This is a genomic window from Neisseria sp. P0008.S010, from assembly GCF_051962715.1.
Classification (GTDB): Bacteria; Pseudomonadota; Gammaproteobacteria; order Burkholderiales; family Neisseriaceae; genus Neisseria; species Neisseria elongata.
This window is the reverse complement of the sequence record NZ_JBQCVA010000007.1, coordinates 1-52,273: the sequence shown is the minus strand read 5'-3', so window position 1 is coordinate 52,273 and position 52,273 is coordinate 1. Positions and strand designations below refer to the sequence as shown.

The following is a 52,273-nucleotide window of genomic DNA, read 5'->3' as shown; positions in this document are numbered from 1 at the left end:
TCCGAACAAACAGTATCATGCGGAACAATACGGTTTCCCGATTGAAGACGACAACGGACTATTTGAGCGGCTGGTGTTGGAAATCAATCAGGCGGGCCTGAGCTGGACCTTGATTTTGAAGAAGCGGCAGGCGTTTCAGACGGCCTATAAAGGCTTCGACATCGATACCGTCGCCGCTTTCGGCGATGCCGACCGCGAACGGCTGCTTGCCGACGCAGGCATCGTCCGCAACCGTTTGAAAATCAACGCCGCCATTTACAACGCGCAACAAATCCGGCGGATACGGCAGGAATGCGGTTCGTTCAAAAACTGGCTCGATATGCACCATCCGCGCACCAAAGAAGAATGGGTGGCGCTGTTTAAAAAACACTTCAAATTCATGGGCGGCGAAATCGTCGGCGAATTTCTGATGAGCACCGGCTACCTGCCCGGCGCGCACACCGAAGACTGCAAGGTTTATCGGGAAGTTTTGAAACGCAGGCCGAAATGGATTGAGGCCGTCTGAAAAGTTTCAGACGGCCTTTTTGTTGTTAAAGCACCGGTTTTTTCAGACGGCCTTTATTCGACCGTAACCGATTTCGCTAGGTTACGCGGTTTGTCCACATCTGTACCACGTGCGAGGGCGGTGTGGTAGGAGAGGAGCTGCACGGGGATGGTATGCACGATTGGCGAGAGTACGCCGACATGGCGCGGGGCGCGGATGACGTGCACAGCGTCGGTAGCGTTGAAATTGCTGTCCAGGTCGGCGAAAACGAAGAGTTCGCCGCCGCGTGCGCCGACTTCCTGCATATTGGCTTTGACTTTGTCCAAGAGACTGTCGTTGGGGGCGATGACGACAACGGGCATGTTTTCGTCCACCAATGCCAGCGGGCCGTGTTTCAACTCACCTGCGGGGTAGGCTTCGGCATGGATATAGGTGATTTCTTTCAGTTTCAACGCGCCTTCGAGGGCAATCGGGAAATGGATGCCGCGTCCGAGGAAGAGTGCGCTGTTTTTCTTGGCGAATTTCTGCGACCAGGCGGCAATCTGCGGCTCGAGGTTGAGGGCGTGTTGCACACTGCCGGGCAGTTGGCGCAATTCTTCGACATAGGCGTGCGCTTGTTCTTCGGATATTAAGCCGCGCTGTTTGCCCAAGGTAACCGCCAAGCCGAAGAGGACGACCAGTTGCGTGGTAAACGCTTTGGTGGAGGCGACGCCGATTTCTGCGCCGGCGCGAGTGTACAGTACCAATTCGCTTTCGCGCGGCAGGGCGGATTCCATGACGTTGCAGACGGAAAGACTGTGTTTGTGCCCTAAGGATTTCGCGTATTTCAGGGCTTCCATCGTGTCCAATGTTTCGCCGGATTGGGAGATGGTGATGATCAGTTGTTTCGGATCGGCAATCACGTCGCGGTAACGGTATTCGCTGGCGATTTCGACGTCGGTCGGCATTTTGGCGATGGATTCGAGCCAGTATTTGGCGGTCAGCGCGGCGTAGTAGGACGTGCCGCAGGCAAGGATTTTGATGCTGCGGATGCCGTCGAACACTTCGCGTGCGTTTGCGCCGAAGTTTTCAGGTTCGAAGCCGCCGTCAAGGAAAACTTCGGCGGTATCGGCGATGGCGCGCGGCTGTTCGTGGATTTCTTTCTGCATGAAGTGGCTGTATGGACCCAATTCCAGCGAAGCGAGCGACAGTTCGGATACTTTGACGGTGCGTTGGGTTTCAGCACCGGTTTTGTCAATGAGTTTGTCGATGCCGTTTGCGCTTAGAAGGGCAATGTCGCCGTCTTCCAAATAGGCGATGCGGCGGGTAAAGGCGATGACGGCGGATACGTCTGAGGCGATGAAGGTTTCTTGGTCGCCCAATGCCACCAGCAGCGGGCAGCCCATGCGCGCAACGACCATTTCTTCAGGTTTGTCCTGTGCCATCACGGCGATGGCATACGCGCCGTGGAAACGGGCGGTGGCTGCGCGGACGGCTTCAAACAGTTTACCGCCGTTTTGGGTGTATTCGTGATTGACGCTGTGGGCGATGACTTCGGTGTCGGTTTGCGATTCGAAGGTGTAACCCAAGGCTTTGAGGCGTTCGCGTTCGGCTTCAAAGTTTTCGATGATGCCGTTGTGGACGACGGCAATCATGCCGCCGGAAATATGAGGGTGGGCGTTAGGCTCGGTTACACCGCCGTGGGTTGCCCAACGGGTATGGCCGATGCCGATATGGCCGAACACGCCTTTTTCGCGCGCGGCGTCCTCCATCAGCTGCACGCGGCCGACACGGCGCACGCGTTTGATTTTGCCGTCCATATTCACGGCGATACCCGACGAGTCGTAGCCCCGATATTCAAGGCGTTTGAGACCGTCGGTCAGAAAATCGACTACATTGTGATTGGCGCGGATAGCGCCGACGATACCGCACATATTAAGTTCCTTAGTATCAAAAGATTAACGAAATAACTGCCGTTCCGGCTCCCGGGAGTGGCAGCGGTAAAAAGCCGTTTTACATCATCCGAACGGCGCGGATTTGGGTTTCAGACGGCCTCTTGATGGAAAGGCCGTCTGAAAAACGGGTGGAATCGACCGAACCTTATTTCTTATCGCCTTTTTCCGGACGTACCCAGCCTTCGATCACGGTTTGGCGGGCGCGGGCGAGGGCGAGTTTGTTGTCTTCGACGTTTTTGGTAATCGTGCTGCCTGCGCCGGTCGTAACTTTGTTGCCGAGTTTGACGGGGGCGACTAAGACGCAGTTGGAGCCGATGCGGACTTCATCGCCGATGACGGTTTTGTGTTTGTTCACGCCGTCGTAGTTGGCAATAATCGTACCTGCGCCGAAGTTGGTTTTGCTGCCGACTTCGGCGTCGCCGATGTAGGTGAGGTGGTTGGCTTTGGTGCCTTTGCCGATGGCGGCGTTTTTGATTTCGACGAAGTTGCCGACGTGTACGTCGTCTGAAAGGCGGGCTTGCGGACGCAGGCGGGCGTAGGGGCCGATTTGGTTGTTTTGTCCGACTTCGCAGTCTTCGAGGTGGGAGAAGGGGGCGATTTTGCTGTTTGCGCCGATTTTGGCGTTTTTGATGACGCAGTTTGCGCCGATTTCGACGTTGTCGCCGATTTCGATGTCGCCTTCGAGGACGACGTTGACGTCAATCACGACGTCTTGTCCGTGTTTCAGACGACCCCTTAAGTCGAAGCGGGCGGGGTCGCGCAGGGTAACGCCTGCTTTGAGCAAGGCTTGCGACTGTTCGGTTTGGAAGATGCGTTCGAGTTCGGCGAGCTGGAGTTTGTTGTTCACGCCGGCGGCGAGGTGGGAGGCGCGCACTTGGACGGGATGGACTTTGATGCCGTCGGCAACGGCTTTGGCGATGAGGTCGGTCAGGTAGTATTCGCCTTGGGCGTTGTTGCTGGAGAGGCTGTTCAGCCAGTTTTCGAGTTTGGCGTTGGGCAGGACGAGGATACCTGTGTTGATTTCGCGGACGGCTTTTTGGGCGGCGTCGGCGTCTTTTTCTTCGACGATGGCGGTTACGCTGCCTTGGCTGTCGCGGATGATGCGGCCCAAGCCTGTCGGGTCGGCGGGAACGTCGGTCAACAGGCCGACTTCGCTGCCTGCGGCTTCGAGCAGGGTTTCGAGGGTGGCGGTGTCAATCAGGGGAACGTCGCCGTACAGCACCAGCGTGCGGCCTTCGGCGGCAAGGTGCGGCAGGGCGGTTTTGACGGCGTGGCCGGTGCCGAGCTGTTCGGTTTGTTCGACCCAGACGACGTCGCGTTTGACGGTGTCCAAAACTTGGTCTTTGCCGTGTCCGATGACGACGCAGATGTTTTGCGGATGGAGTGCGGCGGCGGTGTCGATAACGCGTTCGACCATGGGCTTGCCGCCGATGCGGTGCAGCACTTTGGGCATTTTGGAATACATGCGCGTGCCTTTGCCGGCGGCGAGGATGACGATGTTGAGGGGTGTGGCGGACATGATTTTCTTTCGGCGGGGAGGGCGGTTTTTAAAATGGAAAAAGGCCGTCTGAAAAAGCGTTTGGCGCGTGCCTTGCGTTTTCAGACGGCCTTCTGCTTATTTGGGCTGGATTTTTTCCCAATGCGTGCCGCGCACTTCTTGCTCTTCGGCGGAGCGGGCAGGCAGGATGGCATGCTGTTCGGGGCGGTATTGGTTGTTGCGCATGTTACGGGAGTAAGTGCCGTCTTCGTAGCTGACGGCGGTGCCGGTCGGGTATTTTTGGCGCAGGGTAGTTTGGCCTTGGCTGTTTTTGTAGGTTTCCCAAGAGCAGCCGGTCAATACGGCCATGACGGTAAAGAGGGCGAAGTAGCGCATTTCGTTTTCCTTTCAGGTAAAGCGTTATTTTAGCCGATTTGACGCAGACGGCATATACGGCAGCACATTAAGGTGCGGCAAGGCCGTCTGAAATTTTCAGACGGCCTTGTATGATTAGTCGGAAACTGTTTCGGCGGCAGCCGGAGCGGTTTCAACGGCGGGCGTTGCCGGAGCAGGTGTTGCCGGAGCAGGTGCGGCCGAAACGGACGGTGCGGTCGGCGGCAGGGCGGGCAGCAGTGGTTCGGGATTGACCGCTTTGCCGTTAATCCGCACTTCGAAGTGGAGTTTGACGCGGTCGGCATCGCTGCTGCCCATGGTGGCGATGGTGTCGCCCGCCCGCACGGTCTGGCCTTTTTTGACCAGCAGTTTGTCGTTGTGGGCGTAGGCGGTCAGCGTGCCGGGGTTGTGGCTGATGAGGATTAGGTTGCCGTAGCCGCGCACGCCGTTGCCGGCATACATGATTTTTCCGTCGGCCGCGGCTTTCACCGGGTCGCCCGGTTTGCCGTCGAAATCGATGCCTTTGTTGCGGCCGTCGTAGCGTGTCAGGACGGCGTTGTCGGACGGCAGGTTGAATTGCAGCCGTTTGTGCGGAACGGTCTGTTCGCCTGCGGTACCCGCGCCGCCTTTGCCGCCGGCGTTTTGGCGCACGCGCAGCAGTTGGCCGACGGAGATTTTCGACGGGTCGGACAGGTTGTTCCATTTGGCCAGGACGGCGGGTGTTTGGTTGAAACGCATGGCGATGCGGTTCAGGGTGTCGCCGCTTTGGACGCGGTAGTAGCCGTCGGGCGTGCCGGAGGGGTTGGAAGAGGCGCAGGCGACCAGCAGGGAGACGGCGGCGGCGCAGGAGAGGGTTTTGAGCGGGGTAAATAATGTTTTCATGGGGTAAGGATAGCAAAAGCGGCGGGTGTCGTGAATCGGGAAAGCACGGTGCGGGCGGTGCGGCGTTTTCAGACGGCCTGACGGGCGGGGCGGGGAAAACGCGCTTTTGCCGACGGCGGCGGGATGCGCGCCGTTCGGGCCGCTCGGGCCGTGCGGTGCGGTTTTACTTTTTTTTACCCCAGAACGGGTGCCGCGCCGCGTTGAAATTGCGGGCGGCAGGCTGTATTTTGCCCGTCTCGCGCAGGATGGATTGCGGTTACGGTTGCATGAGGAAAGGATACGGTTATGCGTTATTTCGGTTTCGGTTTGTTGGGCTTTGGCGTGTTGGAGGTGATGTCCGTCTTTTGGATGGTCGGGAGGATAGGCGGCGGCATGACTTTCGTGCTGATGGTGCTCAGCGCGATGGCCGGTGTGTTTATGCTGCGCCGCATGGGTTTGTCGGGCGTCCTGCTTGCGGCTTCGGCGGCACGCGGCGGCGGGAAGGTGTCGGCCTATCAGATGCTGTGGCCGGTGCGCTATGCCGTGGCCGGGCTTTTGCTGCTCAGTCCGGGCTTTGTGTCCACGGCGGCGGCCGTTTTGCTGATGCTGCCGTTTAAGGGCGGACGGGCGGCGGAGATGGCGCAGGAGCATATGTCGTTTACGGCCTATTCTTCCGGCATGCGCGGCGGCCGCAGCCGTGACGACGATGATGTCATCGAGGGCGAATACAGTACGGTGGACGGCAACGGAAGGCCGTCTGAAAAACTATTGCCGGAAGACAAACCTCCGCGTTAGACAGATATATTAAGGCCGTCTGAAAATAATCCGCCGCACTTGTTTGAGCGGCAATAATTTTCAGACGGCCTCTTTAATTTTCAGACGGCCGCCCCTATTTGGCGCGGCATTCGTTTATTTATTCAGACAAGAACACTACCATGAGCGATCAAGATTTTTACACCACATTGGGCGTATCCAGAACTGCGAGTGAGGACGAAATCAAAAAAGCCTACCGCAAGCTGGCCATGAAATACCATCCCGACCGCAATCAGGGCAATAAGGAAGCCGAGGAAAAATTTAAAGAGGTTCAGAAGGCCTACGACACCCTGTCCGACAAACAAAAACGGGCGATGTACGACCAATACGGCCATGCCGCGTTCGAACAGGGCGCAGGTGCGGGCGCGGGCGGCTTCGGCGGTTTCGGCGGCGCGCAGGGTTTCGATTTCAGCGATATTTTCAGCCAGATGTTCGGCGGCGGGGGCGGTGCGCGGCAGCAGAATTACCAAGGTGCCGATTTGCAGTATTCGGTGGAAATCAGCCTTGAGGAAGCCGCCAAGGGCGTGAAGAAACGCCTGACCATCCCGACTTACGAAGAATGCGACGTGTGCCACGGCAGCGGCGCCAAGCCCGGCACCTCCGCCACCACCTGTTCCACCTGCCGGGGTTCGGGTACGGTACACATCCGCCAGGCGATTTTCCAAATGCAGCAAACCTGTCCCGCCTGCCACGGCTCGGGCAAGGAAATTAAAGACCCGTGCCTGAAATGCCGTGGCGAGGGCAGGGTGAAGGCCGGCAAAACGGTGGAAGTGGATATTCCGGCCGGTATCGACGACGGCCAGCGCATCCGTCTGAGCGGCGAGGGTGAACCCGGCCGCAACGGTGCGCCGGCGGGCGATTTGTATATCTCCGTGCATGTGAAGGCGCACAAAATTTTCGAGCGCAACGGCCTCGACCTGCATTGCGAACTGCCGATCAGCTTTACCGTCGCGGCATTGGGCGGCGAAGTGGAAGTGCCGACTTTGGACGGGAAGGTGAAACTGAACATCCCGAAAGAAACGCAAACCGGCCGCCGCATGCGCGTGAAAGGCAAAGGCATCAAATCGCTGCGCTCCAGCGCGACCGGCGATTTATACTGCCACGTCCTGGTGGAAACGCCGGTCAATCTGACCGACCGCCAGAAAGAGCTGTTGGAAGAATTTGAAAAAATCTCCACCGGCATGGAACGCAGTCAAACGCCACGCAAAAAATCCTTCTGGGACAAAGTGGGCGATCTCTTCGACTGATCCGTCCGGCCAAACGGCAGGGGAAGGCCGTCTGAAAACCGTATTGCCGTTTTCAGACGGCCTTTTGCCTGTATACGCCGAACCGCCGCAAAGCCGTAACCCCCAAACATGGCGGTTTTTCGGCGATACCGTTATATTCCCGTTTTCACATTAAAAGGCGACCGCAGTGTCCGCACCCTTCAAACCTTTTTCAGACGGCCTCAAGCTGCTTTATCAGGCAGGATTTCTGCATCCGCGCAACCTGAGCGCGCTCGCCTTCGGTATGCTACGGCACGGCTTCAACCTCCAAGCCCTGCTTTATCAGGCCGCCCGGCTGCATCCTTTTCAGACGGCCGTCTGCGGCAACGACAGCCGTACGGACTGGCAAACCCTGTATCTCGACAGCCGCCGCTACGCCTCCGTATTGTCCGAATACCCCGCTTGGCGGCAACGGCGGAAAACGGCCGTCCTCTGCCGCAACACGTCCGAATCCGTTGCCGTCTTGAGTGCGCTGTCGGCGGGCGGAATGCCCGTACTCCTGTTCAATGCCGACATGAGCACCGAACAGCTGCACACGCTGCTTCGGCAATACGATCCCGGACTGCTGCTGACCGACGACGGCCTGTCCGCCAAGGTCGGCGGCCTGCCGTTTGATGCCGTATCGTTCGGCGAACTGGCCGCCGCCGCGCAACGCATCGAAACGCCGAAGCCGCTTCCTCGGCGCACCGCAGGAGAAATGCTGGTGCTGACGGGCGGTACGGGCGGCAACAGCCGCATCGTCCGACGGAAAACCAGCGCGCGCATCAGCGTCCTGCCGATGCTGGTGTTGCTGAAAACGCTGCGGCTCCACCAAAGGCAAAATGTTTACATCGCCCCGCCGTTCTATCACGGCTACGGCATCGCCGCGCTGTATTTCAGCCTTGCCCTGCGCCGCACCATGCTGCTGACCGAACGTTTTGACGCCTGCGGTGCCGCCGAACTGATAACGCGCGAACAGGCGGAAATAGCCGTACTCGTGCCGACCATGCTTTATCGGCTGCTGGATGCCATGCCGCAAAAAGGCCGTCTAAAAACCGTCCTGACCGGCAGCGCGATGCTTTCGGCCGAAGCCGCACGCCGCACACTCGGGCAATGGGGAAACGTGCTGTACAACCTGTTCGGCACAACGGAGACAGGCTTCGCCCTGATGGCCGCGCCGGAACAACTGGCGGCCAAACCCGACAGCATCGGCCGGCCGTTTCCCGGCGTTACCGTCGAAATCCGACGCACCGACGGCAGCCTCTGCGGCATCGGCGAAACCGGCAGCCTGTGGTTGAAAACGGGCTGGTCGGCGCAAAGCCGCAACCACGATGTCTGCACCGGCGACCTGGCGAAAGCCGATGCCGACGGCGACATCTTCCTGCAAGGGCGTGCGGATGATATGGCCGTTTGCGGCGGGGAAAACGTCTATCCGCAAGATGTCTGCCGCATGACCGAACAGCATCCGAAAGTCAGGCAGGCGGCCGTGTTGGTTATCGAACACGCCGAATACGGGCAGGCACTGGCACTGTTTGCCGAAGCGGAAAAAGGACTCGACGTGGCAGCATTGCGCCTATGGCTGGCCGGACGGCTGGCGCGCTACCAAATGCCGCAACGCATCGGCATCACCCGCGAACTGCCGATTAGCGAAGCGGGAAAAATCGACCGCCGCCAATTGAACGAATGGCTGTCGGCACATTGCGAACGCGACTTCCTGCTGTGAGAATGCCGCCCGCGCTTTCCTGAACCGCATTTGCCTGCCAAGCTTTGCCCCCCCCGTTTTCAGACGGCCTCATACCGTTGCCGCCATCACATGCCGTCCGCCGACGCGGTTATAATCCGCCCAAACACACAAATCTTCCCCATCATGCGCCAAACCGTCTTTATCGCCGACCTACACCTCTCCGACGACACGCCCGACCTGAACCGCTTGTTTTTACAGGCCTTGAAAGACTGGCAGGGCAAAGTGGATGCCTTGTATATCCTCGGCGACCTGTTCGAAGTCTGGCTGGGGGACGACATGCCCGACCATGCCGCCGTGCAGATTGCCGAAGCCCTGCGCGATTTTTCCGCCCATGCGCCCGTTTACTTCATCTGCGGCAACCGCGACTTCCTGCTTGGCGCGCAGTATGCCGCCGCCGCAGGCATGACCCTGCTGCCCGAAGTCCGGACGCTGAATCTGTATGGCAGGCATTACCTCATTTCCCACGGAGACGAAATGTGTACCGATGATACCGCCTACCAACGTTTCCGCCGCATCATCCGCCTGCCGTGGCTGAAAAAAATCCTGCTTGCCCTGCCGCAAAAATGGCGGCGCAAAATCGCCGCCGATATGCGCGCCGCTAGCAAACGGCGCAAACGTGAAATTGGCCTGAGCCCGATTTCCGACGTTGCCGAATACGGCGTTCAGACGGCCTTAAAGCAATACCCGCAAACGGAAATCCTCATCCACGGCCACACCCACCGCCCCGCCGTCCACAGCCACACTGTCGGCGGCCGGACCATCAGCCGCTATGTTCTGCCCGACTGGCACGGGAGAGAGGGCGGATATTTGTCTGTGTCCGAACGGGGCTGCGCATTACACGGCCTGCCGGCGAAACAAGGACAATAAGCGGAAACCGGAAAGGCATTGGGTAAAAAGCCACAGATTCGGCGGCATGATGGAAAAACGGATAAGCAGAACAAAAGCCTGCTTGATAGGGAAGGCGGGTTTGTGGTATAAACCGCGTTTTACTTTTTCAGAAGTTTGGAGTTAAACCATGGCACGAGTTTGTAAAGTGACCGGAAAACGCCCGATGAGTGGCAATAACGTGTCGCACGCCAATAATAAAACCAAACGTCGTTTTTTGCCTAACTTGCAAACACGCCGTTTTTGGGTTGAGAGTGAAAACCGCTGGGTTCGCCTGCGCGTATCCAATGCCGCATTGCGCACCATCGACAAATTGGGCATCGATGTCGTTTTGGCCGATTTGCGTGCACGCGGCGAAGTCTGATTTGAAACAGCCGATTTAAGGAATTACTGCAATGCGCGATAAAATCAAACTGGAATCGAGTGCGGGTACTGGTCATTTCTACACCACTACCAAAAACAAACGCACTATGCCCGGCAAACTGGAAATCAAAAAATTTGATCCGGTTGCCCGCAAACACGTTATCTATAAAGAAACCAAATTGAAATAATCCGGTTTCGAAAGCAGCCGCACCGTATTGCGAATAATTGATTGGCAAGATGGTGCGGTTTTTGTATGGTGAGGCCGTCTGAAAATCGATAATCCGTTTTCAGGCGGCCTCTCTTTGTCTGGAAACTGTTACTGTATATAGTGAGTAGAGGGCTTTTGTACAATAGATTTGATACAAAAGCAGTATAAGGGACATTGTAATTTTGCGGCGGCAATGATTCTATCCGCATCGCCCCGATTATTCGGCCGTTAAGCAAGGTATAGATTTTAAAAGAGAATATTGTAGTTGGATTTTAAGAAGGAAGTTCATCCTACTTATTAAGTATGAGTGTTTTTTTGAATTGGTTTATGTAGAATGCCGCCTCTTTTCCCCTGTTTTAAAATTATTATAAAGAAATATGTATGAAAATCAGCGCAAGAAATCAATTGAAAGGTAAAGTCGTTTCAATCGAAACCGGTTCTGTAAACGCCATTATTCACCTCGACATCGGCGGTGGTAATGTGATTTCTTCAACCATCTCCATTGAGTCCGTTAAAGAATTGGATTTGGCTGTAGGCAAAGAAGCTTATGCAATCATTAAAGCCACTTCCGTTATGGTTGGCGTAGAATAATCCATTCTTCTTTGGAAAAAACAACCGCGCTTGGAAAAGTGCGGTTGTTTTTTTATGTGTGTCGGCTTTTATGCAAGATATGCTGAAAAATGAACGTGATTTATTGTCAAACCCGCTGTCTTTCAGATTTGTAAAATGAATGTTGTGAAGTTGGATGGACTGCGCTTCAAATTGGAGTCAAACAGCCTCAAATCTGCCGAATTCTTCCAACAGAATCCGCAAAACCGTCTCCGTCGTTGCCGATTGTACGCGATAGGGAGTTACCGCATATACGTCTATTTCGGGCAGCCGCCAGTCTGGCAGTACGGCTTTCAGACGGCCTGAGGCCAAGTCGGCTGCGACGTCGCCATCGAGGAAAATTGCCACGCCCAATCCTGCTTTGACCAGTTCGGTCAATGCGCTCAGCTGGCTGCAATGCAGGTCCTGCCCGATATGCAGTGTGAAAAAATCTGTGCCGCGATGCATGGGCAGGTTGGCCGGTGCGTAATACAGCCAGTCCAGCGCGGCCAAATCCTGCGGCTTTTCAACAGTGTGTGCCGCCAAATAGGCGGGAGACCCGCAAATCCGCCATTGTTGGCGGGTAAGGAAACGGGCGACCAGATTTTCGTCGTCCAAAGCATGTTCTCCGCCGCGCAGGGCGATGTCCACCGTATCGCGCTGCAAATCCAGCAGCGAATCGCCGAATACAAGCAGCGGCCTGATGGCGGGATGTTCCGCCTTCAAACGCCGCAGGCTGTTATGCAGTGCGGGATGGGCGGCGATGCCGGAGGGCAGGGCGATTTTGATTTCGCCGCCGATTTCGGTTTTGACATTTTCCAGCATGGCAAACGCATCGTCCGCACAGGCCAGCAGGCGGGTGCAGGAAGCGGCCAGCGCGCGCCCCGCCTCGGTGGGGGCCATCCTCCGTGTGCTACGGTTAAGCAGTTTTACACCGTATTGACGTTCCAGCCGCCCGATATGTTGGCTGACGGCAGACGGGGTCATGCCCAGCGCTGCAGCGGCGGCGTTCATGCTGCCGTGTTCGAGGACGGTGGCGAAAACGAGCAGGGGTTTGATGTCTTGCATTCTTCCATGATGAGGCCGTCTGAAAGTTTGGTTTTAACGAAGTCCAAACGCTTTCAGACGGCCTTCTATTTCGATTGTTTAGTTTAGCTTCACAATAATAACAGTAAAACGGGGATTATCAAGCGTTTCAGACGGCCTTAAAATGCGTTTATCTAATCAATCACACCTCAACAAGGAGTCAAACATGAAAATCGCAGTCATCGGTGCAACAGGTTACGTCGGCAACGCAGTGGTTCAAGAATTGGCAGGTCGTGGGCATGAAGTGACCGCTTTTGCGCGCAATACGGATAAAGTGTTCCAAGCGCAAAATGTCGCCGCCGTCTCCGCAGATGTCAACGCGGCGGATTTTGCCGACAAGCTGGCAGGCTTTGACGCCGTGGTCAGCGCGTTCAATCCCGGCTGGACCAATCCCAATATCGGCGCAGATTTCACACGCGGCGCAAACAGCATCGTCGAAGCGGCAAAAGCGGCGCAAGTACCGTATCTCTTAATCGTCGGCGGCGCGGGCAGCCTGTATGCCGCGCCTGATCTGCAAGTTGTCGATACGCCCGACTTCCCCAAAGCCATTTACGACGGCGCCAATGCCGCACGCCACCTCTTGACGGCACTCCTGCCGCGCCGCGATGTGAACTGGTCTTTCGTTTCCCCTCCGGCACGACTGGGCGCGGACGGCGGGTTCGGCGAAGACAAAACCGGCAAATACCGCTTGGGCAAAGACGATTTGCTGATGGACGGTGAAATTCCGGCAGGCATCAGCGTGGCGGATTTGGCAGTCGCCATCGCTGACGACGCAGAAAACAAAGCGCATTTGTTTGAACGCTTTACCGTTGCCGCCGTTTAGTCGGATAAGGTAAAAGGCCGTCTGAAAACCGTCGCTGTCAACGCAACTTTGCCTCATCCGAAAAGCGCGGGTTCGTAGCGAACAAACAGGCTTATCGGTGGATAGGCCTGCTCCGCTACAATGTTGCCGCATCGGGCCGCCTTGTGGCGAAAGCGTGCCAATCCGCCGTGTTGCTTGCATTCCCTGACCAAGCTGCTTAAACTGCCGCCTTTCGAATTCCGGCCGTCGCACACAAAACAAACATGGAAGACCCCTTCCGTTTTTTCAGACGGCCTTACCCTACCCGAAAGGATTAACGACGCAATGGACTTCAGCTGGTTGGCCGAACCGCAAACCTGGATCGGTTTTGCCACTTTATTACTCTTGGAAGTGGTGCTCGGCATAGACAATCTGGTTTTCGTGGCAATCCTTGCCAACAAAGTCAAACCCAAATCCCGCGATCGCGCCCGACTGACCGGCCTCTCGCTTGCCGTCTTAATCCGCATCATCATGCTCGGCTTCATGGCACACATCATGACGCTGACCAAGCCCTTCCTCCACCTCGGCAGCCTCAGCGTTTCAGGCAAAGACCTGATTATGCTCGCAGGCGGACTCTTTCTGCTCTATAAAGCCACCACCGAGCTGCACGAACGCCTCGAAGGGGCCAATCACTTCGCCGTAGCGGATACGCAGAAAAAGCATGCCCCTTTTTGGAGCGTTGTTGCCCAAATACTGATTCTCGATGCCGTTTTCTCCATCGATTCCGTCATTACCGCCGTGGCCATGGTTGAACACATCGTCGTCGCCATGGCGGCCGTCGTCGTCGCCATGACCGTGATGATATGGGCCAGCAAGGCCCTGACCGATTTTGTGGACCGCCATCCCACCGTCGTCATGCTCTGTTTGGGATTCCTGCTCATGATAGGCTTCAGCCTGATTGCGGAAGCCTTCCACTTCCAAATCCCCAAAGGCTATCTCTACGCCGCCATCGGTTTCTCCATCCTGATTGAAATTTTCAACCAGGTATCGATGAAGAACACCAAGAAAAAAGACTACATCGGCAGCTCTTGGCGGCAACGCACCGCAGAAAACGTCCTCGGCATGATGGGCATACGCGAAAGCATTCTGGCCAACGCGGGCGAAGAAGCGGAAAACAGCGAACATTTCGAAGAAAACGAAAAATCCATGATACGCAGCGTTCTGACCTTGGCCGAACGCCCGATACTCGGCGTGATGATTCCCCGCCGCGACATCGAACGGCTCGACATTTCGCAAAGCAAAGAAGAACAACGCCGCCAGTTGCAAAGCACGCCTTACTCCCGCCTGCTCGTCGTCGGCAAGGCCGGCGTGGACGAACCGTTGGGCTATATCAACAAAAAAGACTTGCTTAACCAACTGCTTGCCGATGGCGAACTCAATATTCAGACGGCCTTGCGCCAGCCGTTGATATTGCCCGACAGCACCACCGCCTTGAATGCCATCGAACTGTTTCGCCAACAAAGCGCGGATTACTCGTTGGTTGTAGATGAGTTCGGCGCCGTGCTCGGCATGGTTACCATGAAAGACCTACTTGAAACCATCGCCGGCGAATTTCCGGAAGAGTTCGAACGCGCCGAAGAACCTGTTTTGCAGGCTGACGGCCAAGCCGACAGCTTCACCGTAGACGGTGCGCTCGAATATGTCGAACTCGCCCCCCAGCTCAACCTACCGCCGCAGGAAGAAGATGCCGCCTTCCACACCGTAGCCGGCCTGATTATGGAAGAACTGGAAAACCTGCCCGAAATCGGCGAAAGCGTCGATTTCCACGGCTGGCGTTTCGAAGTATTGGAAAAAGCAGGCCAGCGCATCGAACGGGTGAAAATCAGTAAAATCCCTGAAGAAGAATAAGTTGTCTCAAATTGCCCGTTGCGTCTGAAGGCCGTCTGAAACCATCAATTTTCAGACGGCCTTTCTAAATTGCAATAAACAAAATATTCATAATAAACAATCATGAAAATCGGGATGGTCTGTGTTCGGATAAAATCCGTTGACAAAGTTTCGGGTTCGGAATAGAATGCGTGTCTCTTCCCCGATAGCTCAGTCGGTAGAGCGACGGACTGTTAATCCGCAGGTCCCTGGTTCGAGCCCAGGTCGGGGAGCCAAATTTAGAAAAAGCCAAGTTTTTAAAGCTTGGCTTTTTCTTCGTCTAAAATCTAATCAAATAAAAGAGGCCGTCTGAAAACATCACCCGATTTCAGACGGCTTTTTAACGGGAATGATGATTTTCGGGCAAACCTCGTGCTGTTATAATAACCATTCTTTACATTTTATCTCACAACCTTGATTCCCACTGAAAGGAAGATTGATGAAAAGTTTTGGCAGCACGCTGTTTATTCTGGGTCTTTTAGCGTTTGGTTTGAACTATATGAATGCCGTGCCTAAAGTATTGGCATGGATTTATACATGGGGTGAAGACACGGCTATGTGGATTAAGGCCGGGATTACGGGCGGCGGCGCGCTGATTTGGCTCTTGGGTCATTTCGCGGAAAAAGGTGCGGAAGAAACCGACGCAGAAGAAGAGTAAGTTTAATCAGAGGCCGTCTGAAAACGGATTTTCCGTTTTTTCAGACGGCCTTTCTTGTTTTCAGGTTAATATGGATACCATTGTTCATTCTTTATCTGACGGGCGTCGGATTACCGTCCGCATCAAGCGCAACGCAAGGAAAAATATCATTCTGCGTCCGATGGCGGCAGGTGCGGTCAGTGCAACGATACCGCCTTGGTTGGGGCGGAGGCAGTTGTCGGCGTGGCTGTCGGAGCGGGAAGATTTACTGTTGTCGGTGTTGTCGCGCGCGGCCGTATTGCCGGTTGAAGAAAGCCTGCCGTCTAAACTTTGGCTGCATGGGGAGCAGTTGGATTTGGTGTCGGGCGGGCATGAGGGCGTATTGTTGCTGCCTTCGCGTGTCAGTGTGGCGGAAGCCGGAGTGGAGGAGCAGAAGGAGTTGTTGCGGAAAGAGTGGCGGCGGCGTGCTGCCGAGACATTGCTGCCGCGCCTGGTTGGCCATGCGGGCCGTTTGGAATTCCAACCTGCGGCAGTGGCTTTGTCGAATGCCAAAACTTTCTGGGGCATTTGCCGCCGTACCGCAGGGATACGCCTCAACTGGCGGCTGGTCGGCGCGCCTGATTTTGTGGTGGACTATGTTTGCGTGCATGAGCTTTGCCATCTTCCGCATCCGAACCACAGCCGCGATTTTTGGAGTTTGGTCAATCGGCATACGCCGCACACGCAGGCAGCCAAGCTGTGGTTGAAACAGTATGGGCGGGAGTTGTTTGTTTTGGGATAGGTGGAAAATCTGTTGCCTGCTTTTTGAGGCCGTCTGAAAGTGGCAATCGGGATAAGGACGGAAACCGATAATCAAATGATTTGGCGGCTTAAATTAAGATATGCCGTAAGCAGTCAGCTAGAAATTTAGAAGTGGTAAAGGGAAGGGGATACTGAATGATGACAGCTTGTTAGTGGTGCCCGGGACCGGAATCGAACCGGTACGTCCGTATTAGGGACGACGGATTTTAAGTCTAACATCTTATTTTATTTAAATTATAACTATTTGATAATGCTGAAAGTGATGCCTGCACAAATCCATCATTTGCAGCCTAACAGAGTCTGAATCAGCCACATTCAGGCACAAATCAGACACAAGCCTGTAAAGAACAAAAAACGTAAACATCCATGCGGATTTTTACGTTTTTCTTTTTTGCAGAAGCATAATTTAAGGAATTGAAGCAATGTTTGTAAAAGTTGTATTGATGGCCGCACTGGCCGCCATACCGGCACTCGCTACCGCAAAGACCCAACCCGCTGCCGTTTCGCAGCGGGTTTTGTTTTCCCAACTGGCACAGCAGTGTGGCAAAGACGTCCATCCCGATACCCTGCAGGCCGTTGCCCGTGTCGAAAGCCAGTTCAACCCCTATGCCATCGGCGTGGTGAAAGGTGCGCTGCCCCGCCAGCCGCGCAGCATGGCCGAAGCGGTTGAAGCGGCCAAAATGCTGCACGCGCAGGGTAGGAATTTCAGTATGGGGCTGATGCAGGTAAACCGTTACAACCTGAAAAGCTACGGGCTGGACTACCGCACGGTGTTCGACCCCTGCACCAATGTGCGTACAGGTGCGGCAATCCTGTCCGACTGCTTCAAGCGTACGGGAGGCAGAGGACAGACTGATCTGCAAAAAGCCTTTTCCTGCTATTACAGCGGCAATTTCCGTACCGGTTTCCGTGCCGATTTCAAGGGGCAGCCGCCGTATGTGGTCAAAATCCTCAATGCCGCGCGGCAGAACCATGCCGGACAGACGCTCGCTTACAGCGTGCCGGCGGTGAATCCGGCGGTGATGCCGGTTGCAGCCGGCAAGCAAGAGAAAGCCGTCCGGCATCAGCCTGTCGGACAGAAACAAGCCGCGCAACCTTCCGGCAATGTTCTGCCTGCGGCCTATACCGCAACCGTCTCCGAACAGACGGCTGCCGAAACAGCCCCTGTCCGCAAACGCGAAGCGTGGGATGCTTTCGGCGATTTTTAGACTGTACACAGCTTTTATCCGAATCCGGCCGCCTGCCGCAAACGACGGGCGGCGGAATGCTTTCAGGCCGTCTGAAAGCGCAACCGCGCCCTTTAAGGGCGTTTTTTTATTAACCGACTATGGAGTTGAAAAACATGAACCAAAACAACGCAGCCGCTGTGCTGCACGATACGGGAAAACGCAAAGCGGCAGCCGACCGCGCCGCACGCTTCCTGCTGATGTTCGTATTGGCCTTCGGGGCACAGGCGGCAATGGCGGCGGGCGGGTTTTCCGAAGCCACCGGACCTCTGGAAAAAGTCCGCGATACGATTTACACGATCGTCGGCATTGTCGCCACCATCGCCCTGCTTTGGCAATGCGCACTGGGTTTTATGCAGAAAAAAGAATGGCCTGACGTGCTGGGTACCTGTCTGTGGATTGTCAGTGCGGGCGCGGGCATCGCTTTGGCAACTTACCTGTTTACCCAGGGTGGCAAAATGAAGTTCAGCTAAGCGCGTTCAGGCCGTCTGAAAACGCAGTTTCGGCGCAGCCGAAAAAGTTTTCAGACGGCCTGTTTTCATGCAAACGAAAAGGAGTTCGCGTCATGAGCGACGAAAACATCGACACCGAGTTTCCCACTTACAACGGCATGAACCGCCCCGCCATGTTTTTCGGGGTGCCGATGATGCCGATGGTGCTCTGTATTTTGGGATCGGTATTCGCCGGCATGTTCGGACAGTTGTTTGTCGGCAAGGCGGCATTGCTGCTGGTCGGTTTGAACATCCCGGTTTACTTCGGCCTCAAAACCGTCAGCGCGAATGACGATCAGGCAGTGAGAATTTACGCGATGGAGGCCAAATGGCTGCTGCGCCGCATCGGAGCGGGCGCGGGGCTGTCCACTTTCACACTGCACGCAGGCAGATACGGAAGACAAAAAGATGACTACAAAGATTACCAGCGACTACTGGGGCAAAACCCTCAACAGAACGGCATCGGCAGCGGATTTTCTGCCGAAAGTCTGCCAACACGTCAGCAATGAGGTGGTGTATTACGAAAGCGGCCACTACGGCTTTGTGATCAAAATGGAAGGACTGCCGTTCGACGGCGTGGACGACAACCGCCTGTTTACCTACTTTGCCAACCTCCGCGCCGTACTGACCGGCGTCGGCAAGAGCCTCGGCAACCGCGGCGCGGTATGGACGACGCTCAAACGCGAGCGCATCGACTTCGACCGCGAATACGGATTCGACAATGCTTTCTGCCGCCGTTTCGCCCACGATTATCTGCGCCGCTTCCGCGAAGAGGACTACTACGAAAACCGCTTCTACCTGTCCCTGCTGATCAAAGCCGACAGCATCGATGCCGGCATCAAAGAATGCAACGAACAGATGCAGATTCTGCTGCGCGCACTCGAACCCTATGCGCCGCAGGTATTGTCCGCATGGCAGAATCCCGAAGAGGTGGCCTTTTCAGACGTGTACCGCTTTTACGGCAGCCTGATCAACGGCCGTGCCGCCAATATCCCGCTGTCGCCGCAATCGGCCTACAAAACCATCCCTGCCGCCAACCTGCATTTTGGCACCGACATCTGTGAGATCCGCCCCGAAAGCGGCGGCCGCAAATACGCGGTGATGTACGATTTGCGCGATTTCGGTCTCTCCAAACCGAAAATCCTGACCAATATCCTGACCCTGCCGTGCGAGTTCACGCTCACGCAAAGTCTGATTTTTATCAGCCCCTACGAGATGCAGCAGAAAATTAAACGGCAGCTTCACAACTTCGCTTCGGTGGACGACAAAGCCGTCAACCAGCAAATCGAATTAGAGGACGCGCAGGGCAGGCTGATGGCGGGCGAAATCATGTTCGGCGACTACTCGTCTGCTCTGACCGTATTCGGCGGCACGCCTGCCGAAGCCGTCGGTAACGGCGCCAAAGCCTATTCCGCCTTTCTCAATTCCGGCGGCTTCCGCTTTATGAAGGCAGGCTATTCCGCACCGTCCACATGGTTCAGCCAGATTCCCGGCTGCAAAGACCGGCCGCGCAGCTTCCCGAAAACCACGGAAAACCTTGCCTGCACTTTCGGCATCCACAACTACTCGCACGGCAAAAAACACGGCAATCCGCTGGGTGACGGCAGCGCGGTGATGCCGCTGCAGACCGTTTCTAAAACCGTGTATGACTTCAACTTCCACTTTACCAATCCCAAAGACGACAACATCGGTGAAAAAATCGCCGGCCACACCCTGATACTGGGTGCTACCGGCGCGGGCAAAACCACCCTGCAATGCGCCCTGATGGCCTTTGCCGAACGCTTTGCCCCCTACATATTCGCCCTTGATTTGGACAGGGGTATGGAGATTTTCATCCGCGCCATCGGCGGCAGCTACTTCGCACTGGAAGCAGGCGTACCTACCGGACTTAATCCCTTCCAACTGCCCGATACCCCGTCCAACCGCGAGTTTCTCTACACGCTGGTTGGCATCTGCGGCCAGAACGAAGCCGGCAGGCTGACAGCAGCAGAGGAAAAGCAGATACAGGATGCTGTGGACGCACTGATGGACTTGGACTGGCACATGAGGCGTTTCAGCCACCTGCTGCAGCACATTCCCAATCTGGCCGATCCCGACTGCCTGTATGTGCGGCTGGCCAAGTGGTGCGAATCCGAAAACGGCCGCTTTGCATGGTGTTTGGACAACCCCGAGAACCGCTTCGATCCGGCAGATTTCTGGCGCGTCGGCTTCGATCTGACCGACATTCTCAAAGACGGCTATCCGCCCACCGCTCCGGTACTGGCCTATATGTTCCACCTGCGCAACATCATGATGGACAAAGTGGCGGAAAAAGACGGATTGCTGGCCAGCATCATTGAAGAGTTTTGGTGGCCGCTGCGCTTTTCGGCAACGGAAGAGCTGATGCTGAAAATCCTCAAAACCGACCGCAAACGCGGCGGCTGGCTGATTCTGGTTTCCCAGTCGCCGGAGGATGCCATCAACAGCAGCATCTTCCCGGCCATCGTCCAGCAGACGCCGACCAAAATCTTCCTGCCCAACCCCGACGCCGAATACGAAGGCAGCTACCAGCGCTGCGGCATCAGCAGAAAAGAGTACCAACAGCTGGTGGAACTGCCGCTGGAAAGCCGCACCTTCCTCGTCAAGCAATCCAAACAGTCTGCCTTTGCCAAACTGGACTTGTTCGGCATGCACGAAGCCATCGCCGTATTGTCCGGCAATACCGCCAACGTCGAGCTGCTGCACCGCACGATGGAGGAATACGGCGAAGACGTGCGCGACTGGTACCGGCCCTTCGTTACGGCGGCCACCAAAGGCCGTGCCGACTTCGGGCAGGCTGAAAGCTGATCGTTTCCAACCATAGCCGCGCGGGCAACCGCCGGCTTTTTTTATCCTTAAGGAGTATTAAGATGACAAAACAACGTTTGTCCAAATTGGCTGTAGCCGTTCTGCTTTCCGGCGGTCTTGCTGTTTCCGTGCCGGCCTTTGCAGGCGGTATTCCGGTTTTTGACGGAGCGGCAGTTGCCCAAGCCATCCAGCAGGGCATTCAAATGAAGCAGCAGATAGAAAATCAGATCAAACAGATTAACGAGCTCAAATCGCAGGTCAAGGCACTCACCGGCAGCCGCAACATCGGCAAACTGCTGCGCAACGAAGCGCAGGAAGCCCTGCCGGACGAATGGAAGGCCGTCTACGAAGCCGCCAAAAAACAGGGCGGCAGTGGCGGCAAAGACCTGCTCTCCGGCAAAGCCTACGACGCCAAAAACAGCGACGAACGGCTGATCAAACAGTTCGACATGACGCTGAAATCCATCAAGGACTCGCAGCTTCGGATGAAAAACATCAGCGCCCTGCTCGATCAGGTAGACAAAACGCAGGATGCCAAAGCGGCGGCCGATTTGCAAAACCGCATTGCTGGCGAGCAGGCGAAAATCCAGCAAAACCAAATCAATCTTGATACAATGGCGCGTCTGTACGAAATGCAGAAAGAAATCGACGAGCGCAACTTCGCCCTGCGCAACAAATGCGCCCGGGCGGCAAAACACGGCTGGAAGGAGCAGGGATGCTGACCGGCCTTTTTTAAAGGAAACAAATGATGAAAAGCATACGGGCTTTGCTGTTGTGTGCGGCTGCTGCTGCCATTCTGGCCGGATGCGGCGGCAGTTCCGCCGATTCCGAGCTTAGACGGCAGTTGGAAGAAGAAGAGGCCAATGATCACAGAGAAAAATGCGCCCGCGCCGCAAAGCACGGCTGGACGGCGGAAATGAAGGAATGGGGCTGCCCGCAAAATGCGGCCGCATCCCAAAGCAACTAAATACCGTTATGCGCCCTGTAGGCCGCATCCTAAAAAAGGATGCGGCCTTTTCTTTTCCCAAGGAGCAAAAAATGGCCACGAGCATTTTTACCGATTTGTCCAAAGAGTTTGTCGCCACGCTGGGGGACAATCTGTTTTCTGCGGTCGGCAGTTTCATTTCCGGCCTTGCGCCGCTGTTTGCCGCAGGTTTCGGGATTTATGTCATGATTGTTGCGCTCAACGCCTACAACCGGGGGTTGGACGATAACATTATCGATATGGCGAAGAAGTTTGTCGGGTGGATGATCGTCATTTCCTGCGCATTCAACGCTTCGCAATATTCCGAAATAGCCAAGTTAATCTATTCCTTGCCTGAAAACATGGCATCATTATTCAGCAACAAATCCTTCGATGCGAGCGCGTTTGACGCCAGCGCGCAGAAACTGGATGCACTACTGGACAAGATTACCACGCTGGCCGACAGTAAAAGCGGCATTGACGGCGTCGGCTTCAAAATCAGTGTTACCGCCAAAATCTGGCTGGTCGTCTTTTTGTGCGGCAACCTGATGCTGGCGATGTCTTTTGCCTACTACATCGTAACCAAGATCTGTCTGGCGATGACCATCATGGTCGGCCCGCTGTTCGTCGGCATGATGCTGTTTCCGGCAACACGGCAGTACGGCATGAACTGGATCGGCCAGTGTCTGAACTATACGGTAACGGTGGTGCTGTTTTCGATTCTGGGCATGGTTCAGACGGCCTATTTCGACAGCCAGATAGACAAATACATCACCGGAGATATCGCCACAGACCTAATAGCGGCAGAAATGCTGCCGCCGATATTTTTCCTGATGACCTTGTTCTTCGTACTGGCCGCAATTAAGATACCGGGAATCGCTTCCGCATTAACGGGCGGCGCGAGTATGGAAGGATTTGCCGCCGGTCTGGTGCGGGCGGTATCGCATAGCAACCTGCTGACCCGGATGGGGCGCGGCGCGTCTGGAATGTTCGGCAACCGTGCCCGTACCGGCGGTGCCATCGGCAGGCGTTAGTTTCCGACAAACCATAGGGAGGGTTTATTATGCTGTCACGCTTTTTGTTGGTCATCATCCTGTCGTTTCCCGTGCTGGGTTATTTCTTCCACGGCACAAAACTGGGACAGTTTTTCGGGATGATGGCCGGATTCTCCGTTATTTTCTTCGTTTTGGCCGCCTGTTCCAACGGCCGCCCCTACGACGGGCACTGACTGTCGCCGTCCGTTTGCTCATACCGGCCTTCTCCTTTGCGGAAGGCCGCTTTTGTTATTGATGAAAGGTAAAATCGAAAAATGTTTTTCAAACTTTCCGCCGCCGCGCTTGCAGCGGCCTTTTTATTGTCTGCCTGCGCCCACCGCGCACCCAAACCGCACGGCAAACCCTTTCCGATCAACGTACCGCAGTTGCAAGCTGCGGACAGCACCGCCAAAACCACGGAGCAGCCATGAATCAAAAAGCACAACAGCCGTCCGCCCAAGACAAAGCCGTGCCGCCCTTGAAATTTATCCAAGCCGCCCGTGCCTTTGAAACCGCAGAAATCGACCGTGTCCGTAAAAACGCCAAAATCGCATGGCGCATTTCCGCCGCCTGCCTGCTGATTACCGGTTTGGCCGTCGGCGCCGTTGCCGGCCTTACCCCGCTTAAGACCGCCCTGCCGTTTCTTATCCGGGTGGACAACAACACCGGTGCCACCGATATTGTTACCACCCTGAAAAAACACGAGCAAAGCTATGGCGAAGTGATGGACAAAGCCTATCTGTCCCGCTACGTCCGCGACCGTGAAGGCTATGACTGGTATTCCGTCCAAGACACTTTCGACGCGGTAAATCTGATGTCCGATCCGTCCCTGCAGGCCGATTTGGTCAAGCTCTACAAAGACAGCCCCAACGCACCGTACAAGGTGCTGACCGACCGTTTCCGCATCAACGTCAAAATCCTGTCCGTCAGCTTTGTCGGCAAAACCGCCCAAGTTCGCTATGAAAAAACCATGATTCCGCTGACTGCCGACAAAAACGTATTGCCGCCGCAGCGCTACATTGCCACCATCAGCTACGAATACCGCGACGTATCCATGCCCGACGAAGCCCGGCTGATCAATCCGCTGGGCTTTACCGTAACCAGTTGGCGCACCGACAAGGAGACCGTCCAATGACGAACCGTTACCTGCCGCCATGCCGTTTGAGGCCGTCTGAAAACCGCGGACGGCTGTTCCGTCCCAACCGCCCCGCCGCCCTTGTCTTTGTATGGGCGGCTTTGCTTTGTGCCAACGCCGCAGCCGATTCGCGTATCCGCACCGAAAACTACAGCCCCGAACGCGTTTATACCGTGTACGCCCAAGTCGGCCGCGCCGCAATGGTGCAACTGCAGGACGGCGAATACCTCGACGCCCGCTATTCCGCTTTGGGCATGGGGGATGCAGAGGCTTGGAAAATGTCGGTGCGCGGCAACAACATCCTATTCAAACCGACCGAAGAGAAACCGGCCACCAACATGATTGTTGTATCAGACAAACGCACCTACGTCTTCGACCTCAAACTTGCCGGAGCCAAACAGCCGCCGACTTATGTGCTGCGTTTCCGCTATCCGGACGATATCCGCCGCCAACGCGATGCGCTGGCGGAAAAACGCCGCAATGCCGAAGCCGCACTGGCCGCCGCCGGCGGACTGCGGGCAATGGACGACAACCGCGACTACTGGGGCTATGGTGACAAACAACTCGCCCCTACCGCCCTGTGGGACAACGGCCGCTTTACCTATTTCCAATTCGACAACGGCCGCGCCCTGCCGACGGTGTACCGCATCAATGCCGACGGCAGCGAAAGCCTGACCGACAGCCATACCGAAGGCGACACGCTGATTGTCCACGAGACCGCCGCCAAGTTTGTACTGCGCTCCGGCAAATCAGTGCTGGGCATAGACAACCGCAGCTACGACGGTACAGGCACCTTCAACCGCACCGGTACGGACGACAAAGAGTCCGTCCGTCTTTTGAAATAGAAAGGATTCACGATGGGACTATTCGACCGCTTTCGCCGCCCCAAGCAAAACGGGGACTCTGCCCCGGAAGACGACGGGCAGCCTGAAAGCATGTTTGAGAAAGTAGGCGATCCGCAGATCGAAGGCGGAGTGCCGGATGTGCAGAGCGCCTCCGGCACATCTAAAAGCCCGCAGCAGCTGATATTGCTCGGGGCGGCCGTTGTCGGCTGCGGCCTTGCCATTGCCGGACTGATGATATGGATAAACAGTGCGCCTTCCGAAGAGGAAACGGAAGAAAAAGAAGTGCCGGAAATATCGGCCGACAGTCAGTACGACATGGCAGCCGACCAAGCCCGGCTTCTGGCCGAGCAACAGCAGGAAGCAGACGCATCCGCTCCCGAAGGAGTGGAGCCGGAAGAGGAAGAAAACCCGCCCGCCTCCGCACCCGAAGGCGTCACTGCCGAAGGCCAGCCCGAAACCCGGACTGCCGAAGCCTCCGCGCCCGAACTGCCGCCCAAAGACCGCCGGCTGACCGGAGAAGTCTTGGTGGCCACCGACGGCGGCACAACATCCTCCATGCAGTCCGATGCCTCCGTCGTCGGCAGTGCCGGCAATACCGCCACCATCGGCGCCAACGATCCGTATATGAGCGACAATCCGCCGGCGGAAGGGGAACAGGCGCAAAGCGTCGGGCTGGCCGGCAGGCTCAACCCCACCTTGACCGCCTCCGTCCAAGCCTCACGCCGCGCAAGCAGCGATTATCTCTTGGCTAAAGGCACCAATATCCCCTGCACCATGCAGACTAAGATTGTTACCATCCAGCCCGGCTTTACCCGCTGCATCGTCGAGAAAGACGTTTATTCCGCCAACGGCAAAGTGCTGCTGCTCGAACGCGGCAGCAAAGTTACCGGCGAACAGGCATCCGCCCTGCTGCAGGGACAGGCGCGCGTATTCGTGCTGTGGAACGAAGCCGAAACGCCCTACGGCGTGCGTGTTGCGCTGGCCAGCCCAGCCGCCGGCCAACTTGGCGAAGCCGGTATCGGCGCACGGGTGAACTACCACTTCTGGCAACGCTTTGGTGGGGCAGTGATGATCAGCCTGATCGGCGACTTGGGCAACTATGCCTCCAACCGCCGCAACAGCAAGGGTAACGGCGGCCAGACCTTCAACTTCGACAACACGTCCGAATCCGCACAGGATATGGCCACCGAAGCCCTGAAAAACAGCATCAACATCCCGCCGACCGGCTACATCAATCAGGGCAGCCGCATCAACATCATCGTCGCCCGCGACGTGGATTTCGGCAGCGTGTACGAACGGGTCAGCCCATACCGCATGCCCATACCGGATGCGGGCGATACCGCCATCAGGCAATAAAGGTACAGGCCGTCTGAAAAACTTTCAGACGGCCTTTCCCAAGTGGCAGACAGTCTGAAAAACAGCAAACTGTCTTTATCCGGCTACCTGACTGCTGCAAAAGAAAACCGCCCGCCCCAAAGGGCAGGCGGAAACCTTACAGCGTTTTTTGATTGCCGTTAATTGACTAAGAGCAGGAACAGGGCTAAGATAATCTTAACGACTGTCCGCAGTCTCAGCCATGAACGACCAGTGCTAGTGGTACGTTTCATACTTGAAACCATCCTTTCTAGGGCGGTTTCAGCACAAAGCCCCACTGCCATGGGGCTTTGTTGCTACCCAGCCCCATAGCCATTATATACACAACAAGGCAGCCTGAAACCTTTCAGGCTGCCTTTTCCTAATTGGAATGACATGCACGAAAGAACCCATATTCGCGCCGACGCCTCCGCATTGAATTTTCTCGACAAACTCGGCATTAACGACCAGCTTGCCCGCGACGGCCTGACCGAAGTCATGATTAACCGTCCCTACGAAATGTTTGTCGAAGGCAGCTTCGGCATCGAGCGCATAGAAAACCCCGAACTGTCGCTGGACAAGCTGATGAAGCTGGCCAATGTGCTGTGCAACTACAACGACAAGCACATCAGCGCCGCCAGCCCCATCCATTCCGTAACCCTGCCCGCCGGCGAGCGCGGCCACATCATGATCCCACCTTCCTGTGAAGACCGTACCGTGGTGATGGCCATCCGCAAACCTTCCACCAGCCGCTTCTCGCTGGACGGCTACATCGAAACTGGCCGCCTGCAGGGTTTTGACGACGCCTCGCGCTACGGCAGCGCAGGCAGCCTGAAAGACGGCGCGTCGGGCGCAAACGGCATCGGGATCGACGGCCGCCATTTCCGCGACATCAGCGACAAAATGGGTCTGCCGCACGACGTGCCGCTGGCCGACTGGCAGTACCAAATGCTCGAAGCCAAAGCCAACCGCGATCTCGATACCTTCTTCCGGCTGGCCATCACCCACAAACTCAACATCTGCATGGTTGGCGGTACCGGTTCCGGCAAAACCACCTTCACCAAAGCGCTAGTGGACATGATTGATCCGCAAACCCGGCTGATCACCATCGAAGACACCCACGAACTCGATACCCCCAATCATCCCAACCATGCCCACTTGTTCTACAAAGAACACATCAGCGCCAAACAGATTATCGCCGCCTGCATGCGGCTCAAACCCGACCGCATCCTGCTCACCGAGCTGCGCGGCGACGAAGCGTGGGACTACCTGTCTGCACTGAACACCGGCCATCCCGGCGGCCTGACTTCCGTCCACGCCAACGACGCCCGCAGCGTCCACTACCGCATCGCCCAACTGGCGATGGAATCGCCTGCGGGCAAAGCCATGCCCTACGACTACATCCTCAACACCGTACGCACCACCATCGACGTTGTCTGCTTCTTCCACCGTACCTACATGACCGAGCTGTACTTCGACCCCGTGGAAAAATATCAGGCATTGCGCGGCAAGGTATAGGACGGAAAAGGCAGCCTGAAAAGATTTCAGGCTGCCTTCGATTGACAAAGCGCCGTACGGCAGGCAGTATCGCGCCAACCCTTTATGCAAAGGACAGCAAAATGAATACCGTACTGAAAACCGACCCCTTGACCTACGAATTTGCCAGCGAGCAGGAAGCCGCCGAATACGACGCATGGTTCCGTGCCAAAGTGGAAGAAGCCCTAAACAGCGGCAAACCGCCGATTCCGCACGACGAAGTGGCTGCCCGTATACGTGCCAAACTGGCGGAGATGACAAAAAATGCAGGTTAATTGGACACCAGAAGCGCAAAGCGATTTGGACGGCATTGTGGAATTCATTGCCGCCGACAATCCTTTTGCTGCATCCAACCTTGCCGAAACCCTGTTCGAGACTGCCGAAAAACTCGGGCAGATGCCTTATATCGGCCGTACCGGTAGAGTGGTGGGCACCCGTGAGTTTGTTGCCCATCCCAACTACATTCTGGTTTACAAAGTGGCTTTGGACGAATTGCGGATTCTGCGTGTACTGCACGGCAGCAGACAATATCCGTAAAGATCCCAAACACCGGCAAAGGCCGTCTGAAACTTTTCAGACGGCCTTTGTGCATTTCAAAACAAGTAAACGTAAAAGGAAACCCCATGAACGACACCGACATCCTGCATGAGATTCTGTACACCCTGCGCCAAATCCGCGACCGTTTGCCCGAAGCCGGACAACAGCTGTGTTTGCAAAAAAAGCAGCCTGAAACCGTCGGCAGAAACCCAAACCATCCTGCCCGCCTGCAGGTTTTGGCGATATTGGACAAGCATCAGCAAAACGCCCCGTTCCTGCCCGCCAAACCGGATGTTCAGGGCAGCTCGCCGAACCGTTCGGTGTAACGGCTCAATGCGCCGTTAAGCCGATCCCAAAAGGCATCTTGGCCGAAGGTTTCCGACTGTACGTAAAGCGTGTCCACCGCTTCCACCAACTTGCGTATGCGGTCTGCCTGTTCCCGTCCCATTTCTGCGGACAGCAGCGTTTCCGCCGCAAACAGCGTCAGCGTTTCCAAATAAGCGGCCAGCGCCTGAATTTCCGCTTTTAAGGCCGCCAACTCTTCCGACTGGCGGTTTTTTGTTTGATTTTCCATTTGCTCTATTCCGAAAAAAAGAAAGGCCGAGTATGCCATACGACAACACCCTGTACCTGATGGGCTATTTGGGCAGCGATCCCGAAGGCGGTTATTTTGCCGACGGCAACGCGCACGCCAAGATTTCCGTTGCCTGCAACGACAGGCGGCGCGACAAAGACGGCAACGAGACCGACCATGTGGAATGGTTTGCCGTGCTGCTGCGCGGCAAGCCTGCCGAATTTGCGCTGAACTATTTGAAGAAAGGCAACTGCGTGGCCGTGTGGGGCAGCATCTGGTCGCGGCACTTTACCGACAAAAGCGGGCGGGCGCGGACGGTTTACGAAGTGCGCGGCAACAAGGTGAAATTTATCGCCGCATCCAAAGCACTCGAAGAACATACGGATGAGCGCAGCAGTGCGAATGACGGCGGTGCGTCGGCCTATTTGGGCTGATTGCCGCTTCTGTCGTTGGTTTCAGGCTGCCTGAAACCGTTTTTTTCTGTTTGTCCGTACGGAGACACCGATGTCCGAACCCAAAAAACTGCCCGCCGTACTGTTCGGCTTGGGCATTACCCCCTTATCCGCCGCCGGCGGACTGTATCTCGGCGCGTTTGTGCTGACCCGCTGGCTGGATTTGAAAAGCGCGCCCGCCCTAGCCATGCTGCCGCGCTACTGGGAATACTCTGACCGCCTGCCGCAGAACTTCCGCTTTCCGCTGTATGCGGCATCCGGTCTTACCGCAGTGGTGGCCGTCGCGCCGCTGTTTATTATCTTGGCGGTGCTGTTTGCCAAACCCAAACGCGAGTTGCACGGTTCGGCACGCTTCGCCAACGGTGCAGAAATCGCCCAAACCGGCCTGCTCAAACCGCCGGCCAAGCAGGAAAAGGGCAAACCGCTGCCGCCGCCGGCCATCCTGCTGGGACGCTACAAAGGAAAATTCCTGCGCTGGGCGGGCAGCGAATTTCTGTTTGTCGCCGCCCGTACCCGTGCCGGTAAGGGTGTGTCGCTGATTGTTCCGAACTGCCTGAACTACCGCGACAGCATGGTGGTATACGACCCCAAGTTCGAGAACTTTCTCTTAACTGCCGGCTACCGTGCCAGCGTCGGCCAACAAGTGTTTCTGTTCAACCCCGGCGGACTGATGCCCGGCATGAGCAAAGCCGATTGGGAGACCGACGACGAAGCCCACCGTGCCAACCTGTCGGCGCAGGCCGCGCAGATTACCGGCCTGAAAAGCCACCGCTGGAATCCCTTTACCTACGTCTCGCGCAATCCGCTGTTCATGTATAAAGATGTTTCCAATATGGCCGCCATCATGCTGCCGATGAGCGCGAAAAGCAGCGGCGGCAACGACAGCTTCTGGGTGGAGTCCGCGCGCAAACTGTTCGTCGGACTTGCCCTGTATATGCTGGAAACCGAACACGAGCGGCCGAACCGCGACGCCGACTACCGCGAACGCAGTACCCTGTCCTATCTCTACCGGCTGACCACACCTGCCGACGGCCAAACCCTGACCGACTGGATCAAAAAAGAGCTGGAAACGCGCAAACGCAGCGGCAAACCCTTAAGCGACGCCTGCCAAACCCTGCTTTCCGGCTTTGCCAACGGCAATGCCAAAACCAATGCAGACATTCTCGCCACCATGACCGCCCCGCTGGGCATCTTTCTCGATCCCGTTGTCGAAGCGGCCACTTCCGGCGACGATTTCCGGCTCGACGATCTGCGCCGCAAACGCATGACGGTATACATCGGCATCAACCCCACCGAAACCGCCACCTTCAGCCGCCTGACCAATCTGTTTTTCAGCCAGCTTGTGCAGGTAAACGTCGCCCAAGGTCTTCCGGAAAACAATCTCGATGCAAACGGCCAGACCACACTGCCTTTCCAATGTCTGCTGCTGATGGACGAATTTCCCGCACTGGGCAACGTCCAAGCCATCCAAGAAGGCGTATCCTACGTCGCCGGCTACGGTCTGCGTCTGATGATTATCGCCCAGTCGCCCGCGCAGATCGAAGCCGTGTACGGCCGCGAAAACGCCCGCACCTTCTTCACCAACTTCACCGCCCGCGCCATCTTCACCCCGCGCGACCAAGCCGAAGCGGAAGAGTACAGCCGGATATTGGGCAATGAAACCGTCAAGGCCAAATCCGTTTCCCGCAGCAGCGGCAAAGGCAGCAGCCGCAGCCAAAGTACCAGCGACCAGAAACGCGCCCTGATGTACGACAGCGAGATCAAACAGATGCCGATGGACAAGTGCATTCTCGACATGGCTGCCGCCCGCCCCATCTATGCCGACAAAATCCGCTACTACGACGATCCGGCGTTCAAAGAACGCGCAGGCATGGACATTCCCTTTATCCCCGACCTGCATTTCCGAACAGGCAGCCTGAAACGGCACGATGATCAGCCGCAGCCCATCCCGCGCGAACAGGTCAAAAACACCCACCCGTCCGACTACGGCAACAAGCAGGAGCTGGCACAGATCTACACCGATCTTGTCAGCGGCGATCCCGAAACCGCCGTCCTGCTTGCCCGCAGCCTGAAAGGCAGTTGGCAACTGGAAACCATGCCCACCGTCCGCGCCATGCTCGCCGACAGCACGGCAGCGGACACCCCGCCGTTTGATGGTGAAGACGGTGAAAACGGCATCGCAGACGCTTCCGGCGACGGCCAAGCGTATGACGACGCAGAAGATGCCGAATCCGAAAACGGCGGCGGCCTGTTCGACAACATAGAAGACTAGGCGGCCTGAAAGGGGGCAGGCTGCCTTTGATTGACAAAGTACGGCCAAACAGGCACGATAAACCAAACAGCAGGGAGAGTTTAATGAACACTTTGACACTTGATTCACGGATTTATGAATTTGAAAACCAAGATGCTGCCGACAGTTATGCACACTGGCTGGAAGGCGAGATACAAAAATCCAAAGCATCGCCGGTTCTTAGTAACGAACAGGCAATGGACAGATTGGATGCCAACCGCGCAAAATTATTGGAACGCATAAAAAATGCAGGTTAAGTGGAGCGAGCAGGCGGTTTCCGAGGCGGAGAACATTGTCAATTACATTGCCGGACACAACATTGCTGCCGCTTTGGAAATGGACGATTTGATCCGCCAATCCGTTCTGATTTTGGAAAAAATGCCCAGGGCGGGCAGATACGGCAGAGTTGCCCATACCCGCGAACTGGTCATTCATAAAAACTACGTTGTGGTTTATGAAATCGCTGAGGAATACGTACTTATCCTGAACGTGAAGCATACCAGTCAGAAATATCCGTAACCGCACCACATGCCGATACAGGCCGTCTGAAATCCGTTTTCAGACGGCCTTTTCCATTTCCACTTTTGGAGAACCGTTATGGCCAACGACTACGCCCCACCCACCTACGACGAAGTTCAGGCTGCCCTGAGCTACATTCCCACCCCTGCTACCCACAACGAATGGTATCCGATTGCCATTGCCATCAAAGACGCCCTCGGCGAAAACGGCTTCACTCTGTGGGACGAATGGTCGCGGCAGGGCAAAGGCTACAACAGCAGCATCGTCAAATCGACATGGAAGTCTGCCACGCCCAAACCCGGCGGCATCACCGCCGCCACCCTGTTCCGGCTTGCCCGCGACAACGGCTACCGTCCCGAGCGTCCCTACGTTCCGCCCACACCCGAACAGATGGCTGCCCGTGAAGCCGAACAGCGCGCCCGCGACGAAGCAGCCGCCCGTGAGCTGGCCGATACCCGCCGCCAAGCTGCCAAAAAAGCCTACGGCATCTGGAAAAATGCCGATAAAACCGTCGATCTTAACCATGCCTATCTGCAACGCAAAGGCATTGCCGAAGCCGAACTGGTGCGCGGCATCCGCCAAAACGAATACCAAGGGCAGCGGCAGCTTGTCATCCCCCTGTATCAGGGCGGCGAACTGGTTTCCGTGCAAACCATCAACGAAGCGGGCGGCAAACACTTTCTCAAAGGCGGTGAAAAAAGCGGCAGCTACGCCGTACTCGGCAATCTCGAGCGCGAAGCGCACAAAGGCATCGTACTGGCGGAAGGTTTCGCCACCGCCGCCAGCATCCGCAAAGCCACCGGCGCGCCCGTTGTTATCGCTTTCGACAGCGGCAATATGATCCGCATCGCCGAAAACATGGCATCCCGCCTGAGCGCAGAACAGCGCGTCGTATTCGCCGCCGACAACGACCCCTCCGGCACCGGCCTTGCCGCCGCCTCACAAGCCGCCGTCATCCTCGGCAGCCGCGCCCGCATCGCTCTGCCCGATTTCAGCCCAGAAACCGTCGGGCGTTTTCAGGCTGCCCACGGCGCATGGGACGAAAAACGCAACCGCGAAAACCTACCTACCGACTTCAACGACCTGCATCTGACCGAGGGCATCGAAGCCGTCCGAGCACAAATGGCCGCCGCTCTGCAGATGCCCGAAAGGCAGCCTGAAATTGCCCCAGCAAGCGAAACGCCCCAACCCGCAGCCGCCCGCAACGCGGCTTTTTCTATGTCTGCCGCAAACGAAAAGCAGGCAGAGCAGGAGCAAAGCATGGCACAACCGCCCGAAACACCATCCCAAACCCCGCCGCATCCCGAAGGCAGCGGTATCTATGCCTATGCATCCCGGGAACAGAACGGCAGGCACTATGCCGTACAGCTTGCCGAAAAGCAGGTACAAGCTGACGAGCGCCAACCCGTCAGCGACTGGCTTGCCCAATCCGGCCTGTCCGCCATACAGGCCGGCCGCGCCCGCAGCATATTGGACAAGCGCATCAATTACCGGGGCTACGGCGAAACAAGCCGCGCCGACTTTATCCTCGAGCGCACGGCCGAAGGCTGGACAACCCGTCGCGGAACGGACGGCAACGGCAAACCCACCCTCGGCATTTGGTCGCCTGATGGAGAGGTTGGCTATGACATCACCGAAACTGAAAAACAGTTCGCCGACTGGCTGGCACAACGGCAGACTGAAAACATCCGCCCATCACACGAACCAAACACAGTGCGGCAGCCTGAAAGGCCGTCTGAACGCCCGGCCGTCCGCCTGAAAGAAGGCCACATCCGGCTGGAAAACCCTGTCGCCTTCGAGCGCACCCCGTTCGGCTACCGCACCGCAGAGATGGCGCACAACGCCGCTTTCGAGCGCAGGCACATTACCATCGCAGGCGGCAGAATCGTCGGTGCACACCCGGGACTGGCTCAGGAAATGGGCTGGGCAACGGTTGGCGCAATCCGGCCTAAGTCCGAACAGACCCTGCAACAAGAAGCGCAGGCCGCGGCCGAACAGGCCGCACGCGCAGCCGAAACGGCCAAAACGGCGCAGGCCGCAGTGGCCGCCATGCGGCTGAACGAGACCGCCGCACAAATCGCGCCCGAACTGCGACAGCAGGCGCAGCAAGACATCAATGCCGCATTAAACGATCCGACGCTGGACGGACGGGAACGCATCATCGCCGCCCAAGAAACGGCGGCAGCCTACCGCGATAACGGCAGGCCGTCTGAAAATCCCGCCGCTGCCGCCCCGCCCGTCGATCCCGAATGGGAGCAGGCTGTTGCCGACGAGCGCCGCATGAATGAAGAACGCCGCGCCGAACGCGCCCCGTGGCGCGATTTCCCGCGCCTTATCCGCAACGGCAGTTTGGCAGAATTGAAAGACGCTGCCGGTTATACACAAGCCAAAGCGGGCGACGCTGAGGCAGCGTATGATATGGTAAAATCTTTATTATCAACCGAGACTTTGGACAATATCCGGGAACTGGCCGGCGGGCGGGTGCCCATTTTGATTTCGGTAAAAGCCCAGGAAAGTTCCGGCAAAAACAAAATTCCCGAAGCAATGGCACATGCCATCCGCGCATCGACCGGCTGGCCGGTTGATGCCGAGATCGTCCAAATCAACAAACCCGGCCGCACCGGCAGCGGCAGCAGCCACCGTCTGGCTTTTCAGCCCATATTTGACGGCAAAGTGGAAGCAGGCCGCGACTATCTGATTTTGGACGACAATTCGACAATGGGCGGCACGATTGCATCGTTACGCGGCTATATCGAAAACCGCGGCGGTCGTGTGATCGGAGCAGCCGTCATGAGTGCGCGGGAAACCGCGCTGGATATTGTTCCCACCCGAAACCAACTAAACGAAATACAACGAAAACATGGAGACGCACCCAATGATTACTGGACAAGAGAGTTTGGCTACGGCATCGACCGGCTTACACGCGCAGAGGCAGGCGTCATCAGAAGCGCCGGGGTTTTTGACAGCATCCGAGATCGAATTGCTGCGGCAAGACTTCAGGCAGGCGTCGGCGTGGATGGAACAACAGTTCCGAGAACACCCGTGGACACCGCGCAGCCGCAGCGAGATCGAAGCGGAACAAACCGCCCGCAGCAAGAACAGCCCGACAGCATAGCCCCCGCACCCACCCAAGCCGCCGCACCCGATGCAGCGGCTTTTTCCATGCCTGCCGAAAATGCAGGTCAGACCGAACAGGAGCAAAACATGGCACAGCAAGCAAATACTCCGCAGGCCGAAAGGCAGCCTGAAAACCACTCACCCGCACCCGCTGAACCTGCATCGGAAGCAGCATTTGCCGTATATCCGGGCAGAAACTATGGCGATGCCCCCCGCGCCGAAGTCGATGCCGACAACCGTGCAATCCATTTTTACGAATCCGACTTCAAAAAGTACGAATTTGACGATATAAGCACCAACATCGGATACAGGGGCCTCACGCCTGAAGCCATACAGCAGCAGATGGATAAAGATCCGATACTGCGGGGTTATTACGGCATCACCCACAACGACGGCACGGTCTTTTTTCCCAGAAACGAAAAAGGCTGGTCGTCGCCGCAGAAGGGAAAGCGTCCGGAGAAAAATTCCGAACCTTTACCGCAGCAAACGCCTGCGTCCACTCTTGCTGCCAAACAGGAGGAATCTGTCCCGACTTCTTCCCAACAGGAAAACGGCATCGAGTACGGCGGCAGCCGCACGCAGGAAAGCCTGCGCCGCATCCGCTCCGCCGAACGGATGCAGGATGGTTTCAGGCAGCCTGAAACCCCGCAGCAGCCTGAAATCCTTCTCACCAAACGCCCCGAACCGGAAATACCGGCCGCCGTGCAAAAGGATGCAGAACCTGCTCCCGAAACACCTGCCAAACCCAAACCCGTACTCGATTTGAACTATGAAACCGCTGCCGGTTTGGATGCCCGCTATGTCCGTTACGACGGCCGCTATCTCGATCCGAACAACGCCCGCACCGTGCTATTTGAAGACAAGGGTGCAAAAATCAAAACCGCCCGCGAAGACGCGCAAACCATCAGCGATATGCTCGATACCGCCCAAGCCAAAAACTGGGACAACATCCGCATTTCCGGCAGCCGCGAGTTCAAACGGCAGATGTGGCTGGAAGCCGAGCTGCGAGGTATTCCGAATAGCGGTTATTCGCCAAGCAAAGAAGATCTGGCCATGCGCGATCAGATGCGCGCGGCACGCGAGCGCAACAGCATTGAAGCAGGCGGTATCAACCGGACGGCCGAAGCGTCTGCCCATAATCCGCCGCCAAGGCAGCCTGAAAACCGGCAAAGCGCACACAGCCCGTCCGAGCAGCTTGTTGCCGACGACAGCGTCAGGCTGAAGTCCGAAGCCGCAAACCTGCAAACGCGCGCCGAAACACCGGCGCAGACACAGGCAGCCAACCGTGCGGCGGAAACCGCCGTACAGGCGGCTGGTGAGCAGCAGTCCGTACCTAAGCCCGATAGCGGCCGAACTGTGGACAAATCCCAAGATCCGTCGGTACCCAACCATGCGCTCGAAGCCGCCCGCGCCGCCTATCTGGCCAAGGCCGACAAGCTGTCCAAAGCCGCCAAAGAACAGTTGGCCAACCACGAACGCGACTTCGCCGAAGCGGTGAAAAGCATTCCCGAAAGTAAGCACGAATCCGCCATGCTGAACTTTTACACCGGCATGCAAAAGCGGATGAGCGGCACCAAACTGGATATGCCCGAACCCACCACAACGGCAGAGCGCAGCCAAACGCAGCAGCCCGGACAGCCGTCCGGCCAGCCCAAACGGCGCGACGACGGCATGGACATGGAACGCTGATGCCAAACAGGCCGTCTGAAAACGGTAAAATGCTTTCAGACGGCCTGTTTGTTTGAGGATTGAACGATGAGCAAAGAAAAAGATACCGCACCCATCCGTGTATTCGGCTTGAGCCGGTTTGAAACAGAAACCCTGCGCCAAATCGCGCTAAAGAAATACGGCAAGGCCAGTGTCTCCCTGCTGGCCAAAAAGACTCTGCAAGCCATGCTGGAATCCCCCACGCCACCGGAAAAACCGAATCATGCACAGCATCCGGCAGCCAACCGGCGCATTACCGTGCGCCTGCCGGCGGCAGACCGCAGCTATCTGCTCCGTCTGGCCGAAGTCCGCAAAGGTACGGTCAATGATGCCGTGCGCGATATTGTCCACATGTATGTCGGCCGACATCCCGTTCCGTCCGACAATGAAATCGCCGCGTTGTACCAATCCAATGTCCAACTCAGCGCCATCGGCCGTAATCTCAACCAAATCGCCCGCCATCTGAACGCAGGCGAAAGTGCGTCCCTGTCATCGCGACACTTCAAGGAATTAGAAGGAATTATTTTCAGCCATACCAAAGAAGTAGGCAGTATCATCAAACGTTACCGCCACTGGCAGGAAAACCGGTAATTCCGCCCAACCGCAGGCAGCCTGAAACCCGCACAAGGTTTCAGGCTGCCTTTTTTCGTTTGCACAACGGAGAAAACCATGAAACACACCGATTTGGACAAGTGGTTTTTATACGACACTTTTGCCGTTCAGGGACGGCGGCATCCGCTTTCCGGCGGTAGCAGACGTCCCCTGAAAACCGGCACTGCCCTCACCAACCTGCGCGCGGCCGCACGCAAGCATCCCGAAGTAATGGTAAAAATTCCCAAACGCCACAGCAGCAATTCCAAAGGCATGAAGGGCATCCGCAACCATCTTGATTACGTTTCCCGCAACGGCAAAATCGAGCTGGAAACGCAGGACGGCGAAAAGCTCAAGGGCAAAAAGGCCGTCAAAGACCATCTCGACCACTGGCGCGACAGGCTAGGTATTGACGAAGAGACCAAATACCGCGAAGCCCTCAACATCGTGCTCTCCATGCCCGCCGGCACACCGCCGCAGGCCGTACTCAACGCCGCCCGCGAGTTTGCCGCCGAGCAGTTCAAAGGCCACCGCTACGCCTTCGGCCTGCACCACGAATCCGACGATCCGAAAGAGCCGCCGCACCCGCACGTCCACCTATGCGTACTGATGCGCGACAGCATGGGGCAGCGCATCAACCCGCGCAAAAACGATCTGTTCGAGTGGCGCGTGCGCTTTGCCGAAAAACTGCGCGACGAAGGCGTACAGTGTGCTGCGACCCGCCGCCAGCACCGGGGCAAAACGGTTAAAGGGCTGAACGGCACCGTCCGTGCTATCGACTACCGGTTGGCCAAACGGCAACCGGGTGCCAAATCCCGTGTCAGCACCGAGCGCGATAGCAGCCTGAAGACAGCCCTGCAAAACGGCCGGCGGCCGGAGAATCCCTACCGCAGGAAAAGCACGGACACCCGTGCCCAACTGGTCAAGCGCTACAAAGGGCTTGCCCGCAGCCTCTACGCCTCCGGCATGAAAACCGAAGCACGCGACATCGCCAAACTGGCGCAGCAGCTTGCCGAAGCCGGCCACGATACGCGGATGCAGCAGGAATACGACAAACAGCGCACCGCCTTGCTGCAGCTCAAACAGGCACAAGCGCACAAACAGCCTGAAACACCCAAACCACAGCGGCCAGAACGCAACAATGGTGACATCGAACGCTGAATCGGCATTTCTACAACCAAACACACAGCAAAAAGCAGCCTGAAACGGTATCCGTACCGTTTCAGGCTGCTTTTTTTGTTGTCTGCCGGTTATCAGGGCGTTATCAGGGCGGATAAAGCCGTGAGCAGTGGATAATGGACAAAATATACACTTTGTTTTCCCAAATTTCATAAATCATCCGGTAGCTTTTATGGGGCAGCCATTCCCGCGTCCCTTCGATTTGTCCTTCCTTGCCCATCATCGGCTGCGTACCGATCAAATCGGCCGCTTCTGCAAATCTGTCGTCCATATCGGCAGCGGCCTGCGGGTTTTCTGCAAACAGATATTGCCAAACGGCATCCCTGTCCCGATAGGCATCGGCAGTCCATACAACGTCCATTTATGCCTTTCTTACGGCCGCTTTTCGCTGCTCGAAGTCCCGTTCGACATCGGATGAAGAAATTACCCTGCCCTCACGGGCAGACTGACGCGCAGCCTGAACTTTCCGGCGGACAAATTCCTCATATGCCGTTTCTTCGTTTTGTCTGCGAATAAATTCGCGCATCAGCTCCCGTACAATCTGAGCAGCCGGCCGGTGGGATTTTTCCGCTGCAGCCATGAATTCGTCCCGTAATTCGGTTTCCAGTTTGAAATTGAACACGGCTTGTTTTGCAGGCATAAGCTGTCTCCTTCCTAAAATACGACTATGAAAAGTATAGTCGTTGTATACCCTTCCGACAATAACTTTTCTAAAAATGCGCCACAATCAAAAGCAGTCTGAAACGGTATCCGTACCGTTTCAGGCTGCTTTTTTTGTTTTTACCGGATGTTAATCAGCCCAAGGATTAAAAACTTTCAAACCTGTTGCAAGGAAAGGAGAAACGTCCCGCGTTGCCACAACCATTTTGTGCAATTTTGCCGTAGCCGCAATATAGCCGTCTGCAGCGGCAACCGCTTTGCCCTGTTTGCGTGCGGCCGAACGTATTTGTGCATAAACCGCCGCCGCCGGCTCGTCAAAAGACAGAATCCGCCCTTCAAATAACGGAAATATTCTGTTTTCCAAACGATCAACCAGCAAATCCTTTTTGCGGCCGTCAGGCAATACGGCAGCCCCCATCCGCAATTCCGCAACCGTGATGGCGGACAAATAGAGCGTTTCCCAAATCTGCTCGTCCAGCCATGAAATGACCTTGGTATTTGGATCAGGACGCAGCGCTTCTGAAACAACATTGGTATCCAGCAAAATCATTCGAAATTCACTTCGATATTTGTTGATTTATCGCGGACATTTTCCAATTCCACACCGCCGATTTCCCTACCTATTCCGGCCAGCAACGTTCCTAAGCGGACAGGATTTTTAGGCTGTACGGCAGCATCCAGTATCAGGCGGATTTCAGCCTCGGTACTGCGTCCGGCCGCCCGTGCTTGGGATTTAATCGCGTTGTGGGTGCTGTCTGACAAATTTCTGATGAGAACGGATGCCATGATTTGTTGCTCCTTTAAAGATAAAGCAGAGCAATGCTATCAGTTTATTTAAACGATAGCAAATTTTAGGGCATGTACAGTAGCCGCGTAGCGGCGTTTCCGCCGTGAGGTGGAATTTGTTTGTTGTTTAGGTCGTTTTTTGGCACCTTGTGCCTATCCTGCGTTCTTAGTTTTGTATTGTTTATTTGGTTTTAATTTTGTTTTTTGAAAAATGAGATTCGCGCCGTGCGGTAATAAATCAGCTTAAAAAGGTAAAAGAATAGTTTAAAAGAGAAAATAAATAGATTTTAAGGTACAAATAACGGGTATAAATTAAAAATATTTACACTAAAATAAAGGTATTTAATGGAACTTAACGATTTATCGGCTTTAAAAAAATGGAATTTACCGTAAAATTTAATTTTAAAGGTATAAAATTTATTTATTTGGTATTAACTGGAATAATGCGGTATGAAAATAGATAATTCAGTATCTGCTGAGGAATTTATGAAAGCGGAAAACGGCAAAGGAAGAGTTTCCAAACTTGAGCCGTTGTCGGATGATATTCTGCTTTTGAAGAGCAACAACTACACACAAAAGCAGATCATGGCTTTTCTTGCCATGAATGGGGTGGAGGTCAGCCAAACAGCGCTTAACAATTTTATCCGCGTGCGGCAGTCATCCCAGAGGGGCAAAGCCAACGGGCAATCCGGCGCAAATTTGAAGGTTTCGGCTGTTGAGTTTATGGAACAGGAAACCGGTGCGGGCAGGGTTTCCAAGCTCGAACCTTTCAAAGACGACATTATTTTGCTACGGAACAACGGCTATACGCAAAAGCAGATTGTGGTTTTCCTTGCCATGAACGGGGTGGAGGTTAGTCAAAAAACGGTCAGCCTCTTTCTTGCCAGGCACGATCGGGAAGGTCATCAACCAAAGGAGACGGGCAAGGCTTCGGCCGCTTTGGAGGAAAGGGCGGTTTTAGCAAATGATGCCGAGGTAATGTTGCCGCAGACACTGCATTCCTCCGAGGTACAGGCCGAAACAGGCGAGCTGTCGGAGGAGAAGCGTAAAGAGGCTGAGCGTATCCGCAAACTGCATAAAGTACGTATTGGTAAAAACCAATTCACTTGGCCACCACCGGAAATGGATAGAGACGAACTGTACTAATATCAGGATTGCCCACAAAATTTGGGGATAAACTGAACGGTATCCATCTAAGCACCTATTTTCCTTTTGCAAAAACCCCCGCCTGTTTTTTAAGCAACGGAGAATAGTTTTCTGATTCCATTCCGGCATAGTGGGAGTCATTGCTGAAAAAAAACAACCCTACCAAAGCAGCCTTCAGGCTGCTTTTTCTATGCCTGTCGTCTCTGTAAGTCCTCTCTGTATAGAGTTCGGCTTTTTTGAGCAAAGAACTTGTACCGTTTTGTGCAGTGTACTTTGTCCGTTTTGTGCAAAGACATGATAAAAAAGGAGAATTTAAGCAGCAGGAAAACGGCCGAAAATCAGGAAAAAAACCGTTTTGTGGGAGAAAACCGGCCGTTTCGCAGGTAAAAAAATCCCGCCGGCGGCTTTTTAACGGCTCGGGCGGGTGGAATTGGCGGTTTGGGCAGGGAAAACGGCCGGTTTTACGGTTTGCAGGCAGCCTGAAAGCGGCTGTATCGTAAAGCCAGCCAGCCTTTTCAGCGTTTTTTCAGAAGATCCAGCGTTTTTAGCCGGGATTCGTTGTCGGGATTGCGACTGCGGGGCGGCGGATCGGTTGGCGGTTTGGCCTTTTCGGCTATTACTTTTTGATACTCGGCCATCATAGCGGCGTTGCCGTCTTTGGCGGCAGCGGGTTTGGGGCGGTTGTCCGGGGCGTAGAAGCCGAACCAGCCGCCGTTGATGGCATTGGTGATGATAAGGGACAGATCCAGCTTTCTCTTATGAAAGCCGGTCAGGGTTTTGAGCAGGTTTTTCTTTTGCGCAGCAGTCAGGACTTTGCCTTTTTCTGCACGCATTTTGAGATAGGCATTCCACAGATCCAGCGGCACAAAGGCAGGCAGCCTGAAACCGTCGGCATCGAACTGTTCGCCGGATTTGAATGCGGGCGCGGGACGGCCGCGCACTTTGGTGTAAATCAGTTCGGCCAACTTGGCTACATTCAGCAGCCAGTGCATTTTGCCGTGAACGCCGCCGCGCCGGTATTGGATGACGCCCAAATCCAGCAGGCAGGCACGCGCTTTCTGATAGCCGCGCCGGGTCATGCCCAGCTCTGCTTTCAAATGTTCGGCGGTCTTGTAAATCCACCCGCAGCGCTCGCGGTAATCCGGCTGTTGTTCCGCCCATTCCGTCCAATGGAACAGGTTGGCCAGCAGTTCGCACGCCTGCATATTGCCGTCGCACAACGGAATGAAATCGGTGTACAGCGGTGAGAAGGCTTGCGTCAGGTGGGGTTTGAGATCAGGGATGAGCATGGTTTAGATACGTTTTTGAGTGTTATCCCAAATTTCTAAGGCATCATCACGTAAATCGTAGCGACTGACTGCTCCATCTGTTGCAGCTTCAATATCAATCGCCATTTTTGCAGACGGTATCCTACGCCCTGTAGATATATGAGTAAGGTACACAGGGTGGCAACCGATTTTTTCAGCCAAAGTTAATCTTGTGCCACGCGGCATCTTTTTAAAATAATCGGATAGTTTCATGAAAGCTCCTATAATTAGGCAGTCAATATATCATTTGATAAACTTTTAAGCAATATTTGTTTATCTGTTGCGCGTTTTATTGACGTTTTATTCTTGGTAGATTCGTTAATTATGGATACCAAAGAAATCAGACGAGCTAATCTGCGCCTTTTAGCTGAACAGTACGGCGGACAGCGCGCATTGGCAGATAAAGCAGATATTGTCCCAAGTCAGTTGAGTCATATTATTGGCATGAACCCCATTCGAAATTTGGGCGAACAGCTCGCTCGAAAGATTGAACGGAATCTTGGTTTAAGTACAGGGTTTTTAGACCAGCCATCTCCCGTGAATTTATCGGAAAACGCATTTCCGTTTGAAACGTCTATTTACCTTCCTTTAATTAAAGTCTCCGTTAGTTCAAACAGTAATTCGTTCGAACTAAAAAAAATTGCGGATGGTGCTTTGACTAAAAAATGGCTGCTAGACAACGGAGTATCATCTGAAAAAGTGTTTGAATATGATTTTAGCGATAATAATATGTCGCCCAATCTGATAGTTAATGACCGTTTGATTGTTGATGCCGCACAAAATGAATGGGTTGATGCAAATGTGTTTTTGGTTTGTATGAACGGACGCCTATATGTGAAGCGGTTTTTTAGACTAATTGGGGATGAATTTAGGTTGTCTAGCGATAATGTAGATAAAGCATTATTTCCCGATTTAATTATCCCTTTTTCTAAAATGGGCGAAATTGGGATTGTGGGACGTGTGATTACAGTGCTGAGAAATTTATTCTAAAAACAAGATTTCTGGAAATTTTTAGGTAGTCTGTCACATAACTGGTTTGAGACCAATCCACAGAAAAAGCAGCCTGAAAGCTAAATATGCTTTCAGGCTGCTTTCCTATTTATCAAGTTCTCGTTGCGTTGATAAAGCTATGTATATCGCTTGCGCAATCTCGTTGCTAATCAAATCCCTATTTAATACCAATTCAGGAAGTTGTTCAGGAATTACAACAAATGCTTCATCTCTCAACAATTTGATATTGATTTGACTATCGTCATCAATAGAAATAATCCAAGCCTTGTTTGCTAACCATGTAATGAAGTCGGAATCATTTAAAAAAGGGGAGTTTTGCATTTTTTGCTCCTTAATAAGCCAAATGAAAATGCCAAAGCGTTATTACTCGGCGAATTCTATTGTCCCTTGTAGAAAAAATCCCACAAAAATAAATCAAATGATAAATTTCACTTGCTTTTAAATTTATCATTTGATAAACTTGCAAACATTGAAGCAATACCTTGATCCTTAACAATCCGTCAGCGTTGCAGCCGCCCAGCAGTCAGGGGAAAGCGTTAACAGGCTGCCGGCCTTATCCGACAGGCCGACGCAAGTAAATGCTGTGCATCCGGGTAGCGCATTCGCGTCCGGTAACAGGCGGCAGCCGGACGTATCTTGTAATCGGGGCGTATCCCCGATGCGGGGCGATAATCTACGGACAAGCCCCAAACGACAATTTGACTTTAAACCCGCATCCGCGGGCAAACGGGTTTGACCCGTCTATATATAGAGCCGTCTTTTCAGACGGCCTGAACATTACCCAAATTCAAGCCTGCTTGTGCAGGACATAAGCAGGCTTCTGTTTGGTTTGATGCTATAATTTCAATGAGTAATCTCGAGTAAGGAGTTCATAATGGAAACAACAGCCAATGTGCCGACAGGTTCGGTACGCACTTTCGGCAATGACGGTGTGATGTATATTGTCGGCACGCCTGCCGAACAGCTTCCCGACGGCGACTGGCTCGTGAATATCGAGCTGCCCGAAAGTGGAGAACAGACGCAATACAAACTTTCCCATATTTTCCAAGACCCGAAAGCTGTGTGATGTACGCGATTTCTTTTGACTTGGTGGTTGCCGATACCGCCCGGAATCATCCTAAAGGCATTTCGCAAGCCTATGCGGATATTGGTTCTACGTTACGCAAATTCGGCTTTGAGCGCGTTCAAGGCAGCTTGTACACATGCCGGGACGAAAACATGGCCAATCTGTTTTCCGCCATTTCCGCACTGAAGCTGCTGCCGTGGTTTTCCGATTCCGTCCGTGATATACGGGCGTTCCGGATTGAACAGTGGTCGGATTTCACGGAGTTCGTGAAATCCTGATTTTGCAAAATGCGACAGGCTGTCTGAAAGTTTTTCAGACGGCCTGAACATTACCCAAATTCAAGCCTGCTTGTGCAGGACATAAGCAGGCTTCTGTTTGGGGAATTGTCCTTTTTTGATAAGATGGGCAGGTAGTTAAAACAAAAAATTATCTGCCCGACAGAACAGGAGTGAAAAAATGGCAACACTGTACGAAACCGACTTTGCCCGCTGGGCTGCCGAACAGGCGGGTCTTCTGCGTGCGGGGCTGGTAAACAGCATCGATTATGAAAATTTGGCCGAGGAAATGGAAATCATGGGAAGCTCCGAACTGTCCGAACTGGAAAACCGCCTGACCGTTCTCATCATGCACTTGCTAAAATACCGTTTCCAACCGAATCTTCGCAGCAGGAGCTGGCTGCTGACGATTAAAGAGCAGCGCAAACGAATTGCTATCCGGCTGAAACGCTCGCCCAGCCTGAAACCCCGGCTGGAAAACAGTGAGTTTGTGCAGGATGCGTGGGAGGTGGCAGTATTGGCCGCCAGTAAGGAAACCGGATTGGACGAATCGGTTTTCCCTGAAAGCCCGATCTGGACAATCACACAGATTTTGGATGAGGGGTTTTATCCTGAAGAAGACGGGCAGAACTGATTTGCTGCCGTCTGAAAAGAAACACCGCCCGACCGAGCCGTCGGGCTTTTTTCATTCTTCAAAGAAAGGAGGTTAAGCAGCAGAGTACCCGCAACACCAAACCGAACTCTAACGGCAGGCTTGTCGTTTCCACCGGCAGTACAGGCGGAAAGGGCGCAGCGGCGCAGGTGTGGCCTGCCGTTACCGTATCCTTTGCACACCGCAGCTTTATTTTGGCCGGGTATTAACGCATGAATAGGCCGGTATTCTCTTCTAGGCAGCCTGAAACCGTTTTCAGGCTGCTTTTTAATTATTTGAAAGGTTTGGATATGCAGTCCGAACATTATTTGGATTTGGCAAAAAACGGATTTCTGATTATCCGCAATTTGTCCGTTAATAGCGCCGGGCAGTCTGAAACCGAGATTATTGAAAATCTGGCAATAATCGGAACGTTATCAGACGTTTTGCATAATCTCCCTAAACGCAGTGAGACAAATAAATTTGTTGAAGATGTACTGATCAGGGAGTGTTTGGTTCAATTCGTTTCGGATTATCCGCAGTATGCAGATCGTTTGGATCGGTTTATTCGGGGATAGTCGGCAGCAGGTGCTGATGCTGCTGAAACCATACGTGATAAAGATTTTTTACGCTGACTTTTAATAAATATACGCTTATGTCTAAATATTTCGAATACCGTTTGAAAAAAGTACCGCGCATTCAGTATGAAGTCTATTTCACCGGGGTCGTGTTCGGTTTGGCACCGATAGTGGCCTCTGTGTTTTTTGGAAAACACCTGTTGTTTGGCGTTCCGTTTGGCTGGCAAACTCTTGAACATTATTCCGTTATCGGCTTGATGATTGGTTTATTCGCTACGATGGCGGCGATTAGTTTTTGCGAAGACGAAGAGCAGAATTTCCGCTTCGGACAAGACGGATTTTATTGGGACAATGGGATACAGGAATTTTACCGCCCTGCTGAAAAAATCCGCCGTATCTCATTCACCCGATCGGGCAGACTGAAACTGACCGACAGCTTGGGCGAAACGTTTCGGGCGGATAATCTGGTATACAGCGAGTTGGCCGAAAAGCAGCTTGCGGAATGTTTTCCTATGGCTTGGGTGCGGGATATTCCCGAAGTTCAAGCTGAAAATAAGGTTGCCAAATGAATTGATAGCAGGTCTCGTTGTTTTTGCGGATTGTATAACTGCCTTCGGGCGCATTGCAGTCCGAATACAAATAAGCGTCCAGCCAAAGCAGCCATAAGTCTTGTTTTTCTGCTTTTTCGTAGGCAACGGACAATATGGCGGTCAGCAGCAAACACGATGCAGCATAGATGGCGTTGCTAAGCGATGAGACAATATGCTGTTCGGATTGTAATGCTCTCCACGTGAATCTGACGGAATGGCAGAGCAACGGAGCACATAACAAGATGGTGCAGGCGATGAACATAGCCCATGCGGTGGAAGAGTAATCAAGATTCTCTTTGAAAATTCCGTATTTGCGGTTGAAATGTCCCGTTGCCAGTACTTTGGCAATAAAAAACGATACTGCCGAGCAAACAAAAAGTTCTATAGTTCTTCTGGCTGCCATGATGCGCTTGCGCTTTTGAAACAATGCCCATGCGGAGTAAGTGAGAAAACCGCAATGGGCAAGCAACAAATAGCCGTGCATACCTAAATAGAAATACATGACAATAACGGCTATAACAGCGATGGTCTCAAATACGGTAGGCGTACTTTGATTTTCCATGGGTATCTTCCTGTTCGTGAAAAGGTTTTGTGTGGAAACTCAATCTTAACACGCGTAGTCGGATACCCGCCTTTCCCTAAGCAGCCTGAAATATTTTCAGGCTGCTTTTTTTTAAACCAAATCAGGAGATTTGACTATGACTTTTATGAAGAACAAACCCAAACCGCAAGCAGTTACCGAAGCGGGCGTTTATCCGACGCAGGCTGCTGCCCTGCGGCTGGTGGACAGACTGATGTCCGGCAGCGTTCGGGCGGCATCCGTCAGCAGATGCGCGGAAGGATGGGCAGTGCGGGTTGTCAGGATATGAAGAAGCCGCTTTCTTGCAAAAGCGGCTTCTTCATCGGTGAAAACAGGGTAATCACGCTGTGAGAGGCCGCAATTATCCGGTTTTTATCTGACAAAAGCAAGGATGCTGCCGCACTATCGGGCGGCATTTTTATTGTTCCGCCCTTGGCGGATATTTAGGAGTCAATTATGAAAGCAAAAATCAAAACTCTGTTTGCCGCCGCCGCTGTTGCCGCCGTTTTGCCGGTTCAGGCCGCAGCCTTGGACAAAGTGCAGGATTTGGGCAAAGAGCTGACAGGGGATACTGGCTTGGCCTGCGAGGCTATTCTGTGTTTGTCGAGCAGCGAGCGTCCGGGCGAGTGCGCCCGTTCCCTACAGCGTTATTTCTCAATCAATCACAAGCGGCTGGGCGATACCATCCGCGCCCGGTTCAATTTCCTCAATCTTTGTCCCGCCGCAAAAGAGGAGGGGATGTCCGATCTGATTGGCGCACTGGCCAACGGAGCCGGACGGTGTGATGCGAAGTCGCTCAACAAAATGCTGAAATACGTCGTAAAAACACAGGTATGTAGGGGATATTACAACGAGTGTAAGGAAATCAAGGAAATACGCATCAGTAACACTCCGCCGTCTTACTGTAGCGCATACTTTAACCATCCGTGGACGGATATGGACAAAGGCGTGCTCTATGAAGGTACGCCGGAAAAAGGCGGCCGCTGGGTGGGACACTGAAAGAAAAACTGCTTCACTTCTGCTTGGAGTGCGTGCGCTCCGAACAGTTTGCCCGCAGCAGCGAATCTGCGGGTCTTTTTATTCACAGAAGCCGTCTGAAACTTCATTTTCAGACGGCTTCAATTACAGGAAAATTCATCTTATGAAAGAAGTGCATTTCGTATTGCAGGGTAAAGGGGGCGTCGGCAAATCGTTTACCGCCTGCCTGCTGGCACAGTATCTGCGCGATCGGGCAGATACTGCGGTTTATTGTTTCGACACCGATCCCAACAATCATACGTTGGCCAACTATGCCGCATTGTCGCCGCAAATTATCGAGCTGCTGGATGAAACCACCCAAACCATCGACACCTCCCATTTCGACGGTTTGATGGACAGCCTGATCGATACCGACGGCTACGGCGTGGTGGACAACGGCACCGCCACTTTCGGACCACTGATGGCTTATATCGCCGAAAACGACGTTGCCGACATCCTTGCTGACGAAGGCGTGCGCTTGGTACTGCATATTCCGCTTAACGGCGGGCAGGCCAAAGACGAGTGTTTGAAAGGCATGGTTCAGATACTTCAGGCCGTCAATGCCGACGCAGTCATCTGGCTGAACGAGCATAAGGGAAAAATCCACGAAAACGGCAAGCCCTTCGACCAGTTTAAGGTCTATGAGAAATACAAAAAACGCATCGCCGGCATCATCCGCATTCCCGCGCTCAATGCCGACACCTACGGCAAAAACATCGCCGATATGACCGAGCGCAACCTGACGTTTGACGAGATTGATGCCGCCGAATTCGGCCGATGGGCGCGCAACCGGCTGTTGAAACTGCGCGATACCATTTGGATGCAGTTGGACGATGTTCCTTTCCTTGCCACGCAAAACGGACAACAGGCCGCCGAAGCGGAGAACCGGTCATGAACCCGCCTGACGCGGCAGCAGGACAGGCAATCCCGTCCATGCGCCTGTTGGATGCCGACGAGCTGGCAGCCGCCGTCCTGACCCAAGCCGGTTTGAAAATCGAAGCCGACGATCCGGCCATGACCGATATGCTGATCCAGCAGGCAGTACTGGCTGCGGTTTTCACCAATTTTCAAACAGCTTTGGCGCAGCAACACGAGCAGGCGACAGCAGATTTTCAGACGGCCTTTGACGAATCCGCCGCCCCGGTTTTGGCAGCGGCACAGCAGATGGAACGCAAAAAGCAGCAGATGGTGGCCGAAATCTTGCAGGCAAACAGTGCCGACCGCGCTGCCGGCCAAGCCGAGCTGCAGCGCAGCGTTTCCCAACAAGCCGCCAAACAGGCGCAGCAGCATTTGGACGGTTTTGCCGACAGCCTGAAAAGCCTGCTGCTGAAGGCTGGAATTCTGCTGCTTGTTGTGCAACTGCTGATTTTGGGCTTGGCGGTTTGGTTGGCCAGATAAAAGGAGTAAACCATGCTGAATACCACACCCACAACACTCCGCTCAACCAAACTGCCGCCGGATGTGATGCCGGCATCCGACCGTTATCCGCATTACCGTCTTGTGCCGCTGGCCGGCAGTGACGGGCGCTACTGCCTGTTTTTTCACATCACGCCCAAACACTGGTTAGTGTTGGAAGCCAATGCAACGCGCCGCCGCATGGCGGAGCTGCTGGGCAGAATGCGGGAAAACGCACCGTATGAAGTTTTTGAAAACATAGGATAGAAATAATGGAACAGATTACCCCGAATCTGCAGGAAGCAGAACGGCAAGTCGCACTGGCCGAAGCGCAAATACTCGGTTTCATTCACGGCAGGGGCGGTTATTCCCTGGCCTCTCTGATTAACGGTATGGGACTGACACACCACGAATGGGAGCAAATGAAAGCAAGCTACCCGATACTCGGTTATCTTACTGAGCACGACATCGGCGAAATCGAACAAACCGTCAAGGCAGCCTGAAAGTTTCAGGCTGCCTTTTTATCAGGAGAAGAGCATGCTGCCATTAGCACAGCCAACCTACAACGTTGAGGAAGCCGCAGCCTTTCTCAAAGTCCACCCGCAGACCGTACGCGAGCTGATTCGCGACCAAAAACTTGCCGCCGTCAAAGTAGGGCGCAGTTTCGTTATCCGCTACAGCACACTTGACGCTTTTCTGACTGAAAAAGAGAATGATGCCGTGCAGGCATCACTCCCAAGCAGGAGTGAACAAAAATGTCCAAACAATCAAAATCCCGACAGGGAATCTATCAGCGAGGCGGCATCTGGTATCTTGACATCCGCCTCCCGGGCGGCACGCGTCTTAGACGATCTGCTGGCACACAAGACAAACAGCAAGCCCAAGAACTGCGCGCCAAATTAGAACACGAGCTTTGGCAGCAGACACGGCTCGGCACCAAGCCCAAACGGACTTGGGACGAAGCCGCAGTCAAATGGCTGCAAGAGAAAGGGGGTAAAAAGAGCATTATCGACGATATCCGCCGCTTACGCCGGCTTGGTTTTCTTCGCGGCGTTTATTTGCACCAAATCAGCCGCAAACTGGTCATGGATAACGTTGCTGCTTTCAGTTGCGGCAACAGCACCAAAAACCGCTATCTCGCCCTGATCCGTTCCATTCTTTACAAAGCAGAACGGGAATGGGAGTGGATAGACAAGGCACCCAAGCTGACGCTGTACCAAGAGCCGAAAAAGCGCATCCGCTGGCTGACTACCCAAGAGGCACAACGGCTGGTTGATGCGCTTCCCGGGGTTTGGCAGCAGATGGCACTCTTCAGCCTGAATACCGGGCTACGCCAAAGCAACGTATTCGGTCTGACTTGGGAGCAAGTGGATTTGCAGCACCGCACTACGTGGATCCATCCCGATCAAGCCAAAAACGGCCGCCCTCTAGCCGTGCCATTGAACGACCGTTCGCTGGATATTTTGTCTGAAAGGATGGGGATGCACCGGAAATACGTTTTTACGCAAAACGGCAGAGTCATTACCAAACTGAACCGCAAGATTTGGGAAAAGGCACTGGCTGATGCCGGTATAAGTGATTTTCGCTGGCATGATTTCCGGCACACATGGGCAAGTTGGCTGATACAGAGCGGCGTGCCTGTTGCGGTGTTGAAAGAGATGGGGGGCTGGGAGAGTATGGCGATGGTAGAACGCTATGCCCACTTGTCGTCCGCACATCTGCTGACGCATTCGCGTGCATTGGACAATCTAATGGGAGGCACAGTAGAAAATTCGGACACAAAATGGACACAGTCCGTTTTGAAGTCAAGAAAAGTACCAGGGAAAAGAAAAAGCCCAACCAATTGATTGAGCTTTAAATTTCTGGTGCCCGGAACCGGAATCGAACCGGTACGCCCGTATTAGGGGCGACGGATTTTAAGTCCGTTGTGTCTACCAATTTCACCACCCGGGCTTTATCTTTTCCCGGAAGGGTAAAGATAAACTTTTGGAGGCGGGGGCACGGACTTTAACCGGCCTGTATAGAGGTTGCACCCCCTATCGCATAAACGCTCTGCCACCCCGCCGTGAAGGCTGTTGTCTGTTGGAGGCGGGAGTCGGAATCGAACCGGCGTAGACGGATTTGCAATCCGCTGCATAACCACTTTGCTATCCCGCCATAAAGAAAAAAGTTGTTTTGAAAACAACTTAATCTTAAATGGAGCGGGAAACGAGTCTCGAACTCGCGACCTCAACCTTGGCAAGGTTGCGCTCTACCAACTGAGCTATTCCCGCATAATTAAAAATACGGTTTTTTTGGAGCGGGAAACGAGTCTCGAACTCGCGACCTCAACCTTGGCAAGGTTGCGCTCTACCAACTGAGCTATTCCCGCGTAAACCGGATTTTTTCAAACTGTGGAGCGGGAAACGAGTCTCGAACTCGCGACCTCAACCTTGGCAAGGTTGCGCTCTACCAACTGAGCTATTCCCGCATTTCGGAAGTCTCTTTGCCGGAAGCAAAGAAGCCGCCATTATAGCGGCTTCTTTAAGGCTGTCAAGCGTTGTGTCGGAATTTATTAGACCTCTTGCGAAAATATTCATCCCATCGCATTAATCAGTCCTGCAATCAGATTTACCCTTAACCCGAACCGT

64 protein-coding genes and 6 tRNA genes (1 of these 70 cut by a window edge) are annotated in these 52,273 nt (G+C 54.5%); 51 read left to right on the top strand and 19 right to left on the bottom strand.

Annotated elements, in window-relative coordinates:
- A protein-coding gene (locus tag ACTHSL_RS03515) for a DNA-3-methyladenine glycosylase I (protein ID WP_107885051.1) crosses the window boundary here: on the top strand, positions 1–505 show its 3' portion. Its footprint begins 47 nt before the window's first position; the window shows 505 of its 552 coding nt (coding positions 48–552); the start codon falls outside the window, past its left edge; its stop codon occupies positions 503–505.
- Positions 506–558: 53 nt separating this feature from the next.
- Here the strand turns inward: ACTHSL_RS03515 and glmS are convergent, their stop codons facing one another.
- The 4 genes from glmS to ACTHSL_RS03495 form a co-directional block, all read right to left on the bottom strand.
- Positions 559–2,397: a glutamine--fructose-6-phosphate transaminase (isomerizing) gene (gene glmS / locus ACTHSL_RS03510; RefSeq protein ID WP_440380355.1), complete on the bottom strand. Its 1,839-nt coding sequence runs from the start codon at positions 2,395–2,397 to the stop codon at positions 559–561.
- Between the two features lie 166 nt (positions 2,398–2,563).
- Positions 2,564–3,937: a bifunctional UDP-N-acetylglucosamine diphosphorylase/glucosamine-1-phosphate N-acetyltransferase GlmU gene (gene glmU, locus ACTHSL_RS03505; RefSeq protein ID WP_440380354.1), complete on the bottom strand. Its 1,374-nt coding sequence runs from the start codon at positions 3,935–3,937 to the stop codon at positions 2,564–2,566.
- Positions 3,938–4,033: 96 nt separating this feature from the next.
- Positions 4,034–4,291: a hypothetical protein gene (locus ACTHSL_RS03500; protein ID WP_049248746.1), complete on the bottom strand. Its 258-nt coding sequence runs from the start codon at positions 4,289–4,291 to the stop codon at positions 4,034–4,036.
- A 114-nt stretch (positions 4,292–4,405) separates the two neighbouring features.
- Positions 4,406–5,170 carry a peptidoglycan DD-metalloendopeptidase family protein gene (locus ACTHSL_RS03495; RefSeq protein WP_440380353.1) on the bottom strand — a complete coding sequence of 255 codons (765 nt, stop codon included), beginning with the start codon at positions 5,168–5,170 and terminating at the stop codon, positions 4,406–4,408.
- Between the two features lie 285 nt (positions 5,171–5,455).
- Here ACTHSL_RS03495 and ACTHSL_RS03490 point away from each other — a divergent pair, with 285 nt between their 5' ends.
- From ACTHSL_RS03490 to ACTHSL_RS03460, 7 genes are all read left to right on the top strand, one after another.
- Positions 5,456–5,944 carry an FxsA family protein gene (locus ACTHSL_RS03490; protein ID WP_440380352.1) on the top strand — a complete coding sequence of 163 codons (489 nt, stop codon included), beginning with the start codon at positions 5,456–5,458 and terminating at the stop codon, positions 5,942–5,944.
- A 140-nt stretch (positions 5,945–6,084) separates the two neighbouring features.
- Complete coding sequence (gene dnaJ / locus ACTHSL_RS03485) at positions 6,085–7,209, top strand: molecular chaperone DnaJ (protein ID WP_440380351.1); 1,125 nt, start codon at positions 6,085–6,087, stop codon at positions 7,207–7,209.
- Positions 7,210–7,375: 166 nt separating this feature from the next.
- Complete coding sequence (locus ACTHSL_RS03480) at positions 7,376–8,929, top strand: class I adenylate-forming enzyme family protein (protein ID WP_440380350.1); 1,554 nt, start codon at positions 7,376–7,378, stop codon at positions 8,927–8,929.
- Between the two features lie 144 nt (positions 8,930–9,073).
- Complete coding sequence (locus ACTHSL_RS03475) at positions 9,074–9,817, top strand: UDP-2,3-diacylglucosamine diphosphatase (protein WP_440380364.1); 744 nt, start codon at positions 9,074–9,076, stop codon at positions 9,815–9,817.
- Positions 9,818–9,965: 148 nt separating this feature from the next.
- The gene (rpmB, locus tag ACTHSL_RS03470) at positions 9,966–10,199 is read left to right on the top strand and encodes a 50S ribosomal protein L28 (RefSeq protein WP_440380349.1); all 234 of its coding nucleotides are present in this window, start codon (positions 9,966–9,968) and stop codon (positions 10,197–10,199) included.
- A 31-nt stretch (positions 10,200–10,230) separates the two neighbouring features.
- Complete coding sequence (gene rpmG / locus ACTHSL_RS03465; RefSeq protein ID WP_003684373.1) at positions 10,231–10,386, top strand: 50S ribosomal protein L33; 156 nt, start codon at positions 10,231–10,233, stop codon at positions 10,384–10,386.
- Between the two features lie 401 nt (positions 10,387–10,787).
- Positions 10,788–10,997, top strand: a complete 210-nt coding sequence (locus ACTHSL_RS03460; RefSeq protein ID WP_003769892.1) for a TOBE domain-containing protein — start codon at positions 10,788–10,790, stop codon at positions 10,995–10,997.
- A gap of 177 nt (positions 10,998–11,174) precedes the next feature.
- Here the strand turns inward: ACTHSL_RS03460 and ACTHSL_RS03455 are convergent, their stop codons facing one another.
- Positions 11,175–12,062 carry a LysR family transcriptional regulator gene (locus tag ACTHSL_RS03455; RefSeq protein WP_440380348.1) on the bottom strand — a complete coding sequence of 296 codons (888 nt, stop codon included), beginning with the start codon at positions 12,060–12,062 and terminating at the stop codon, positions 11,175–11,177.
- A 184-nt stretch (positions 12,063–12,246) separates the two neighbouring features.
- Between ACTHSL_RS03455 and ACTHSL_RS03450 the strand changes: the two genes are divergently transcribed.
- The 21 genes from ACTHSL_RS03450 to ACTHSL_RS03350 all read left to right on the top strand — a co-directional run bounded on the left by ACTHSL_RS03450 (position 12,247) and on the right by ACTHSL_RS03350 (position 28,498).
- Complete coding sequence (locus ACTHSL_RS03450; RefSeq protein WP_440380347.1) at positions 12,247–12,903, top strand: NAD(P)-dependent oxidoreductase; 657 nt, start codon at positions 12,247–12,249, stop codon at positions 12,901–12,903.
- 303 nt (positions 12,904–13,206) lie between these two features.
- Complete coding sequence (locus tag ACTHSL_RS03445) at positions 13,207–14,769, top strand: TerC family protein (RefSeq protein ID WP_283114626.1); 1,563 nt, start codon at positions 13,207–13,209, stop codon at positions 14,767–14,769.
- A gap of 178 nt (positions 14,770–14,947) precedes the next feature.
- Positions 14,948–15,023, top strand: a tRNA-Asn gene (locus ACTHSL_RS03440).
- 203 nt (positions 15,024–15,226) lie between these two features.
- On the top strand, positions 15,227–15,445 hold the full coding sequence (locus ACTHSL_RS03435; RefSeq protein WP_003769904.1) for a hypothetical protein: 219 nt from the start codon (positions 15,227–15,229) through the stop codon (positions 15,443–15,445).
- 70 nt (positions 15,446–15,515) lie between these two features.
- A complete protein-coding gene (locus tag ACTHSL_RS03430) occupies positions 15,516–16,205 on the top strand; it encodes a M48 family metallopeptidase (protein ID WP_440380346.1) in 690 nt (229 codons plus the stop codon).
- 442 nt (positions 16,206–16,647) lie between these two features.
- The gene (locus tag ACTHSL_RS03425; protein ID WP_314934273.1) at positions 16,648–17,433 is read left to right on the top strand and encodes a lytic transglycosylase domain-containing protein; all 786 of its coding nucleotides are present in this window, start codon (positions 16,648–16,650) and stop codon (positions 17,431–17,433) included.
- A gap of 134 nt (positions 17,434–17,567) precedes the next feature.
- Positions 17,568–17,924 carry a TrbC/VirB2 family protein gene (locus tag ACTHSL_RS03420; RefSeq protein ID WP_440380345.1) on the top strand — a complete coding sequence of 119 codons (357 nt, stop codon included), beginning with the start codon at positions 17,568–17,570 and terminating at the stop codon, positions 17,922–17,924.
- Positions 17,925–18,016: 92 nt separating this feature from the next.
- The gene (locus tag ACTHSL_RS03415; protein ID WP_314934278.1) at positions 18,017–18,451 is read left to right on the top strand and encodes a VirB3 family type IV secretion system protein; all 435 of its coding nucleotides are present in this window, start codon (positions 18,017–18,019) and stop codon (positions 18,449–18,451) included.
- On the top strand, positions 18,351–20,768 hold the full coding sequence (locus ACTHSL_RS03410; RefSeq protein ID WP_440380344.1) for a conjugal transfer protein: 2,418 nt from the start codon (positions 18,351–18,353) through the stop codon (positions 20,766–20,768). The genes ACTHSL_RS03415 and ACTHSL_RS03410 overlap by 101 nt, the downstream gene beginning before the upstream one ends.
- A 62-nt stretch (positions 20,769–20,830) precedes the next feature.
- On the top strand, positions 20,831–21,490 hold the full coding sequence (locus ACTHSL_RS03405) for a type IV secretion system protein (RefSeq protein ID WP_440380343.1): 660 nt from the start codon (positions 20,831–20,833) through the stop codon (positions 21,488–21,490).
- Between the two features lie 23 nt (positions 21,491–21,513).
- The gene (locus tag ACTHSL_RS03400; RefSeq protein WP_049256328.1) at positions 21,514–21,735 is read left to right on the top strand and encodes a hypothetical protein; all 222 of its coding nucleotides are present in this window, start codon (positions 21,514–21,516) and stop codon (positions 21,733–21,735) included.
- Positions 21,736–21,806: 71 nt separating this feature from the next.
- Positions 21,807–22,766, top strand: coding sequence for a type IV secretion system protein (locus ACTHSL_RS03395; RefSeq protein WP_440380342.1), 960 nt, complete (start codon positions 21,807–21,809; stop codon positions 22,764–22,766).
- Positions 22,767–22,795: 29 nt separating this feature from the next.
- Complete coding sequence (locus ACTHSL_RS03390; protein ID WP_162817682.1) at positions 22,796–22,960, top strand: hypothetical protein; 165 nt, start codon at positions 22,796–22,798, stop codon at positions 22,958–22,960.
- Positions 22,961–23,041: 81 nt separating this feature from the next.
- A complete protein-coding gene (locus ACTHSL_RS03385) occupies positions 23,042–23,197 on the top strand; it encodes a hypothetical protein (protein WP_205277236.1) in 156 nt (51 codons plus the stop codon).
- Entirely contained in the window at positions 23,194–23,901 is a 708-nt protein-coding gene (locus ACTHSL_RS03380) for a virB8 family protein (RefSeq protein ID WP_314934295.1), read from the top strand. The genes ACTHSL_RS03385 and ACTHSL_RS03380 overlap by 4 nt, the downstream gene beginning before the upstream one ends.
- Positions 23,898–24,746, top strand: coding sequence for a TrbG/VirB9 family P-type conjugative transfer protein (locus ACTHSL_RS03375; RefSeq protein WP_114922585.1), 849 nt, complete (start codon positions 23,898–23,900; stop codon positions 24,744–24,746). The genes ACTHSL_RS03380 and ACTHSL_RS03375 overlap by 4 nt, the downstream gene beginning before the upstream one ends.
- Before the next feature lie 12 nt (positions 24,747–24,758).
- Positions 24,759–26,102: a type IV secretion system protein VirB10 gene (gene virB10 / locus ACTHSL_RS03370; protein WP_440380341.1), complete on the top strand. Its 1,344-nt coding sequence runs from the start codon at positions 24,759–24,761 to the stop codon at positions 26,100–26,102.
- A gap of 393 nt (positions 26,103–26,495) precedes the next feature.
- The gene (locus ACTHSL_RS03365; RefSeq protein WP_395429243.1) at positions 26,496–27,617 is read left to right on the top strand and encodes an ATPase, T2SS/T4P/T4SS family; all 1,122 of its coding nucleotides are present in this window, start codon (positions 26,496–26,498) and stop codon (positions 27,615–27,617) included.
- Positions 27,618–27,718: 101 nt separating this feature from the next.
- A complete protein-coding gene (gene relB / locus ACTHSL_RS03360) occupies positions 27,719–27,910 on the top strand; it encodes a type II toxin-antitoxin system RelB family antitoxin (protein WP_114922739.1) in 192 nt (63 codons plus the stop codon).
- On the top strand, positions 27,900–28,172 hold the full coding sequence (locus tag ACTHSL_RS03355) for a type II toxin-antitoxin system RelE/ParE family toxin (RefSeq protein ID WP_314934308.1): 273 nt from the start codon (positions 27,900–27,902) through the stop codon (positions 28,170–28,172). The genes relB and ACTHSL_RS03355 overlap by 11 nt, the downstream gene beginning before the upstream one ends.
- A gap of 86 nt (positions 28,173–28,258) precedes the next feature.
- Positions 28,259–28,498 carry a hypothetical protein gene (locus ACTHSL_RS03350; protein WP_440380340.1) on the top strand — a complete coding sequence of 80 codons (240 nt, stop codon included), beginning with the start codon at positions 28,259–28,261 and terminating at the stop codon, positions 28,496–28,498.
- Here the strand turns inward: ACTHSL_RS03350 and ACTHSL_RS03345 are convergent.
- Positions 28,468–28,746 (bottom strand): hypothetical protein, encoded by a 279-nt coding sequence (locus tag ACTHSL_RS03345; protein ID WP_440380339.1) that lies wholly within the window; start codon positions 28,744–28,746, stop codon positions 28,468–28,470. The genes ACTHSL_RS03350 and ACTHSL_RS03345 overlap by 31 nt on opposite strands.
- Positions 28,747–28,778: 32 nt before the next feature.
- On the opposite strand from ACTHSL_RS03345, the gene ACTHSL_RS03340 reads away from it, so the two are divergent.
- The 7 genes from ACTHSL_RS03340 (at position 28,779) to ACTHSL_RS03310 (ending at position 38,583) form a co-directional block, all read left to right on the top strand.
- The gene (locus tag ACTHSL_RS03340) at positions 28,779–29,180 is read left to right on the top strand and encodes a single-stranded DNA-binding protein (RefSeq protein ID WP_114922580.1); all 402 of its coding nucleotides are present in this window, start codon (positions 28,779–28,781) and stop codon (positions 29,178–29,180) included.
- A 70-nt stretch (positions 29,181–29,250) separates the two neighbouring features.
- Positions 29,251–31,470, top strand: a complete 2,220-nt coding sequence (locus tag ACTHSL_RS03335; RefSeq protein ID WP_440380338.1) for a type IV secretory system conjugative DNA transfer family protein — start codon at positions 29,251–29,253, stop codon at positions 31,468–31,470.
- Positions 31,471–31,553: 83 nt separating this feature from the next.
- The gene (locus tag ACTHSL_RS03330) at positions 31,554–31,745 is read left to right on the top strand and encodes a hypothetical protein (RefSeq protein ID WP_440380337.1); all 192 of its coding nucleotides are present in this window, start codon (positions 31,554–31,556) and stop codon (positions 31,743–31,745) included.
- Positions 31,735–32,007: a type II toxin-antitoxin system RelE/ParE family toxin gene (locus tag ACTHSL_RS03325; RefSeq protein ID WP_440380336.1), complete on the top strand. Its 273-nt coding sequence runs from the start codon at positions 31,735–31,737 to the stop codon at positions 32,005–32,007. The genes ACTHSL_RS03330 and ACTHSL_RS03325 overlap by 11 nt, the downstream gene beginning before the upstream one ends.
- 78 nt (positions 32,008–32,085) lie before the next feature.
- On the top strand, positions 32,086–36,813 hold the full coding sequence (locus ACTHSL_RS03320; protein ID WP_440380335.1) for an LPD7 domain-containing protein: 4,728 nt from the start codon (positions 32,086–32,088) through the stop codon (positions 36,811–36,813).
- Positions 36,814–36,879: 66 nt separating this feature from the next.
- The gene (gene mobC / locus ACTHSL_RS03315) at positions 36,880–37,422 is read left to right on the top strand and encodes a plasmid mobilization relaxosome protein MobC (protein WP_440380334.1); all 543 of its coding nucleotides are present in this window, start codon (positions 36,880–36,882) and stop codon (positions 37,420–37,422) included.
- Between the two features lie 78 nt (positions 37,423–37,500).
- Positions 37,501–38,583, top strand: a complete 1,083-nt coding sequence (locus tag ACTHSL_RS03310; protein ID WP_440380333.1) for a relaxase/mobilization nuclease domain-containing protein — start codon at positions 37,501–37,503, stop codon at positions 38,581–38,583.
- 103 nt (positions 38,584–38,686) lie between these two features.
- Here ACTHSL_RS03310 and ACTHSL_RS03305 read toward each other — a convergent pair whose 3' ends face one another.
- From ACTHSL_RS03305 to ACTHSL_RS03290, 4 genes are all read right to left on the bottom strand, one after another.
- Positions 38,687–38,962 carry a type II toxin-antitoxin system RelE/ParE family toxin gene (locus ACTHSL_RS03305; RefSeq protein WP_440380332.1) on the bottom strand — a complete coding sequence of 92 codons (276 nt, stop codon included), beginning with the start codon at positions 38,960–38,962 and terminating at the stop codon, positions 38,687–38,689.
- Positions 38,963–39,241, bottom strand: a complete 279-nt coding sequence (locus ACTHSL_RS03300; protein WP_440380331.1) for a hypothetical protein — start codon at positions 39,239–39,241, stop codon at positions 38,963–38,965. It lies immediately after the preceding gene.
- Between the two features lie 150 nt (positions 39,242–39,391).
- The gene (locus ACTHSL_RS03295; RefSeq protein ID WP_440380330.1) at positions 39,392–39,811 is read right to left on the bottom strand and encodes a type II toxin-antitoxin system VapC family toxin; all 420 of its coding nucleotides are present in this window, start codon (positions 39,809–39,811) and stop codon (positions 39,392–39,394) included.
- Positions 39,808–40,047 carry a FitA-like ribbon-helix-helix domain-containing protein gene (locus ACTHSL_RS03290; protein WP_440380329.1) on the bottom strand — a complete coding sequence of 80 codons (240 nt, stop codon included), beginning with the start codon at positions 40,045–40,047 and terminating at the stop codon, positions 39,808–39,810. Before ACTHSL_RS03290 ends, ACTHSL_RS03295 begins: the two co-directional genes overlap by 4 nt.
- A 450-nt stretch (positions 40,048–40,497) precedes the next feature.
- Between ACTHSL_RS03290 and ACTHSL_RS03285 the strand changes: the two genes are divergently transcribed.
- Positions 40,498–41,193: a hypothetical protein gene (locus ACTHSL_RS03285; RefSeq protein ID WP_440380328.1), complete on the top strand. Its 696-nt coding sequence runs from the start codon at positions 40,498–40,500 to the stop codon at positions 41,191–41,193.
- Positions 41,194–41,708: 515 nt separating this feature from the next.
- Here the strand turns inward: ACTHSL_RS03285 and ACTHSL_RS03280 are convergent.
- A complete protein-coding gene (locus tag ACTHSL_RS03280; protein WP_440380327.1) occupies positions 41,709–42,482 on the bottom strand; it encodes a hypothetical protein in 774 nt (257 codons plus the stop codon).
- A gap of 3 nt (positions 42,483–42,485) precedes the next feature.
- The gene (locus ACTHSL_RS03275; protein WP_410842134.1) at positions 42,486–42,713 is read right to left on the bottom strand and encodes a transcriptional regulator; all 228 of its coding nucleotides are present in this window, start codon (positions 42,711–42,713) and stop codon (positions 42,486–42,488) included.
- Positions 42,714–42,824: 111 nt separating this feature from the next.
- On the opposite strand from ACTHSL_RS03275, the gene ACTHSL_RS03270 reads away from it, so the two are divergent.
- Positions 42,825–43,490: a S24 family peptidase gene (locus tag ACTHSL_RS03270; RefSeq protein WP_440380326.1), complete on the top strand. Its 666-nt coding sequence runs from the start codon at positions 42,825–42,827 to the stop codon at positions 43,488–43,490.
- A gap of 105 nt (positions 43,491–43,595) precedes the next feature.
- Here the strand turns inward: ACTHSL_RS03270 and ACTHSL_RS03265 are convergent, their stop codons facing one another.
- Entirely contained in the window at positions 43,596–43,832 is a 237-nt protein-coding gene (locus tag ACTHSL_RS03265; RefSeq protein WP_440380325.1) for a hypothetical protein, read from the bottom strand.
- 553 nt (positions 43,833–44,385) lie between these two features.
- Here ACTHSL_RS03265 and ACTHSL_RS03260 point away from each other — a divergent pair.
- The 5 genes from ACTHSL_RS03260 to ACTHSL_RS03240 all read left to right on the top strand — a co-directional run bounded on the left by ACTHSL_RS03260 (position 44,386) and on the right by ACTHSL_RS03240 (position 46,630).
- Complete coding sequence (locus tag ACTHSL_RS03260) at positions 44,386–44,577, top strand: DUF5397 family protein (RefSeq protein ID WP_440380324.1); 192 nt, start codon at positions 44,386–44,388, stop codon at positions 44,575–44,577.
- Positions 44,577–44,855 (top strand): virulence factor, encoded by a 279-nt coding sequence (locus ACTHSL_RS03255; protein WP_440380323.1) that lies wholly within the window; start codon positions 44,577–44,579, stop codon positions 44,853–44,855. The genes ACTHSL_RS03260 and ACTHSL_RS03255 overlap by 1 nt, the downstream gene beginning before the upstream one ends.
- A 178-nt stretch (positions 44,856–45,033) precedes the next feature.
- Positions 45,034–45,486: a DUF29 domain-containing protein gene (locus tag ACTHSL_RS03250; protein WP_440380322.1), complete on the top strand. Its 453-nt coding sequence runs from the start codon at positions 45,034–45,036 to the stop codon at positions 45,484–45,486.
- A gap of 308 nt (positions 45,487–45,794) precedes the next feature.
- Positions 45,795–46,061 carry a hypothetical protein gene (locus tag ACTHSL_RS03245; RefSeq protein WP_440380321.1) on the top strand — a complete coding sequence of 89 codons (267 nt, stop codon included), beginning with the start codon at positions 45,795–45,797 and terminating at the stop codon, positions 46,059–46,061.
- Positions 46,062–46,138: 77 nt separating this feature from the next.
- Complete coding sequence (locus ACTHSL_RS03240; RefSeq protein ID WP_440380320.1) at positions 46,139–46,630, top strand: hypothetical protein; 492 nt, start codon at positions 46,139–46,141, stop codon at positions 46,628–46,630.
- Here the strand turns inward: ACTHSL_RS03240 and ACTHSL_RS03235 are convergent.
- The gene (locus ACTHSL_RS03235; protein ID WP_440380319.1) at positions 46,572–47,213 is read right to left on the bottom strand and encodes a hypothetical protein; all 642 of its coding nucleotides are present in this window, start codon (positions 47,211–47,213) and stop codon (positions 46,572–46,574) included. The genes ACTHSL_RS03240 and ACTHSL_RS03235 overlap by 59 nt on opposite strands.
- 136 nt (positions 47,214–47,349) lie before the next feature.
- Between ACTHSL_RS03235 and ACTHSL_RS03230 the strand changes: the two genes are divergently transcribed.
- From ACTHSL_RS03230 to ACTHSL_RS03195, 8 genes are all read left to right on the top strand, one after another.
- Positions 47,350–47,520, top strand: a complete 171-nt coding sequence (locus tag ACTHSL_RS03230) for a hypothetical protein (RefSeq protein ID WP_440380318.1) — start codon at positions 47,350–47,352, stop codon at positions 47,518–47,520.
- 167 nt (positions 47,521–47,687) lie between these two features.
- The gene (locus ACTHSL_RS03225) at positions 47,688–48,230 is read left to right on the top strand and encodes a TrbM/KikA/MpfK family conjugal transfer protein (protein WP_440380317.1); all 543 of its coding nucleotides are present in this window, start codon (positions 47,688–47,690) and stop codon (positions 48,228–48,230) included.
- A 142-nt stretch (positions 48,231–48,372) separates the two neighbouring features.
- Positions 48,373–49,143 (top strand): nucleotide-binding protein, encoded by a 771-nt coding sequence (locus tag ACTHSL_RS03220; RefSeq protein ID WP_440380316.1) that lies wholly within the window; start codon positions 48,373–48,375, stop codon positions 49,141–49,143.
- A complete protein-coding gene (locus ACTHSL_RS03215) occupies positions 49,140–49,646 on the top strand; it encodes a hypothetical protein (RefSeq protein ID WP_440380315.1) in 507 nt (168 codons plus the stop codon). Before ACTHSL_RS03220 ends, ACTHSL_RS03215 begins: the two co-directional genes overlap by 4 nt.
- A 12-nt stretch (positions 49,647–49,658) precedes the next feature.
- Positions 49,659–49,910 (top strand): hypothetical protein, encoded by a 252-nt coding sequence (locus ACTHSL_RS03210; protein ID WP_440380314.1) that lies wholly within the window; start codon positions 49,659–49,661, stop codon positions 49,908–49,910.
- A 5-nt stretch (positions 49,911–49,915) separates the two neighbouring features.
- Positions 49,916–50,146, top strand: a complete 231-nt coding sequence (locus tag ACTHSL_RS03205; protein ID WP_114922563.1) for a hypothetical protein — start codon at positions 49,916–49,918, stop codon at positions 50,144–50,146.
- Positions 50,147–50,180: 34 nt separating this feature from the next.
- On the top strand, positions 50,181–50,546 hold the full coding sequence (locus ACTHSL_RS03200; RefSeq protein ID WP_114922562.1) for a helix-turn-helix domain-containing protein: 366 nt from the start codon (positions 50,181–50,183) through the stop codon (positions 50,544–50,546).
- A complete protein-coding gene (locus tag ACTHSL_RS03195; protein ID WP_162817695.1) occupies positions 50,429–51,490 on the top strand; it encodes a site-specific integrase in 1,062 nt (353 codons plus the stop codon). Before ACTHSL_RS03200 ends, ACTHSL_RS03195 begins: the two co-directional genes overlap by 118 nt.
- A 16-nt stretch (positions 51,491–51,506) precedes the next feature.
- On the opposite strand, the gene ACTHSL_RS03190 is transcribed toward ACTHSL_RS03195, so the two are convergent.
- The 5 genes from ACTHSL_RS03190 to ACTHSL_RS03170 all read right to left on the bottom strand — a co-directional run bounded on the left by ACTHSL_RS03190 (position 51,507) and on the right by ACTHSL_RS03170 (position 52,113).
- Positions 51,507–51,596: transfer RNA gene (locus ACTHSL_RS03190), tRNA-Leu, on the bottom strand.
- Positions 51,597–51,726: 130 nt separating this feature from the next.
- Positions 51,727–51,800: transfer RNA gene (locus tag ACTHSL_RS03185), tRNA-Cys, on the bottom strand.
- A 40-nt stretch (positions 51,801–51,840) separates the two neighbouring features.
- Positions 51,841–51,916, bottom strand: a tRNA-Gly gene (locus ACTHSL_RS03180).
- A 22-nt stretch (positions 51,917–51,938) separates the two neighbouring features.
- Positions 51,939–52,014: transfer RNA gene (locus ACTHSL_RS03175), tRNA-Gly, on the bottom strand.
- A 23-nt stretch (positions 52,015–52,037) separates the two neighbouring features.
- A tRNA-Gly gene (locus ACTHSL_RS03170) sits at positions 52,038–52,113 on the bottom strand.
- Positions 52,114–52,273: the final 160 nt, after the last annotated feature.

What these genes read in the sequence shown, in the direction of transcription:
- ACTHSL_RS03490 (WP_440380352.1), top strand. Translation starts at nt 5,456, where the DNA reads ATGCGTTATTTCGGTTTCGGTTTGTTGGGCTTTGGCGTGTTGGAGGTG.
- ACTHSL_RS03275 (WP_410842134.1), bottom strand. Translation starts at nt 42,713, where the DNA reads ATGAAACTATCCGATTATTTTAAAAAGATGCCGCGTGGCACAAGATTA.
- ACTHSL_RS03425 (WP_314934273.1), top strand. Translation starts at nt 16,648, where the DNA reads ATGTTTGTAAAAGTTGTATTGATGGCCGCACTGGCCGCCATACCGGCA.
- ACTHSL_RS03385 (WP_205277236.1), top strand. Translation starts at nt 23,042, where the DNA reads ATGTTTTTCAAACTTTCCGCCGCCGCGCTTGCAGCGGCCTTTTTATTG.
- ACTHSL_RS03255 (WP_440380323.1), top strand. Translation starts at nt 44,577, where the DNA reads ATGTACGCGATTTCTTTTGACTTGGTGGTTGCCGATACCGCCCGGAAT.
- ACTHSL_RS03285 (WP_440380328.1), top strand. Translation starts at nt 40,498, where the DNA reads ATGAAAATAGATAATTCAGTATCTGCTGAGGAATTTATGAAAGCGGAA.
- ACTHSL_RS03250 (WP_440380322.1), top strand. Translation starts at nt 45,034, where the DNA reads ATGGCAACACTGTACGAAACCGACTTTGCCCGCTGGGCTGCCGAACAG.
- ACTHSL_RS03365 (WP_395429243.1), top strand. Translation starts at nt 26,496, where the DNA reads ATGCACGAAAGAACCCATATTCGCGCCGACGCCTCCGCATTGAATTTT.
- ACTHSL_RS03405 (WP_440380343.1), top strand. Translation starts at nt 20,831, where the DNA reads ATGACAAAACAACGTTTGTCCAAATTGGCTGTAGCCGTTCTGCTTTCC.
- ACTHSL_RS03305 (WP_440380332.1), bottom strand. Translation starts at nt 38,962, where the DNA reads ATGGACGTTGTATGGACTGCCGATGCCTATCGGGACAGGGATGCCGTT.
- ACTHSL_RS03235 (WP_440380319.1), bottom strand. Translation starts at nt 47,213, where the DNA reads ATGGAAAATCAAAGTACGCCTACCGTATTTGAGACCATCGCTGTTATA.
- relB (WP_114922739.1), top strand. Translation starts at nt 27,719, where the DNA reads ATGAATACCGTACTGAAAACCGACCCCTTGACCTACGAATTTGCCAGC.
- virB10 (WP_440380341.1), top strand. Translation starts at nt 24,759, where the DNA reads ATGGGACTATTCGACCGCTTTCGCCGCCCCAAGCAAAACGGGGACTCT.
- mobC (WP_440380334.1), top strand. Translation starts at nt 36,880, where the DNA reads ATGAGCAAAGAAAAAGATACCGCACCCATCCGTGTATTCGGCTTGAGC.
- ACTHSL_RS03200 (WP_114922562.1), top strand. Translation starts at nt 50,181, where the DNA reads ATGCTGCCATTAGCACAGCCAACCTACAACGTTGAGGAAGCCGCAGCC.
- ACTHSL_RS03335 (WP_440380338.1), top strand. Translation starts at nt 29,251, where the DNA reads ATGTCCGAACCCAAAAAACTGCCCGCCGTACTGTTCGGCTTGGGCATT.
- ACTHSL_RS03450 (WP_440380347.1), top strand. Translation starts at nt 12,247, where the DNA reads ATGAAAATCGCAGTCATCGGTGCAACAGGTTACGTCGGCAACGCAGTG.
- ACTHSL_RS03455 (WP_440380348.1), bottom strand. Translation starts at nt 12,062, where the DNA reads ATGCAAGACATCAAACCCCTGCTCGTTTTCGCCACCGTCCTCGAACAC.
- ACTHSL_RS03215 (WP_440380315.1), top strand. Translation starts at nt 49,140, where the DNA reads ATGAACCCGCCTGACGCGGCAGCAGGACAGGCAATCCCGTCCATGCGC.
- ACTHSL_RS03210 (WP_440380314.1), top strand. Translation starts at nt 49,659, where the DNA reads ATGCTGAATACCACACCCACAACACTCCGCTCAACCAAACTGCCGCCG.
- ACTHSL_RS03395 (WP_440380342.1), top strand. Translation starts at nt 21,807, where the DNA reads ATGGCCACGAGCATTTTTACCGATTTGTCCAAAGAGTTTGTCGCCACG.
- glmU (WP_440380354.1), bottom strand. Translation starts at nt 3,937, where the DNA reads ATGTCCGCCACACCCCTCAACATCGTCATCCTCGCCGCCGGCAAAGGC.
- ACTHSL_RS03460 (WP_003769892.1), top strand. Translation starts at nt 10,788, where the DNA reads ATGAAAATCAGCGCAAGAAATCAATTGAAAGGTAAAGTCGTTTCAATC.
- ACTHSL_RS03260 (WP_440380324.1), top strand. Translation starts at nt 44,386, where the DNA reads ATGGAAACAACAGCCAATGTGCCGACAGGTTCGGTACGCACTTTCGGC.
- ACTHSL_RS03355 (WP_314934308.1), top strand. Translation starts at nt 27,900, where the DNA reads ATGCAGGTTAATTGGACACCAGAAGCGCAAAGCGATTTGGACGGCATT.
- ACTHSL_RS03390 (WP_162817682.1), top strand. Translation starts at nt 22,796, where the DNA reads ATGCTGTCACGCTTTTTGTTGGTCATCATCCTGTCGTTTCCCGTGCTG.
- ACTHSL_RS03270 (WP_440380326.1), top strand. Translation starts at nt 42,825, where the DNA reads ATGGATACCAAAGAAATCAGACGAGCTAATCTGCGCCTTTTAGCTGAA.
- ACTHSL_RS03500 (WP_049248746.1), bottom strand. Translation starts at nt 4,291, where the DNA reads ATGCGCTACTTCGCCCTCTTTACCGTCATGGCCGTATTGACCGGCTGC.
- glmS (WP_440380355.1), bottom strand. Translation starts at nt 2,397, where the DNA reads ATGTGCGGTATCGTCGGCGCTATCCGCGCCAATCACAATGTAGTCGAT.
- ACTHSL_RS03240 (WP_440380320.1), top strand. Translation starts at nt 46,139, where the DNA reads ATGTCTAAATATTTCGAATACCGTTTGAAAAAAGTACCGCGCATTCAG.
- ACTHSL_RS03265 (WP_440380325.1), bottom strand. Translation starts at nt 43,832, where the DNA reads ATGCAAAACTCCCCTTTTTTAAATGATTCCGACTTCATTACATGGTTA.
- ACTHSL_RS03350 (WP_440380340.1), top strand. Translation starts at nt 28,259, where the DNA reads ATGAACGACACCGACATCCTGCATGAGATTCTGTACACCCTGCGCCAA.
- ACTHSL_RS03280 (WP_440380327.1), bottom strand. Translation starts at nt 42,482, where the DNA reads ATGCTCATCCCTGATCTCAAACCCCACCTGACGCAAGCCTTCTCACCG.
- ACTHSL_RS03435 (WP_003769904.1), top strand. Translation starts at nt 15,227, where the DNA reads ATGAAAAGTTTTGGCAGCACGCTGTTTATTCTGGGTCTTTTAGCGTTT.
- ACTHSL_RS03380 (WP_314934295.1), top strand. Translation starts at nt 23,194, where the DNA reads ATGAATCAAAAAGCACAACAGCCGTCCGCCCAAGACAAAGCCGTGCCG.
- ACTHSL_RS03495 (WP_440380353.1), bottom strand. Translation starts at nt 5,170, where the DNA reads ATGAAAACATTATTTACCCCGCTCAAAACCCTCTCCTGCGCCGCCGCC.
- ACTHSL_RS03475 (WP_440380364.1), top strand. Translation starts at nt 9,074, where the DNA reads ATGCGCCAAACCGTCTTTATCGCCGACCTACACCTCTCCGACGACACG.
- ACTHSL_RS03205 (WP_114922563.1), top strand. Translation starts at nt 49,916, where the DNA reads ATGGAACAGATTACCCCGAATCTGCAGGAAGCAGAACGGCAAGTCGCA.
- ACTHSL_RS03445 (WP_283114626.1), top strand. Translation starts at nt 13,207, where the DNA reads ATGGACTTCAGCTGGTTGGCCGAACCGCAAACCTGGATCGGTTTTGCC.
- ACTHSL_RS03225 (WP_440380317.1), top strand. Translation starts at nt 47,688, where the DNA reads ATGAAAGCAAAAATCAAAACTCTGTTTGCCGCCGCCGCTGTTGCCGCC.
- ACTHSL_RS03415 (WP_314934278.1), top strand. Translation starts at nt 18,017, where the DNA reads ATGAGCGACGAAAACATCGACACCGAGTTTCCCACTTACAACGGCATG.
- ACTHSL_RS03430 (WP_440380346.1), top strand. Translation starts at nt 15,516, where the DNA reads ATGGATACCATTGTTCATTCTTTATCTGACGGGCGTCGGATTACCGTC.
- ACTHSL_RS03420 (WP_440380345.1), top strand. Translation starts at nt 17,568, where the DNA reads ATGAACCAAAACAACGCAGCCGCTGTGCTGCACGATACGGGAAAACGC.
- dnaJ (WP_440380351.1), top strand. Translation starts at nt 6,085, where the DNA reads ATGAGCGATCAAGATTTTTACACCACATTGGGCGTATCCAGAACTGCG.
- ACTHSL_RS03220 (WP_440380316.1), top strand. Translation starts at nt 48,373, where the DNA reads ATGAAAGAAGTGCATTTCGTATTGCAGGGTAAAGGGGGCGTCGGCAAA.
- rpmB (WP_440380349.1), top strand. Translation starts at nt 9,966, where the DNA reads ATGGCACGAGTTTGTAAAGTGACCGGAAAACGCCCGATGAGTGGCAAT.
- ACTHSL_RS03330 (WP_440380337.1), top strand. Translation starts at nt 31,554, where the DNA reads ATGAACACTTTGACACTTGATTCACGGATTTATGAATTTGAAAACCAA.
- ACTHSL_RS03245 (WP_440380321.1), top strand. Translation starts at nt 45,795, where the DNA reads ATGCAGTCCGAACATTATTTGGATTTGGCAAAAAACGGATTTCTGATT.
- ACTHSL_RS03230 (WP_440380318.1), top strand. Translation starts at nt 47,350, where the DNA reads ATGACTTTTATGAAGAACAAACCCAAACCGCAAGCAGTTACCGAAGCG.
- ACTHSL_RS03400 (WP_049256328.1), top strand. Translation starts at nt 21,514, where the DNA reads ATGATGAAAAGCATACGGGCTTTGCTGTTGTGTGCGGCTGCTGCTGCC.
- ACTHSL_RS03410 (WP_440380344.1), top strand. Translation starts at nt 18,351, where the DNA reads ATGACTACAAAGATTACCAGCGACTACTGGGGCAAAACCCTCAACAGA.
- ACTHSL_RS03295 (WP_440380330.1), bottom strand. Translation starts at nt 39,811, where the DNA reads ATGATTTTGCTGGATACCAATGTTGTTTCAGAAGCGCTGCGTCCTGAT.
- ACTHSL_RS03310 (WP_440380333.1), top strand. Translation starts at nt 37,501, where the DNA reads ATGAAACACACCGATTTGGACAAGTGGTTTTTATACGACACTTTTGCC.
- ACTHSL_RS03300 (WP_440380331.1), bottom strand. Translation starts at nt 39,241, where the DNA reads ATGCCTGCAAAACAAGCCGTGTTCAATTTCAAACTGGAAACCGAATTA.
- rpmG (WP_003684373.1), top strand. Translation starts at nt 10,231, where the DNA reads ATGCGCGATAAAATCAAACTGGAATCGAGTGCGGGTACTGGTCATTTC.
- ACTHSL_RS03345 (WP_440380339.1), bottom strand. Translation starts at nt 28,746, where the DNA reads ATGGAAAATCAAACAAAAAACCGCCAGTCGGAAGAGTTGGCGGCCTTA.
- ACTHSL_RS03325 (WP_440380336.1), top strand. Translation starts at nt 31,735, where the DNA reads ATGCAGGTTAAGTGGAGCGAGCAGGCGGTTTCCGAGGCGGAGAACATT.
- ACTHSL_RS03340 (WP_114922580.1), top strand. Translation starts at nt 28,779, where the DNA reads ATGCCATACGACAACACCCTGTACCTGATGGGCTATTTGGGCAGCGAT.
- ACTHSL_RS03375 (WP_114922585.1), top strand. Translation starts at nt 23,898, where the DNA reads ATGACGAACCGTTACCTGCCGCCATGCCGTTTGAGGCCGTCTGAAAAC.
- ACTHSL_RS03320 (WP_440380335.1), top strand. Translation starts at nt 32,086, where the DNA reads ATGGCCAACGACTACGCCCCACCCACCTACGACGAAGTTCAGGCTGCC.
- ACTHSL_RS03290 (WP_440380329.1), bottom strand. Translation starts at nt 40,047, where the DNA reads ATGGCATCCGTTCTCATCAGAAATTTGTCAGACAGCACCCACAACGCG.